Annotated in this window: 62 protein-coding genes (2 of these 62 cut by a window edge); 35 read left to right on the forward strand and 27 right to left on the reverse strand. The window is 39.8% G+C overall.

Going from position 1 to position 56,964, the window contains the following annotated elements:
* From ABJF57_RS16960 to ABJF57_RS16980, 5 genes are all read right to left on the reverse strand, one after another.
* Positions 1-794 carry the beginning of an ATP-binding protein gene (locus ABJF57_RS16960; RefSeq protein ID WP_462232526.1) on the reverse strand. 1,840 nt of this gene lie to the left of the window's left edge, so only the first 794 of its 2,634 coding nucleotides appear in the window; its start codon is at positions 792-794; the stop codon falls past the left edge of the window.
* Positions 795-865: 71 nt separating this feature from the next.
* Positions 866-3,538, reverse strand: a complete 2,673-nt coding sequence (locus tag ABJF57_RS16965) for an ABC transporter permease (protein WP_462232527.1) — start codon at positions 3,536-3,538, stop codon at positions 866-868.
* A complete protein-coding gene (locus ABJF57_RS16970) occupies positions 3,538-3,864 on the reverse strand; it encodes a PadR family transcriptional regulator (protein ID WP_462232528.1) in 327 nt (108 codons plus the stop codon). Before ABJF57_RS16970 ends, ABJF57_RS16965 begins: the two co-directional genes overlap by 1 nt.
* Positions 3,865-3,912: 48 nt before the next feature.
* A complete protein-coding gene (locus tag ABJF57_RS16975) occupies positions 3,913-5,583 on the reverse strand; it encodes a serine hydrolase domain-containing protein (protein WP_462232529.1) in 1,671 nt (556 codons plus the stop codon).
* Between the two features lie 207 nt (positions 5,584-5,790).
* Positions 5,791-6,549 (reverse strand): hypothetical protein, encoded by a 759-nt coding sequence (locus ABJF57_RS16980; RefSeq protein ID WP_462232530.1) that lies wholly within the window; start codon positions 6,547-6,549, stop codon positions 5,791-5,793.
* Between the two features lie 186 nt (positions 6,550-6,735).
* Here ABJF57_RS16980 and ABJF57_RS16985 point away from each other — a divergent pair, with 186 nt between their 5' ends.
* Positions 6,736-7,242 (forward strand): DUF2391 family protein, encoded by a 507-nt coding sequence (locus tag ABJF57_RS16985; RefSeq protein WP_462232531.1) that lies wholly within the window; start codon positions 6,736-6,738, stop codon positions 7,240-7,242.
* Between the two features lie 49 nt (positions 7,243-7,291).
* Here ABJF57_RS16985 and ABJF57_RS16990 read toward each other — a convergent pair whose 3' ends face one another.
* Complete coding sequence (locus ABJF57_RS16990; protein ID WP_462232532.1) at positions 7,292-8,416, reverse strand: carboxypeptidase-like regulatory domain-containing protein; 1,125 nt, start codon at positions 8,414-8,416, stop codon at positions 7,292-7,294.
* Between the two features lie 223 nt (positions 8,417-8,639).
* Here ABJF57_RS16990 and ABJF57_RS16995 point away from each other — a divergent pair, with 223 nt between their 5' ends.
* Together ABJF57_RS16995 and ABJF57_RS17000 are read left to right on the forward strand one after the other, a co-directional pair.
* On the forward strand, positions 8,640-9,257 hold the full coding sequence (locus ABJF57_RS16995; protein WP_462232533.1) for a LysE family translocator: 618 nt from the start codon (positions 8,640-8,642) through the stop codon (positions 9,255-9,257).
* Positions 9,258-9,509: 252 nt separating this feature from the next.
* On the forward strand, positions 9,510-10,382 hold the full coding sequence (locus ABJF57_RS17000; protein ID WP_462232534.1) for a YitT family protein: 873 nt from the start codon (positions 9,510-9,512) through the stop codon (positions 10,380-10,382).
* 39 nt (positions 10,383-10,421) lie between these two features.
* Here the strand turns inward: ABJF57_RS17000 and ABJF57_RS17005 are convergent, their stop codons facing one another.
* From ABJF57_RS17005 to ABJF57_RS17030, 6 genes are all read right to left on the reverse strand, one after another.
* Positions 10,422-11,093, reverse strand: a complete 672-nt coding sequence (locus tag ABJF57_RS17005; protein WP_462232535.1) for a M15 family metallopeptidase — start codon at positions 11,091-11,093, stop codon at positions 10,422-10,424.
* Positions 11,050-12,177 (reverse strand): alanine/ornithine racemase family PLP-dependent enzyme, encoded by a 1,128-nt coding sequence (locus ABJF57_RS17010; protein WP_462232536.1) that lies wholly within the window; start codon positions 12,175-12,177, stop codon positions 11,050-11,052. The genes ABJF57_RS17005 and ABJF57_RS17010 overlap by 44 nt, the downstream gene beginning before the upstream one ends.
* Positions 12,159-13,247 carry a DUF1611 domain-containing protein gene (locus ABJF57_RS17015; RefSeq protein WP_462232537.1) on the reverse strand — a complete coding sequence of 363 codons (1,089 nt, stop codon included), beginning with the start codon at positions 13,245-13,247 and terminating at the stop codon, positions 12,159-12,161. The genes ABJF57_RS17010 and ABJF57_RS17015 overlap by 19 nt, the downstream gene beginning before the upstream one ends.
* 78 nt (positions 13,248-13,325) lie before the next feature.
* The gene (locus ABJF57_RS17020; RefSeq protein ID WP_462232538.1) at positions 13,326-13,499 is read right to left on the reverse strand and encodes a hypothetical protein; all 174 of its coding nucleotides are present in this window, start codon (positions 13,497-13,499) and stop codon (positions 13,326-13,328) included.
* 488 nt (positions 13,500-13,987) lie between these two features.
* On the reverse strand, positions 13,988-14,152 hold the full coding sequence (locus ABJF57_RS17025) for a lmo0937 family membrane protein (protein ID WP_462232539.1): 165 nt from the start codon (positions 14,150-14,152) through the stop codon (positions 13,988-13,990).
* Between the two features lie 137 nt (positions 14,153-14,289).
* Entirely contained in the window at positions 14,290-14,850 is a 561-nt protein-coding gene (locus tag ABJF57_RS17030; RefSeq protein ID WP_462232540.1) for a helix-turn-helix domain-containing protein, read from the reverse strand.
* A 298-nt stretch (positions 14,851-15,148) separates the two neighbouring features.
* On the opposite strand from ABJF57_RS17030, the gene ABJF57_RS17035 reads away from it, so the two are divergent.
* Complete coding sequence (locus ABJF57_RS17035) at positions 15,149-15,721, forward strand: class I SAM-dependent methyltransferase (protein WP_462232541.1); 573 nt, start codon at positions 15,149-15,151, stop codon at positions 15,719-15,721.
* A 29-nt stretch (positions 15,722-15,750) separates the two neighbouring features.
* Here ABJF57_RS17035 and ABJF57_RS17040 read toward each other — a convergent pair whose 3' ends face one another.
* Positions 15,751-15,972 carry a helix-turn-helix domain-containing protein gene (locus ABJF57_RS17040; RefSeq protein ID WP_462232542.1) on the reverse strand — a complete coding sequence of 74 codons (222 nt, stop codon included), beginning with the start codon at positions 15,970-15,972 and terminating at the stop codon, positions 15,751-15,753.
* Positions 15,973-16,054: 82 nt separating this feature from the next.
* Between ABJF57_RS17040 and ABJF57_RS17045 the strand changes: the two genes are divergently transcribed.
* Positions 16,055-16,273, forward strand: coding sequence for a hypothetical protein (locus ABJF57_RS17045; RefSeq protein WP_462232543.1), 219 nt, complete (start codon positions 16,055-16,057; stop codon positions 16,271-16,273).
* Between the two features lie 71 nt (positions 16,274-16,344).
* Here ABJF57_RS17045 and ABJF57_RS17050 read toward each other — a convergent pair whose 3' ends face one another.
* The 4 genes from ABJF57_RS17050 to ABJF57_RS17065 all read right to left on the reverse strand — a co-directional run bounded on the left by ABJF57_RS17050 (position 16,345) and on the right by ABJF57_RS17065 (position 20,518).
* Positions 16,345-18,234 carry a CocE/NonD family hydrolase gene (locus ABJF57_RS17050; protein ID WP_462232544.1) on the reverse strand — a complete coding sequence of 630 codons (1,890 nt, stop codon included), beginning with the start codon at positions 18,232-18,234 and terminating at the stop codon, positions 16,345-16,347.
* 145 nt (positions 18,235-18,379) lie between these two features.
* Positions 18,380-19,348 (reverse strand): zinc-binding alcohol dehydrogenase family protein, encoded by a 969-nt coding sequence (locus tag ABJF57_RS17055; RefSeq protein ID WP_462232545.1) that lies wholly within the window; start codon positions 19,346-19,348, stop codon positions 18,380-18,382.
* A 2-nt stretch (positions 19,349-19,350) separates the two neighbouring features.
* Positions 19,351-19,851 (reverse strand): YybH family protein, encoded by a 501-nt coding sequence (locus ABJF57_RS17060; RefSeq protein WP_462232546.1) that lies wholly within the window; start codon positions 19,849-19,851, stop codon positions 19,351-19,353.
* A gap of 85 nt (positions 19,852-19,936) precedes the next feature.
* Entirely contained in the window at positions 19,937-20,518 is a 582-nt protein-coding gene (locus tag ABJF57_RS17065; protein ID WP_462232547.1) for a Crp/Fnr family transcriptional regulator, read from the reverse strand.
* Positions 20,519-20,846: 328 nt separating this feature from the next.
* Here ABJF57_RS17065 and ABJF57_RS17070 point away from each other — a divergent pair, with 328 nt between their 5' ends.
* Positions 20,847-21,062 (forward strand): hypothetical protein, encoded by a 216-nt coding sequence (locus tag ABJF57_RS17070; protein WP_462232548.1) that lies wholly within the window; start codon positions 20,847-20,849, stop codon positions 21,060-21,062.
* Positions 21,063-21,111: 49 nt separating this feature from the next.
* Here the strand turns inward: ABJF57_RS17070 and ABJF57_RS17075 are convergent, their stop codons facing one another.
* Positions 21,112-23,514 carry an ABC transporter permease gene (locus tag ABJF57_RS17075; protein ID WP_462232549.1) on the reverse strand — a complete coding sequence of 801 codons (2,403 nt, stop codon included), beginning with the start codon at positions 23,512-23,514 and terminating at the stop codon, positions 21,112-21,114.
* A gap of 156 nt (positions 23,515-23,670) precedes the next feature.
* Between ABJF57_RS17075 and ABJF57_RS17080 the strand changes: the two genes are divergently transcribed.
* Positions 23,671-24,006: an ArsR/SmtB family transcription factor gene (locus ABJF57_RS17080; RefSeq protein ID WP_462232550.1), complete on the forward strand. Its 336-nt coding sequence runs from the start codon at positions 23,671-23,673 to the stop codon at positions 24,004-24,006.
* 78 nt (positions 24,007-24,084) lie between these two features.
* Positions 24,085-24,966 (forward strand): phosphatase PAP2 family protein, encoded by an 882-nt coding sequence (locus tag ABJF57_RS17085; RefSeq protein WP_462232551.1) that lies wholly within the window; start codon positions 24,085-24,087, stop codon positions 24,964-24,966.
* Positions 24,967-24,993: 27 nt separating this feature from the next.
* Here ABJF57_RS17085 and ABJF57_RS17090 read toward each other — a convergent pair whose 3' ends face one another.
* Complete coding sequence (locus ABJF57_RS17090) at positions 24,994-25,854, reverse strand: DMT family transporter (protein ID WP_462232552.1); 861 nt, start codon at positions 25,852-25,854, stop codon at positions 24,994-24,996.
* 90 nt (positions 25,855-25,944) lie between these two features.
* Between ABJF57_RS17090 and ABJF57_RS17095 the strand changes: the two genes are divergently transcribed.
* The 11 genes from ABJF57_RS17095 to ABJF57_RS17145 all read left to right on the forward strand — a co-directional run bounded on the left by ABJF57_RS17095 (position 25,945) and on the right by ABJF57_RS17145 (position 35,455).
* Positions 25,945-26,826 (forward strand): SMP-30/gluconolactonase/LRE family protein, encoded by an 882-nt coding sequence (locus ABJF57_RS17095; RefSeq protein ID WP_462232553.1) that lies wholly within the window; start codon positions 25,945-25,947, stop codon positions 26,824-26,826.
* Between the two features lie 85 nt (positions 26,827-26,911).
* Complete coding sequence (locus tag ABJF57_RS17100; protein WP_462232554.1) at positions 26,912-27,361, forward strand: SRPBCC family protein; 450 nt, start codon at positions 26,912-26,914, stop codon at positions 27,359-27,361.
* Positions 27,362-27,367: 6 nt separating this feature from the next.
* Positions 27,368-27,778 (forward strand): nuclear transport factor 2 family protein, encoded by a 411-nt coding sequence (locus tag ABJF57_RS17105; protein ID WP_462232555.1) that lies wholly within the window; start codon positions 27,368-27,370, stop codon positions 27,776-27,778.
* 11 nt (positions 27,779-27,789) lie between these two features.
* Positions 27,790-28,470 (forward strand): alkylmercury lyase family protein, encoded by a 681-nt coding sequence (locus ABJF57_RS17110; protein ID WP_462232556.1) that lies wholly within the window; start codon positions 27,790-27,792, stop codon positions 28,468-28,470.
* Positions 28,471-28,526: 56 nt separating this feature from the next.
* A complete protein-coding gene (locus ABJF57_RS17115) occupies positions 28,527-29,369 on the forward strand; it encodes a chromate resistance protein ChrB domain-containing protein (protein WP_462232557.1) in 843 nt (280 codons plus the stop codon).
* Positions 29,370-29,508: 139 nt separating this feature from the next.
* Complete coding sequence (locus tag ABJF57_RS17120) at positions 29,509-30,492, forward strand: ornithine cyclodeaminase family protein (RefSeq protein WP_462232558.1); 984 nt, start codon at positions 29,509-29,511, stop codon at positions 30,490-30,492.
* Between the two features lie 5 nt (positions 30,493-30,497).
* Positions 30,498-31,826: a chromate efflux transporter gene (chrA, locus tag ABJF57_RS17125; protein WP_462232559.1), complete on the forward strand. Its 1,329-nt coding sequence runs from the start codon at positions 30,498-30,500 to the stop codon at positions 31,824-31,826.
* Between the two features lie 76 nt (positions 31,827-31,902).
* Positions 31,903-33,252, forward strand: coding sequence for an NAD(P)-binding domain-containing protein (locus ABJF57_RS17130; protein WP_462232560.1), 1,350 nt, complete (start codon positions 31,903-31,905; stop codon positions 33,250-33,252).
* Positions 33,253-33,297: 45 nt separating this feature from the next.
* A complete protein-coding gene (locus ABJF57_RS17135; RefSeq protein ID WP_462232561.1) occupies positions 33,298-34,470 on the forward strand; it encodes a trans-sulfuration enzyme family protein in 1,173 nt (390 codons plus the stop codon).
* Positions 34,467-34,937 (forward strand): DinB family protein, encoded by a 471-nt coding sequence (locus tag ABJF57_RS17140; protein ID WP_462232562.1) that lies wholly within the window; start codon positions 34,467-34,469, stop codon positions 34,935-34,937. The genes ABJF57_RS17135 and ABJF57_RS17140 overlap by 4 nt, the downstream gene beginning before the upstream one ends.
* Positions 34,934-35,455: a heme-binding beta-barrel domain-containing protein gene (locus ABJF57_RS17145; protein ID WP_462232563.1), complete on the forward strand. Its 522-nt coding sequence runs from the start codon at positions 34,934-34,936 to the stop codon at positions 35,453-35,455. The genes ABJF57_RS17140 and ABJF57_RS17145 overlap by 4 nt, the downstream gene beginning before the upstream one ends.
* 20 nt (positions 35,456-35,475) lie before the next feature.
* On the opposite strand, the gene ABJF57_RS17150 is transcribed toward ABJF57_RS17145, so the two are convergent.
* Positions 35,476-35,874 (reverse strand): hypothetical protein, encoded by a 399-nt coding sequence (locus ABJF57_RS17150; protein WP_462232564.1) that lies wholly within the window; start codon positions 35,872-35,874, stop codon positions 35,476-35,478.
* A gap of 5 nt (positions 35,875-35,879) precedes the next feature.
* Entirely contained in the window at positions 35,880-36,263 is a 384-nt protein-coding gene (locus ABJF57_RS17155) for a PadR family transcriptional regulator (protein ID WP_462232565.1), read from the reverse strand.
* Between the two features lie 229 nt (positions 36,264-36,492).
* Between ABJF57_RS17155 and ABJF57_RS17160 the strand changes: the two genes are divergently transcribed.
* From ABJF57_RS17160 to ABJF57_RS17170, 3 genes are read left to right on the forward strand one after another with little or no spacing between them, the layout of a single operon-like run.
* Positions 36,493-36,807: an ArsR/SmtB family transcription factor gene (locus ABJF57_RS17160; RefSeq protein ID WP_462232566.1), complete on the forward strand. Its 315-nt coding sequence runs from the start codon at positions 36,493-36,495 to the stop codon at positions 36,805-36,807.
* Positions 36,808-36,818: 11 nt separating this feature from the next.
* Positions 36,819-37,298: an SRPBCC family protein gene (locus ABJF57_RS17165; protein WP_462232567.1), complete on the forward strand. Its 480-nt coding sequence runs from the start codon at positions 36,819-36,821 to the stop codon at positions 37,296-37,298.
* Between the two features lie 11 nt (positions 37,299-37,309).
* Positions 37,310-37,717 (forward strand): VOC family protein, encoded by a 408-nt coding sequence (locus tag ABJF57_RS17170; RefSeq protein WP_462232568.1) that lies wholly within the window; start codon positions 37,310-37,312, stop codon positions 37,715-37,717.
* A gap of 1 nt (position 37,718) precedes the next feature.
* Here ABJF57_RS17170 and ABJF57_RS17175 read toward each other — a convergent pair whose 3' ends face one another.
* Both ABJF57_RS17175 and ABJF57_RS17180 read right to left on the reverse strand, forming a co-directional pair.
* Positions 37,719-38,417: a LytR/AlgR family response regulator transcription factor gene (locus ABJF57_RS17175; RefSeq protein ID WP_462232569.1), complete on the reverse strand. Its 699-nt coding sequence runs from the start codon at positions 38,415-38,417 to the stop codon at positions 37,719-37,721.
* 4 nt (positions 38,418-38,421) lie between these two features.
* Positions 38,422-40,101 (reverse strand): histidine kinase, encoded by a 1,680-nt coding sequence (locus ABJF57_RS17180; protein WP_462232570.1) that lies wholly within the window; start codon positions 40,099-40,101, stop codon positions 38,422-38,424.
* Positions 40,102-40,334: 233 nt separating this feature from the next.
* Here ABJF57_RS17180 and ABJF57_RS17185 point away from each other — a divergent pair, with 233 nt between their 5' ends.
* The 10 genes from ABJF57_RS17185 to ABJF57_RS17230 all read left to right on the forward strand — a co-directional run bounded on the left by ABJF57_RS17185 (position 40,335) and on the right by ABJF57_RS17230 (position 51,297).
* Positions 40,335-41,459 carry an alpha/beta hydrolase-fold protein gene (locus ABJF57_RS17185; RefSeq protein ID WP_462245124.1) on the forward strand — a complete coding sequence of 375 codons (1,125 nt, stop codon included), beginning with the start codon at positions 40,335-40,337 and terminating at the stop codon, positions 41,457-41,459.
* 30 nt (positions 41,460-41,489) lie between these two features.
* A complete protein-coding gene (locus ABJF57_RS17190; protein WP_462232572.1) occupies positions 41,490-43,289 on the forward strand; it encodes a serine hydrolase in 1,800 nt (599 codons plus the stop codon).
* Positions 43,286-44,527: a serine hydrolase domain-containing protein gene (locus tag ABJF57_RS17195; RefSeq protein ID WP_462232573.1), complete on the forward strand. Its 1,242-nt coding sequence runs from the start codon at positions 43,286-43,288 to the stop codon at positions 44,525-44,527. The genes ABJF57_RS17190 and ABJF57_RS17195 overlap by 4 nt, the downstream gene beginning before the upstream one ends.
* Before the next feature lie 66 nt (positions 44,528-44,593).
* Positions 44,594-46,987: an ABC transporter permease gene (locus ABJF57_RS17200; RefSeq protein WP_462232574.1), complete on the forward strand. Its 2,394-nt coding sequence runs from the start codon at positions 44,594-44,596 to the stop codon at positions 46,985-46,987.
* Between the two features lie 33 nt (positions 46,988-47,020).
* Entirely contained in the window at positions 47,021-47,935 is a 915-nt protein-coding gene (locus ABJF57_RS17205; RefSeq protein WP_462232575.1) for a TolB-like translocation protein, read from the forward strand.
* Positions 47,936-47,966: 31 nt separating this feature from the next.
* Entirely contained in the window at positions 47,967-48,812 is an 846-nt protein-coding gene (locus tag ABJF57_RS17210) for a TolB-like translocation protein (protein ID WP_462232576.1), read from the forward strand.
* Between the two features lie 236 nt (positions 48,813-49,048).
* Entirely contained in the window at positions 49,049-49,720 is a 672-nt protein-coding gene (locus ABJF57_RS17215; RefSeq protein ID WP_462232577.1) for a helix-turn-helix transcriptional regulator, read from the forward strand.
* 69 nt (positions 49,721-49,789) lie between these two features.
* Entirely contained in the window at positions 49,790-50,179 is a 390-nt protein-coding gene (locus ABJF57_RS17220) for a hypothetical protein (protein ID WP_462232578.1), read from the forward strand.
* 4 nt (positions 50,180-50,183) lie between these two features.
* Positions 50,184-50,810 carry a hypothetical protein gene (locus ABJF57_RS17225; RefSeq protein WP_462232579.1) on the forward strand — a complete coding sequence of 209 codons (627 nt, stop codon included), beginning with the start codon at positions 50,184-50,186 and terminating at the stop codon, positions 50,808-50,810.
* Between the two features lie 289 nt (positions 50,811-51,099).
* Positions 51,100-51,297 (forward strand): hypothetical protein, encoded by a 198-nt coding sequence (locus ABJF57_RS17230; protein ID WP_462232580.1) that lies wholly within the window; start codon positions 51,100-51,102, stop codon positions 51,295-51,297.
* Positions 51,298-51,406: 109 nt separating this feature from the next.
* On the opposite strand, the gene ABJF57_RS17235 is transcribed toward ABJF57_RS17230, so the two are convergent.
* The 4 genes from ABJF57_RS17235 to ABJF57_RS17250 form a co-directional block, all read right to left on the reverse strand.
* The gene (locus ABJF57_RS17235) at positions 51,407-52,444 is read right to left on the reverse strand and encodes a serine hydrolase domain-containing protein (protein ID WP_462232581.1); all 1,038 of its coding nucleotides are present in this window, start codon (positions 52,442-52,444) and stop codon (positions 51,407-51,409) included.
* Positions 52,445-52,513: 69 nt separating this feature from the next.
* Positions 52,514-53,152: a DUF4386 domain-containing protein gene (locus ABJF57_RS17240; RefSeq protein ID WP_462232582.1), complete on the reverse strand. Its 639-nt coding sequence runs from the start codon at positions 53,150-53,152 to the stop codon at positions 52,514-52,516.
* A 28-nt stretch (positions 53,153-53,180) separates the two neighbouring features.
* Positions 53,181-53,876: a DUF4386 domain-containing protein gene (locus ABJF57_RS17245; protein ID WP_462232583.1), complete on the reverse strand. Its 696-nt coding sequence runs from the start codon at positions 53,874-53,876 to the stop codon at positions 53,181-53,183.
* 678 nt (positions 53,877-54,554) lie between these two features.
* Positions 54,555-54,941 carry a hypothetical protein gene (locus ABJF57_RS17250; RefSeq protein ID WP_462232584.1) on the reverse strand — a complete coding sequence of 129 codons (387 nt, stop codon included), beginning with the start codon at positions 54,939-54,941 and terminating at the stop codon, positions 54,555-54,557.
* A 377-nt stretch (positions 54,942-55,318) separates the two neighbouring features.
* Here ABJF57_RS17250 and ABJF57_RS17255 point away from each other — a divergent pair, with 377 nt between their 5' ends.
* From ABJF57_RS17255 to ABJF57_RS17265, 3 genes are all read left to right on the forward strand, one after another.
* The gene (locus ABJF57_RS17255) at positions 55,319-55,921 is read left to right on the forward strand and encodes a Crp/Fnr family transcriptional regulator (protein ID WP_462232585.1); all 603 of its coding nucleotides are present in this window, start codon (positions 55,319-55,321) and stop codon (positions 55,919-55,921) included.
* 120 nt (positions 55,922-56,041) lie between these two features.
* A complete protein-coding gene (locus ABJF57_RS17260) occupies positions 56,042-56,695 on the forward strand; it encodes a hypothetical protein (RefSeq protein WP_462232586.1) in 654 nt (217 codons plus the stop codon).
* A gap of 22 nt (positions 56,696-56,717) precedes the next feature.
* On the forward strand, positions 56,718-56,964 hold the 5' portion of the coding sequence (locus ABJF57_RS17265; protein WP_462232587.1) for a DoxX family protein. It continues 209 nt past the right edge of the window; the window shows 247 of its 456 coding nt (coding positions 1-247); its start codon is at positions 56,718-56,720; its stop codon lies off the right edge, out of view.

The following is a 56,964-nucleotide window of genomic DNA, read 5'->3' on the forward strand; positions in this document are numbered from 1 at the left end:
TCAAAAGCATAGGGATTCTTGCTTCCGAAGGCTGCTTTCTGAACAAGCAGTTGATTATTCTCTTCCAGAAGGTAGATGACACAATCTATGAATCCCAGCCGTCCGATACAGTTTTTAGCGACATCCCAGAGAATTTCATCCACCGTATTTTTTCCATAAAGTGATGAAGAGAAATAATGGATGGTACGTTCGATCTCTCTGCTGGTCTCGATCATCTCACGATTTTTCTCCAGTTGCTTACCGAAGAGATAGAAATAAAATATTCCAATGGTAGTAGACCCTAATACCGCAACAGATAAACTTCCATAATAGAAAAGCCTGCTTTCTGAGGCAGTTACGGGAATTGTATAAAGTGTAAAATCCGTTAATTCTAAAGCGATGAAAGTGGCTAATACTAAACCGATAAAGAAAATGAGCTTATACTTTTCCTCAAAATCGAAGACAAGTACCACGCTGAGCAGCACAGGAATCAGCATGAGGTGATGACCTGCGTCTCTACCCAAAGCGGACGCTACAATGAATAAATACGCGCAGGAGAGTACATACAGCAAAATTCGTGTTTTACGGTAGTGATTAAACTTCGTGAGGAGTAAGCAGCCGCAAAAGCTCAGAAAAAAAAGAAGAGCCACCATCCCCAGAAAAGCTTCCTTCTGAAAAAAGATAAATAGGTAGGGTATGGTAGTGCCCGCTGCTAATAAGGTTGAAATATTTAATAATCTGAATTTTCTAGACTGATCAAAAGTCATCGCAGATGAGACGCCTACATCCAATACATTGAACTTCGAAAAAAGCATGATTAAAGATATTTCTTTTGGAGTTAACACTTCATGTCTCCTTTCTAGTCCATTGACATCAGCTGTCTGACCTATTCCCGTCGCAATGAATCGACGGGATTGTTTTTCGAAATCCTACCGGTCTGAAAACTAATGGTGAGCACGGAAATTAAAACCAATGAGAGAGATGATACCAAGATGAGTCCTATCCCAATGTTAATTGTGTATGCGAACCCTGCTTTCCATTCCATTAATGCAAGATAACTCACCGGAGCTCCGACCAATACTGCGATAAAAACCAGAACTAGAAATTCTTTGCCGAGTAGTGCTAAGAGCTGTCCGAGGTTTGCACCCAATACTTTTCGGATACCAATTTCTTTAGTCTTTCGAACCAATGTGATCATGACCAGTCCGTACAATCCCAGAACTGCAATAATGATCGAAAGTGCAGCAAATACATTGGAAACCCTGCTTACCCGCACATCGTTATCGTAAAGGCTTCTTATCTCATCAGTCAAAAAGTAGTAATCGAAGTAATTACCTGGAAAATACTGGTCATATCTTTTTTCTACCGCTTCTACCAATGCCGGCGTAACATGGGAAGAGAGCTTAATCGAGAAGTTATTGCCGGTATTGTAATATGGAATCAGGAAAACAGGTTCAATTTTCTTGTGTAAAGATTGTTGATGGAAATCTTTAATTACTCCGATAATGGTCCAATCTTTATTCCAAAAATTAATGGATTGACCGATGGCATTTTCCGGTGAGTCAAATTTTAAAAGCGGTACTGCAGATTCGTTAATAATGAGATTTTTCACCTTATTTCCATCTAAATCGTGATCCGAAAATTCAAAATCTCTTCCTGTAATGAATTCAAGGTCATATAGCTCAGAAAACTCATGATCCACGTTGATGAAACTGGAAGTAAGATTCTGAGTTTCCGGATCCGCCTTGGAAGTAACCTGAAAGATTCTGCCCATTCGCGATCCAGGCACTCGATTCGAAAAAGTAGCCCTTTCAACACCTGACAGTGAACTTAAGCTCTTTTTAAACAGGTCAATTTTATTGATGAACGTGCTGTCCCAGTTGGTCATCACTGGTCCATAAACGACCATGGTATTATCCACATCAACACCCAGATCTTGATTGACCATAAACTCTATTTGTTTGGCTATCGCGATGGTACCTGTAATGAGAATGACAGCCAGTGAAAACTGGAAAACCACCATCCCTTTTCTAAGCCAGGCAATTTCGCCTTTGAGACTGAAACTGCCTTTCAACACATCCTGTGTACTAAATCGTGTAACAAGTAAGGCTGGGTAAAGCGCAACGAAAGCCAATGCTATAAGGAAAATACCAATCAATAAAAGGAGAGAAGGTATACCCCAGATAGAAGAAGTTAAGATGATAGACATGCTCAGGTTCAAACTGGTGAGATTGTTGAAAATTGGTTGTACTAAGAATGCCAGGCTGATAGATAAAACGAGTGCGATGAAATTGAGTAGAAGGGTCTCGGTGAACGATTGTCGGATGATTTGACTTTTTCTTGCGCCTACTGATTTGCGGATGCCAACTTCCTTTGCTCGTTGAATTGCTCGGCTTGTGTTCAAGTTGATGTAGTTGATCCAAGCAATCACGATGATGAATATGGCTATGTAAAGCATGAGCCACACGGTATTACCATTCGTTACCGCGCCAATTTCATATTCCATGCTATCATCCAGATGAACCACCTTGAGCGGCTGTAATGAAAATTTCTCGTCTCCGCCGGAAACCTCACCCTCTTTGAAATACCTTTTTCCGAAATCTTCTAGCTTAGCATTCAACGCGACGATGTTCACGTCTTCTTTCAGCTTGATGTAATGATAGAAATCTGACCACTCCCAGCTAGTATCTGCTCCTTCGCCTGCTATGGCAATGAATGACTTATATGAGGTGATGAAGCCAAATTGTAAATGAGAGTTTGCAGGTGGGTTTTCTAAGATTCCGGTAATCTTAAATGGCTTTTCATAGTTGAAATGGATAGCCCTACCAATCAGGTCGGTAACGTCTTCACCCTTTTTGATCAGCTTTTCGGCAAACCGTTTGGTAAGCACCATCTTAAATGCCGCATCCAGGCATTCCTCTTGCTGACCTTTGATTAGTTCATAATCAAAGAAGGTTAGAAAGTGCTCATCCGCGATTAGGTAGTCACCGGTGCGAAAGGTCTCATTTTCGTAGTTGATGAAATTTGATCCGCTGTAGGTCATTCGCGTGTACGATTCAATTTCGGGAAAGTCCGCTTTCATAGTAGGACCAATGGTAGGATAGGTGATTGCTCCGTGTTGAACCAATTCACCATTTTGGTAACGGTCATTTATGACCCGATAAATGCGGTCTGCATCTTCATTGAAATCATCGAAACTGGTTTCGAAAAGCACATATTGAAACATCAGTAAGGATACCGTCATACCCGCAACGAGTCCGAAGAGGTTGATGCCGGTGAATGTCTTGTTTCGTTTGAGGTCTCTGTAAGAGACCTTCAGGTAGTTTTGAATGAGAGCCATGTGATTGAGTGTTTTTGAGTTTTGTCTTTTTCTGAGTCGGTGGTATCGAAGAAATGCCAGTGCGTTGAGGAAGTAGTTGATTTGAGCCTTTCGTCTTCCTTTTTTTTCAAGATCAATGAAGAAGAGTTCCGTTAGATCACCTTCGATGGATTCCCACAGCGCTGATTTACAGCATTTGGAAAGAAGAGTGGTCAGTATTTTTGGAGGAGCTGCTTTCATTAGTCGAATGCTACTTTAGGTATCCCTGACCATAAATTTTCCCGCATGGCTCGTGACGTTTTAAGTGCTGCTTGCCCTGCTTTGGTCACTCTGAAGAGTAGTTTTCGTTTTCCACCACGTTCCGGTGTTGGGTCACTGTATCTGGATTCCAAGTAGTCTTTTTCATTGAGTCGTTGCAATACATTGTGTACCGTACTGATGGTAATGGTTCGGTCGCATTTCTCTTCGATCTCCTGTTTGATCAGGATACCATAGGCGCTATCAAAAAGGTTAGCGACCACCAGTAGTACGATCTCTTCTAGTTCTCCAAGGTTAGTTCCTTTCATTCCGATATTTGTTTGATGTTTTCACACAAGTTCATTTCTTGATTTTAGTTATTCTACCACCGCAGGCAAGATGTAGTTCTGTAGCATTTGATCGACCTGCGAATGTCCATAAGGTTGACCATACGCTGTTGCTGTTATGACAATAACGAGGGGCTGATCTTTGAAAACAATGATTTTGTTTCCACCATTGCCGCTACACAAAAAAGCTTCATAGGGTCGTTTATTTACAGTAAACGTCTGATTCCAGAATAAGAGGCCATAGGCTGTTTGATCCGGAGCTTCTGGGAAATAATTGGTCATCGTCCTTTTCACCCAATCGGAAGGTAAAACTTGCCTTCTTTTCCATATACCATTGTTCTTATAGAGTTGACCATACTTTGCAAAATCTAAGGCATTCATTTGCAAGCCGCCTGCAGTATTAGCTACATCCTGCGGCGTATACTGCCATTTGTAATTGGAAATACCCAGCGGCTTAAATAATTTTTCATCAGCATATTTCTCTAATCCTCCGGGAACGGATTTGTCTACGATATCACCAATAACAACTGCACCTGCAGTGAAGTAATCCCATTTTTCACCGATCTCCTTCATATCATCCATTGGTAAGTCCAAAGCAAACTTTACCCAATCATCGGTAGGGTACATGTTTTCTTCATTACCCGGTGAATCAGAATCTGAATCAGAACCCTCAAATCCCGAACTCATGGTGAGGAGGCTTTTCAGCGTTACGCGATCTTTTTTGGAAGAATAATTCGTAAATCTGGTCAGATCATAAAACTCACTCAGCGTCTGATTAAAATCTTTCAGATGACCTTCATCAATGGCAATGCCTGTCATAGTAGATGCAAAAGATTTTCCAACAGAGCGCGTGTCATGTAACGTCCTTCGATTTGCACCATTGAAGTATTCTTCGATGAGGAGTTTACCATTTTTGATCACGACGATGCTAGTGATGCTCTTGAACCGATTTTGAGCAATTTTCTCGTTTAGCGCTCTGATTTTTTCTTGCTCATATTGTGCGGATGATAGCTTCCAGTCACTGTTTGGTTGGATCGATTGAATGGCAATCTGCTCTTCGGATACCTTATCAAGTTCAGCCATTTTTATGTTGATTTCACCTTCAGCAATAATATCACCGACAATGATTTCACCGTTTTTCAGGTACGGACGTATTTCGATTTTAAGTACGTGAGTCCCTGTTTCCAAAACAGCTTCACCACCATTTCTATAATAAAACCGCATCCATAAAAACCGACCCCAGGAATCAATATTGGTGCTACTTAAAAATGGTTTACGGAGGATTGTATTTTCGTTTTTTTGCGCTGGAAGCCCTGCACCTAGATTGAGATTTTCTGTATATAATAAACTATCATCTACAATGAATGAAAACTGGAAATTCCCTTTTTGTATAAGTTCTTCAGCAGTTGATGTAGTGTCTAATTCATGCAAGTAATTAGTCAGAGAATTACCCATGAATGCAGTGAAATTTAAATCGGAACTTTCTTTTATCTCAAAAGAGGATAGAAAATCACTTTCATTGCAGTCTTTAAGCGGACGCGTATTTGACATAAATACGATTCGACCAACATGCCCTTCATGCATTGGTGTAGAGATGCCTTTATGGTTAACAAACCCTGATACTAGATTCGAAGAGGATTGCCCGCATGATGTTAAAACGATGATAGCATGTAGCATAAGAATGAATGGAATTTTTCTCATATTGTTTTTCCTTTATTTGAGTTAGTCAGTTTGTCAGTATCATGCGAATTTATTTATTCGACAAAACCGAAATTAATATATTAATCGTAAATGTCGAATAAATGGTTGCATAAAATTTATACAAGCACAGCTATCGTCGTACAATGGATCTAATAAAGCGTGCATTTGACGGATGAGAAGGGAGGTTTGAAACCTCCTTGGAAGTAATCATCTCCTGTGTAAAAATTGTTTCTCTTTTGAAGTGGCTTTTCGGAAGTCAAAGAGGAGTCTTTTTTGCTCAAAAGGAAGGGCTAGCCTGTGATAGTTATTTAGCATCCCAACTCTTTCAAACAACACCTTGCCATAATAGCTTTCACCAGGGTAAATGACCTTGCGAGTGAATAATTCCTTCGGTAAGTAGTCTAGCTCTGTTTCAGCAGTATGCCTGTTTTGCAGTGCTATGTCATTTAATATATCTGTGGCTACCAGAGTTGCGGATGTGGCTATGTCACGGTTCCTGGATTTTTGTGCATCGTCATGTGTCCAATGCTTTTTGTTGTTGTCAGAATGGTCTTTGATTGCATCGGCAGTGCTCACTGCCGCGCCTACTAGAAAAAGGAGAAAAGAAGCTGCTTCTGCCTGGTTTCTTTTTGATTTAAAAAACTGATTGACACGGGATGGCGTCATGGCGGAAGTTACCTCTTGATAGGTACGCACCTGATTTTTTGAGCCGTATGAAAGTCGATGCGAATACTTTTGAATACTATTCACATCAATGAAAATGGGCTGGGTACTTTTGTTTTCAATTTCCATCCCAAATACAAAATGATCTCCTTTAATTGCCAGATTTGAGATGGCTACCGTAATGGAATCAAGCTCGATGTATGCCTCACGATTGTCCTTTTCAATCGAGTAGTCATAAGGGACCAATCTGTTCGGTAAACAACCGATAAGCGTAAGAGGTAGTAATGCCAATATGAGTTTCATAATTGGTACTTTGCAATTATGAGGCCAGTCGCCATGTTTGGTAGGAATAGCTACCTTAATGGATTGAATAAATCATTTTTCAAGTGTGCAAAATTGGCCATAAGGCTAATCAACCTTTGATATTTTCTTCGGGAGATTAAAGAATGTAGAGAATGAAAAAGAGTTAGCCTCACAAATTTTTATGCTATGAATGACAAAATCGAAGTAAAAGAGAAGACGGTAAAGCGGATTGGGGGCTATTTGCATTGGGTAATTCCAATTGCTGATAAATCCGGCGAGATCATTAGTTACACGCTCAAACCATTGATGGTTGAGTTTAAACCTCGCGACATCATTCAGGTTGCTGTTGGGGCCGCTCTACTTGCACTTCCTATTTCCTTCACGGAAGAGGCTTGGGTGCTTGGAGAAACCTTACCATTTGCCAATGTTTTGGGTATAGGTATTGTTTCACTTTTGCTAATAGCTCTTTTCGTATACTTCAATTTTTATAGATCAACATTAAAGGGGCATGTATTCTCATACGTTAAAAGATCCATTGGCACTTATTTAATTTCATTGATAGTAGTTGCTTTGATATTAACATTGATTGAGAAATGTCCTTGGGGAGTGGATAATATGCTAGTGATTAAACGAATAATCATTGTGGCATTTCCTGCGTCGATGAGTGGTACGTTGAGTGATACGCTGAAATAAATAACACCTCATCCTAACCCATTGCTCGAAGGCTTCCAGCAAAGTTTAGTTAATATTGAGAGGAATCGGCATGCAACAATTGGGTAACATTGTTGTCCAGTTTCATGAAGTTGAAACCTGTCCAGAAAGAATCGGTAAAATCTTCCTTGGCCATTTCAAAAAAGGAGTCGTTGACGTCCATCATGCTAACATCCGATGGTATCTCTTCAATAACCGTAGACTCGTTGATCACAAGTAGAGCGTGATAGTTGTATGTATGATTGGTACTCGTGCCTTCAAACAGCACACTTACCAGATTAAAAATTCCATCCTTCTGTTCGTATTCTTCCGTCCAGGAAACCGATTCCCAGAAGGAGAAATCACTGATGATGGGATCGTATTCAATTTTTATTAGTGCAAAGGTCTCTTCATCAATGTAGAGCTTGCCCGTGGTATTTCCTTTGTTGTTGCCAGGCTCGAACTCCACGATCAATACGTCATGCTCTCCAATGGACGTAGCTCCAGCGTAAAAGAATTCATAGTTCTTTCTATTCTTCGCGCTAAGGAAGGATTTCTTTCTCCAGATGGAAGAATGCGCCATGTCACTAGCGTTTCCACCCAATACTTCATCAATGGCTTCAATCTTTTCGAATACTTTCTTTCTGGTGCGCAACGGACTAACCATAGGGTATGAGTTTTTATCCAGATTGCTAGGAGAGTAAATATCCATTATTCCTTCCGCTACATAGTATGTTTTCTCCCAATCCGACATGGACTCCTGATAGTAGCCAACCATGTGCTGCCTTTCCATTTCGTAGTTAAGGTGGAAGCGACCAAAGACTTCCATCATTATCGATGGGCCTGAAAATACTTCTACGTCCATCAACTGTGTTACGGAAGGTTTCAAAAACACCGTGTGGTATTTATCCAAATTAGAAATGGAAGTTGAATAGTTTTCGTATCCGATATAGGAAACTTTTAAGTTGACATTTTGCTTATTAAAATCGGCAGCACTTATTACGAATTCGCCATCAATATTTGAGACATTGATCACATCGCCTACTAAAACATGCGCAAACGGAATCGCTTCTCCCGTTTCGTTGTCTTTTACAATTCCCTTAATGATGTAGGCGGCGTCTGTCGAATAGGTAGGTGTTAGAGCTAAAAAAGCTAAGGCGATAAGAATAGGCTTCATTAGTAACGTGTGATTTATACCTATAAAGGTATAGATAAAATACCTATGTATAACTACGTGTTTTTACATTTTTTATCAAATGATAATATTTCTTTGACGATACCCCTTTTCTAACGCTGAAAACTAATTGAGGGTAATGAATTTGAGCCATTCATCAAGTAGAACTCATGAAATCATTGAGAATAAATTAGCTTTAAAGAAATCACTCTTTCACACGTCAGTTATGATTTTTCAAGTTTTTTTGATTTCGTTCGGTATTAGCTTGTTGGGAACCATTCCACCTGCAACGATTAACATCACCGTAATGCAGCTTTCGCTAAAGAAAAGAGCGAGAAGCGCATTCTTCCTTTCATTAGGAGCCGCAATTTTAGATACCATGTATGCTGGCCTTGCGGTTAAAGTTCAAAAATTCCTTTCTGAGCAAATTGAGGTTACCAATTATTTCTACCTAATAGCAGCGTTAGTTTTAATCGTTTTGGGCATTGTATCCATTTTGGCAAAACCAGCTAAAGTGGAAGTGAAAATCAGTGACAGTCAAAAGGTTGGCTTTGTAAAAGGAGTGGTCCTGGGTGCGTTAAATCCATTGGCCATGCCATTTTGGTTAGGAGTGACCACCTACTTGCAGCTTCAAGGGCTCATCAACTTGGAAGGCATCAATTACTGGAGTTACATTCTGGGTGTGTTTTTAGGCGAGCTTACTTTACTTGCCGTGGTGGTCAAAGTAGGTAGTCGCTTCCAAACTGTTGCTAACAATCGAACGATCGTTAACCTGATTCCGGGAATTGCCTTCGTACTGCTAGGAGCGATTAATCTATACCAATGGCTATCATTTTATATGTGAAGAAGGGGTAAACAGAACGAGCGTGAAATCAACAGTTCAGTTGAAAACCATCCGCTCGAATGTTATTTTATGTCTGCAGATGTTATTAACTGAATCTAATGGGTTAATAGAAGTATCTTTAGTGTATCCACGCGAATCAAATAGGCTTTAACACAGATGGTAGACAATCAGCACAGTGGTCATGTTTAATAGGCATATAAATGAAGGCGATTAATGGCCGACTAAGGAAACTAACAGCAGGAAAGAATTTCTATGAAAAAAGAGCTTACAGCTAAGGGACTAATAAAGGACATCTCGTTTATAACGCTTGGAATACTTTCGGCAGGATTTGGACTTAAGGGTTTTCTTTTGCCCAATGGATTTATTGATGGAGGGGTTACTGGCATCTCCCTTTTGCTACAAGTAATTTCTGGTTATTCACTATCCATACTCATAATAGTCATCAATTTGCCTTTCATTGTTCTGGGTTATTTCCAGATAGGAAAATCTTTCGTGGTGAGAAGTATCATTGCCATTATTGGTCTGGCCATTGCCATTGAAGTGATTGATTATCCTACAATCACCTCAGATAAGCTCTTGATTGCAGTTTTTGGAGGCTTTTTCCTGGGAAGCGGAATCGGACTCTCCGTAAGAGGTGGTGCCGTTCTCGATGGAACGGAAGTGCTGGCGATTTACCTGGGAAAAAAAACAGGACTTACAATTGGTGATCTTATCCTTTTATTCAATTTGTTGATTTTTTCAACGGCTGCTTACCTTATTTCCATTGAAGTAGCACTCTATGCGATCTTAACTTACCTGGCAGCATCGAAGACCGTGGATTTTGTTGTTGAAGGGGTTGAGGAGTACATCGGGCTAACTATCATATCTAAGCGAAGTGAAGATATCAGAGTCATGATTATTAATAAGATGGGACGTGGTGTGACGATTTATAAAGGGAAGAGTGGTTTTAGTAAGGACGGGGAAAATCTTACCGAAACCGATATTGTTTATTCTGTAATTACACGGTTGGAAATTGCCAAATTCAAGAAGGAAATTGAACGAATAGACCCTGCAGCTTTTATCGTAATGAGTAGTGTGAGAGATCTGAAGGGTGGAGTAATTAAAAAGCGAAAATTTAAAAGCTAACACCTTTCAAGAAAGCCACGAAAAAGAGTTTTCGCGATCTTACTTCCACGCCTCAGTTTCATTTTCCATGATCCCATATATCGCATGATCTTTTCCTTTTTCCAGTGCCCACCCAGCATTTCCATAATCGAAATGCCAATATTCTTTTAAGTCTACGACAAAGTCTTCCTCTTCAAATAAGTGGATTAGTAGTGCTCTGTTTTCCTTTGCTTCATCGGATATTTCTGGATGATGGGGATAGCACTTTTTGTTGAGGTTGATTTTTAATCCGTCGTTTGTACCAAAATTCATTACACAATCTTTCCTTAAATCATAAATCAAGGCATCGACAGCCCCACCAGTTGTATGAGTTGATTCTCTTTCCGGAGCAATGAAGTAGGAGACCAGTGTATGAAGATCCTTTGCAGCCATTTCGGGATGTTTTTTCTTATGTGCTTCCATATTGGTTTCCCAAAGGATTCGCTGATGCTCGAATGACCTCCATGCAGATCTGATGATCAATCTTTTGTCTTCGGTTTCGAGAAACTCGCCAATGCGTTCTATTTTTTCAAAAATCGGTTCTCTTACAAGGTATTTGTAACCTTCCATTATGGAGGGTTCATAAATCAATTTCACCCCGGCATCTTTAAGACTCTTCATCGGAGTCTTGTCGTCCTTAATCTCAATGCTAGGGAAAAGTTGCTTGTGGCGCATGTCTTTTTCCTCTACCATTCGGCAATATTCGGCGGTCGTTTGTTGTTTGGACATATCGTTTGGCTACAGTGGTTGAATTCATGACAGAGAGCAATGATCCATAATTGAGGTCAAAAGCTACAGTGTCTCCCACTTTCAATTTTGTTTTGTTTGTATTAAGAATGAGATGATCACTACTGGCACCAAGTATAGTCATGCCCGGTGGAGGGGTGAGACCTTCGGTACGCACATCTTGCTTTCCAATTCCCAATATGGCTCTTTGGATATGACCATAATCTTCGAAAACGGGCTCATTTCCGAAAGCATCTAGTCCTATTTCACCGTATGGTATAGAAGGTTTGACTCCAGACTCAATCACCTCTGCGCACAAGGTAAATGCGTCTAAAAACAGGTGGGGAATGGGCGCTTTTTCCAAGGGCTCACTCCCAAGAAATATAGACTCACCTATACGGAGGTTGTTAATTCTACCTGGATCATCCGTACGCTCAAACCAGTGGTAATTTGCAGAATTGCCTCCTGAAACAATTGGCAATGAAATATGGAATCGTTTTTCAAGGTCGTTTGCGATGGTGGAAAGCTGTTGCATTTTGCGAACATCAGGCTTCACGCCTCCAAAACACGCCAGGTTTGTCCCTACGCCAGCCAATTCTATTCCTTCAAGTTTAAGAATACTGCGAACAGTTTCGTTTAGGTGAATGGGTAGTACGCCCTCACGTAAATCTCCCAACTCGATCATCAGGATAATTTTGTGTGTTGTTCTGTTTTTTATTGCAACTTTTGAAAGCGCTTGAATAGTGGAAAGTTCAGAATTTAGGCTCATGTCTGCATACTTTACCACAGACTCTACCTCACTAAGCAACGTTCTGAGTAGAAGAAATTTGGCCTCTACACCGTCACACTTCATTCTTTCAATATTCGTAATTCTCGAATCTGCGAGATAATTCAGACCATTCGTCCTCAGAATGTTCGCTATTCGCGAATCTCCACACACTACTTTGGTGACTCCAGTAATATGGACTCCCTTCGTCTCATAGTGTTTTTTCAAGGTTCGAATATTATGTGCAATCTTTTCAAGATCTATCGTTACTTCTGGGGTTGGCAAGCTGCCTCCTTTTCCTGTTGCAGTGAAGGAAACAATTTGACTAAGATGTTTACAAGCTTATCACATCCATGTTTCAATACGTCAGCAGTTGGAAGCATATATTCGTTCTCGTAGGCCATGACCACATCGTCTACCTCATCATCAGTCATATCTTCATGATTGACAGTGATAGCGATGACTCGTGAATTTGAAAAAGATTCGATCAGTTTAATCTCGCTCGCAATCGAGGGCATGGGTATTTTGGGATAGTCGCATCGATGAACCCTTTTAGGGGGGTGTTGGACGATAAATGCATTTGGCTGTGCACCATTGATGATCGCACTCGATGAGGTGAAAGCAGGATGGCTAAGAGCCCCTTGTCCTTCTACAACAATAATGTCAGGATTTTCTTTTTCTACAGCCTGTATGATGGCATTTTCCACTTCACCAGTTGAATACCCGGAACTAAGCACATCTATGGCAATACCATATTTTGAACCTTGTAGAAGTCCCGTCTGGCCGGTGGAAATAAAAATGGCGTTTACTCCTTGCTGCTTTAATGCCTTTACCAACTTTACTGCTGTTGTTCTTTTGCCAACCGCACAGTCCGTACCAAAAACGGTAACTACTGGCGTTTTGATATCGTTGATTTTACCAGTAAAAATGTGCAGGTCTTTTCTTGCAGGGGGCTTTCTGATGTCGTTTATACTCACACCATACTTTGTGGCATTTTGCATAAACTCCTTATCCTCAGAGAAAAACTCTGGTAGCCCATTGACTATATTCATACCCATTTTCATGGCACGAATGATTACCTTCCTTTGATCTTCGTTGAGGTTGGGATCCAAAGGAGCTATGCCATATATAAAATATTCCGGGATGTTATCCAGCAATTCAATGGCGTCATCCACACTACCGAAAACCGGAATCCCATTCTTTGTACCATCTAAGCACTCTCCGGCATCAAGTCCTCTTTTGGTGCTGTCTATCACACCGATGATGTTGTACTTTTCTGAATGTCTAATTAGACCATTAGTGACCTTTCCATCAATCTTGCCCAATTCGTTTTCACTGTATACTAATGCAGTCACTTTATGTCTTTTATGTTAAAAATTGATTGAAACGGTACCCAACATTCTTAGAAAGAAGATAAAGCGGAGCAAGCTTCCTTAGTCGGCAGCATTTATCTCTCTTTCGAAGAAGGCAAACTCCTTTCCTGAGGTATCCCTGCAGTAGTAGATTCTATCCACGTATCTTCTCACCTTCAGCTTCAATGCTGGATTGGATTTAGGAGACACTTGATCTCCTTCCTTGTAGCTATTTGTTGATAATGCTCTTGCCATGTGAGTTGATAACGCCATTCGAATTATATCGCACGGGAACAACATCAAAGGATCTGATCAGCTTAGGGGCTAAGAGATTTTCAATGCGCAGAATGAGGTAATAAATTTTTGAATAGATGTTTTTCATGTCTTTTTTCTAATGGATGGGTTACAAATCGCTAGACCTTTTCTGCTTTCTTTTTTCTTCTTTTGCCGCCCTTTTTTCTTTTAAGGTTTTTTCTGGAGCTTTCTTTCCTGTTTTCTTTTTACCCTCCTTTTCTTTTGACATATGCGTTTGATTTGTATGATAAGAGATGATAAAAAGGACAGGATGCGTTACCTGCCCTTTTTATCATCTTAATAACCTATAATGAGATTTGAATTTGTTAGAATTCTAAGCAAAGGTGCAGATTAACTGTGCTTAGAGAGTTACATTGTGATAACAACGTGTTACACATTTCACACATTGATTAACACGTATTCTATCATTAAATCTTGCTAGCGGGTTCTTATAAAAAAGCGCCTTCTCTAACGATCCTGATGAAGATTATGACAAAGAATGCAATGATTAACCCGATCACAATGAGGGTATGAGTAACTCCCAAGTAGCCGAAAAAACCTATAATCCACACAATTATGGTAAGCACAACTGTGATGTATTGTAGCTTTTTCATTAGGCTCTTTTTGTAATAGAAAAATGGATCAGTGGTCAAAGGTGAGGTCTTGCAATCGCTAATTCCTTACATGACTTCATGAGTTTATTACATATATCTCATGTTTTCGCCATAGGGGAGGTGTACCCAAGTTTAGGCTATAGATCTTCAAGATTTCTCTTCCGTTTTTCTTTTACTTGCTTGTAAAAAGTAGGCGTTAGTCCTGTAATTTTTTTGAATTGATTGGATAAATGAGCAACGCTGCTATAATGAAGTTTGTGAGCAATTTCAGAGAGCGTTAGCTCGTCATATAGCAGTAATTCTTTCACTTTTTCGATCTTATGAATAATGATATACTGCTGGATTGTCACACCTTTTACTTCTGAGAAAGTGTTGGCTAGATAAGTATAATCATAGCCCAATTTTTCACATATATAGTCTGAGTAATTCACTTTTGGTAGCTCATCAGAATAGTGAATCATTTCCGTTATTACATTTTTGATCTTCTCTATTAAAATACTTTTCTTGTCTTCAAGCAGTTCCAGGCCAGATAGCAATAGATTTTTGCGGAGTTGATTGCGTTGATCTATGGTAATGTTTTCCATTACTTCAACGACACCAAGATCAACTGTTGCATACTTGAGCCCCAACTTTTTCAACTCTTCCTTTACCATCATTTTACAGCGAAGGCTGACCATGTATTTTATGTATAGCTTCATTTGAATAAATTCTTAAGTGCTGAACGAGAGATGTCGATGATTGAAGGCATACATTCTGCATGACACTTGCAGAATAAGAAGTGTAAAGATATCGTTTTTTAACCGCTCTTATCTTGAATTCGGACTGCAATTTGTTGTTAAAAAAACAGACATTTGGTTAATTAAGATTAGCAGAATTATTGAAAATTAAGGATTCTAAGAAAATCATGGATAAGGATAAAAAGGTCGTTTTCGATATAGTTAGTGCGAGTAGTTCAATATAGATTTATGCGAAGATCATCTTCACAAAACGAAAGAAATGAGCAACGATTATTACCAGACCAAAGCATCTGTTGACGAATACATTAAACATGCAGAAGGGATTAATGGAGCAGATTTAATTGAAAAACTCAAACGATTCCTTCCTGCCGGTTCAAAAGTGTTGGAGCTAGGAACAGGTCCTGGGGCGGACTGGGAAATTTTAAGCGCTGACTACCAAGTTACGGGCTCAGACTTCTCTAAAGAATTTTTAAAGCGTCTCATGTTAAAAGAACCCAATGCAGAGTTTCTGGAATTGGATGCGTCCAGCATAATAACGGATAAGAAATTTGATTGCATCTATTCCAACAAAGTATTGCATCACTTGAAAGATGAGGAGTTGGTTAAGTCTATCAACCGGCAGAGAAAGGTGCTTAAGCCAGCTGGAATCGTTTGTCATTCGTTTTGGAAAGGACAAGGCTCAGAAGTTTTCAATGGCTTGTTTGTAAATAATCACCAAAAAGAAGAGCTCATCAGTTACTTTGAAGTGTTTTTTGATATGCTACTGATTGAATTATACACTGAATTCGATTCAAATGACTCGATACTTTTAATTGCACAGAAGAAAAGCTAGAAAGCGCATGGATGCAAGCTTGTTGCCGCCTATTTACTCACCAACTTGATTATCTCTACATCTAAGGCAATGGCAATTCTTTCAAGCATACCAACGGAGATGTTGTGTTTAGCATTTTCTATGTATCCCATGTACGATCGATCAATGTTTGCCTTGTGCGCAAGTTGCTCCTGAGTAATACCCTTCTGCTTTCGTATTTCTACGATATTGGCAGCAATAACTTTCAGGATGGCGGCTTTTTGATTGTCCACGATTAGCAAATTTGATTATTGCTAAACTTGAGTAATTCCGTATATTTATCCACGGAATATATTCGGTATTTAATTCATATTCATGCCTAAAGAAATTATGCTTTCGCATAAACTCACCGAACACCTGGAACACCTGTTGACTGCCTCACCACCGGCTGCACTTCGGAAAAGCCTGCTGCGTGTCAACTTGCAATACATCGTTTTTGAGCATGAAACACTGCCCTCAGATTTTGAATCCATCGCCTGTGACTTCCAGCTATTGATAGAGTTCTTTACCCAGGCAGAAGAACTGATGAGCTAATGCTCTTGAGAGTCATGCCGTGCTTGACACGGTATCTTCAAGTGTAACTGCCCTAACTTCTTTTCATCTGTTTAGCGATCCTCAATGTTCAAATTGCCAACAATAGGCAATTTGATTTGAGAAGGATGTTTCGCAGAATGATGAATGGTGTTATGCGCAACTATGCCTTCAGTTTCATCATAATTATTGCCACCGGTATTTAGATTTCTCATAAATCTTGGAAAGTTGCTGCTAGACACCTCTATGCGTATGCGATGACCTTTTGCAAAGTAATTACTTGTGGAAAGAGGAGTGAGGTCAATTTTATAGGTTTCTCCTTCTTTCATGAATACTTCTTTATCGTATCCTTCACGATAGCGCGCACGCTGGATTGTTTCGTCAAGGTTGTATGCGGTGCCATCAGGGTAGACATCTATCAGCTTAATGGTGAAATCAGTATCCTTTACATCCGATGAAACATACAGCGACATTTCTATGAAACCAGAAACTTCTATCCCTTCCGTCAACGGTTCCGAAGTGTAAACAAGAATATCACTTCGTGTTTCTGTTTCTTGCTGATCGCGAGCCCCCGTTTCCATCGAATTCCCCATGCAGCAAACATTGCCACCATTAGAATAAACAGGATTGTTAGGATCGTAAGTATAGTTGTCCTGGGTGGGTTGTGACGGTGGGTTTAGCGATAGCTTACCATCTCCAAACAGGCTATTTGCATTGCCATCGCTATCTAAGTAAAGGGAGGTCATTTTTACATCCTTTGGTGGCCATGTATCGGATGATCTCCACTCATTTTTACCCATCAAATAGTATTGGACACGCGGTAGTTCTTTCAGAAAATCGCTTTTACCGTCTTCTTTGAGCCAGTGATCAAACCACCCATAAATCATCTCATCATAATTGAGCCTTGCGTCGCCTACGCTTAGTTCGCCCACCATCGTGTTCTCGGTAGCTCGTTTGTAACCACAGTGCAGCGTCGGGGCGATTACCAAATACTGATTGTCTGCCACCTTCTTGTCTGGATGATTCCTCAAATGATTGAAGAGCGCCAGATTGGGACTGACCGAAACATCATACCATGAGACAAACCAAAAACTGGGCTTTTCCATTTTCATGTTATCATGGTAAAGGCCCCCTTCAAACCAGGCAGGATCGTTGGGTTTGCGCCGAATCATTTCATCAAATATTTCTTTCTTGCCTCCCATGTTTGCCAGCATATCCTGTACAGGTAAATGAGACATAGCAGCCATCATATCTTCAATCTTTGGGTTCTCAGGTGCCAGGTCATAGAATTTAGATATCCGGATAAGGTCTTCCTGACTAGCACCTGCAGGTATTCTAGGCTTGAATTTATCATGCTCAACACCGTACAACCAGGAAGCGAATAACATTTGAAACACTCCACCTCTATACCAATTACCTTGTTCATTGAAATCCCCTACCGTCCCAATCCCAGCACCATAACCCATGGGCACCATAGCCGCATGTGAAGGGTGGTCAAGAGCAGCAACGGCCATTTGCCATTCTGCTGTGGAAGAGCAACCGAGCGTGCCTATTTTCCCATTACTCCAGTCTTGATCCGACATCCATGAAAAGGCGTCATAGCCGTCCGTCAGTGGCACCCCAAGGATGTCCCACTCCCCCTCTGAATAGTAGCGACCTCTTTCATTTTGCACAACATATGCATATCCTTTCTTTACTGCCTCCAGAGCTTGCTGGTAGGTTCGTGTTCGCTCTTCACCGTCTCCCCAGCTATTAAAGTTGTAGGGTGTTCTTGAAAAAATGATCGGAACCTTCTGATCCGTTTTAGGTCGATAAATATCTGTTGCAAGTCTGATCCCATCCCGCATGGGCATCATGACCTTTTGATCAATAATGGCAATTTCTTCAAGCTGTTCTCTGATAGATTGTCCATAGAGATAGCTTGCGCTGAGAAGAAGTAAGAAAGGAATAAGTATTTTTTTCATGATTTTGATAGCCTTGATAGTACTTACAAATTAGTCATTTTACCACGAACTTGTTGATTTGTGCGCTTGAAATACTTAATATCAGAACCTTCTTGAGTGACGAAGAGGGTGAGAGTGGGAGAGTCAATGTCCTCCTAACGAGTGATTAGGTTAATACGACAATCTTACCTCTTGCTTTGTTATCCTCCATGTATTGATGAGCTTCAGCTACCTGATCAAGGCTGAATATGCTATCGATGTTAAGCTTTATTTTCCCATTTTCTATTTCATCGATAAACTCTTGCAAGAGCTCTTTAGACAGGTTCTTTGATTCTCCCATATAAACGGTTAATCTCCCCAGCGATGGAATATCTCCCATTGGGGTAAATTCTTTCATTGTCCATTCGTTTCCGAGTATTCCTGTCATACAAACCAAACCTTTTGGAGCAATGCATTTCAAAGAATCTTTCAAAGTGCTTGTTCCAATTAACTCAAGCACTTTGTGTACTCCATCTGGAAATAGTGCTCTTACTTGATCTTCAACTAGACCCTCATCAATGGCTATGTGATCCGAACCATTGTCAAGAAGTGATTGCTTTTTAGTTGGATTTCTGGTTGTAGAAATTACCGTTAGTCCTTTTATTTTGGCTAGCTGGCAGGCCAGCATCCCAATTGAAGATGTGCCACCCCTAATTAAAAGAGTTTCTCCTGATTGAATATCAAGTGCCTGATTTAGTGAACCTGATACGGTCTGAAACATCTCAGGGATAGCACCTAGTATATCCCATTGTAAACTGCTTGAGAAAGGGAAGACTATTTCGAGTGGTACAGAAGCATATTCAGCATACCCACCATCGAAAAACCTACCCATTCCGCCCATGATGGCAGCAACTTGTTGACCTTTCTTATATATGCCTGATGGATCTTCTTCTACAATACCAACACATTCAATTCCCTGAATACAGGGAAATTCTACCCCTGGTGAATCACCTTTCCTCGTGAAAATCTCTGATCGATTAAGGCCAAAAGCCTTGACTTTGATTAGTACCCAACCTGATTTAACCTCTGGTTTAGGTACTTCTTTTGTCTGAATAACCTCAGGATTTCCTGTTTGGGTTGTAACTGCAGCTTTCATGGTTATGATTTGGGTGCTGTTTTATTGAACATATACCTTGCAATCTTCCACTCATCATTCACTTTTTCAAATACAAACAACTCTCTATTTGCTTCTGGGATCGTGTCCCCTGTGGCGTGAATAAGCGTAGTTCCTTTTGAGTTGGTGACTGCAAAAGCAAAGTTATTTTCCACTTCAATTTCGTCAATGTAAAACTCAATATTGAGCTGAATCTGCGAAAAAATAAATTCGTAAGATTTTAAAATATCATTAGAACCAATAGCAGATGGTGCCTCTGTAGGCATGAAAACCCCATCCCTGGTATAAAGACTCTGAGCCAATTTTGAATCAGAGGTATTCAGTGATTTTTTATATTCACTCAAAAGAGCTTCAATTTTTTGCTTTTCTTCTTTTTGCATGATTTCTATTTTTTCAGTTAAACTTTGACTGGACTCCTGACTCTTATTTTCACCACAAGCCATGGCCAGGAAAAGGGCCAATACAGGGACAGGTAATTGTTTCATTTCACTTCGATTTATTTGAAGTAAAATTCCAGAAACTGAATCATGTCTACCTATAAGGTAGCTTAAGAAAGAATCTTAAAGTAGTTTAAGCCTTTGTCATGCGTTTCCGGATCGTACTTAAGAATTCTGGCGTGACACCAAGATACGAGGCTATTTGTACGTTTGAAATTCTATTGAAGAGACTGGGGTAGCGCTTCATGAAATCAATGTATCGTTCTTCAGCGTTGGAACTGCTATTTTGTATAATTCTACGCTGCGAGCTAACCAATGCATTCTCAGTGATGACCCTAAATATTCTGTTGAACTTTGGGAACTCAACAAACATTCGGTTCTGGTCTTCTTTTTTGATTTGGAGAATTGTAGAGGGTTCAATGGCCTCTATGTAAAGCTTGCTGGGTTCTCCACTATGAAAACTGCCTATGTCTCCAATCCACCAATCTTCAATGGCGAACTGAAGGTTATGTTCTTTCGCATTTTCATCAACGTAATACATTTTTAAACAGCCTTCAACCACAAAGGTGTTGAGTTTGCAAACGTCACCTTCCTGTAAAATGAATTGCCTCCTTTTGATCTGACGAGTGGTGAATACTTTTTCAATGAATGACACTTCCTCATCACTCAAGGTTAGATGTCTGTTGAAGTATTCGATTAAGGACTCTATTGGCATAATCAAATTTAAGATTTGAAGAGATCATACCTGCATCTTCACACACATTTTTCATGACGTTTGCCTGGATTGAAAAAGCCAATAAGCTGTTGATTTTCTATCAATTAATAAGCCAGCTAAGCGGGAATGGGATAGACTTACCTTAAGGAATTGACCGAATTCTGCATGATGCCGTCAGACGACCTGAATTTGACGGAGCTGTAGCAATCATTGGAAGTGTTAGCGAATCTGATAAGTTATTGTATGAAAACCATTCTTACATGAGGAAGATGTCTGATCTTAGCTACTTTACGTATACAATAATGAGGACAGTGATATAATTAATGGTATGGGTGAGCTTTTAGACAAACAACACAAATTCTACATTCGCAATGAGCAAGAATTATTCGAAAAGTATAGAGGGCAATTTATAGTCATTCATGACGAGCTCGTAGCAGACTCATTTGGATCAGAAGGTGATGCCTATGTTTATTGCGTGAAGAATTTTCGGATTGGCACCTTTTTGATTCGCGAAGTAATTCGTAATGGAAGTTCGAAAATTTAGCACTTCAAGAGTAATGATGCCTAAAAAATCAGATGAGATATCACGAGCCTTACTCACTCTTCAGAATAGTTACTGGGTTAGTTGTTAGTACTCTTTTCATTTGTATGGCGAGTGTTACAAGGGTGACCACCAGTACTAATGCAAGCATTTGAAATAAGAAAGTAACTCCTAAGTCAATTTTATAGGCAAAATCATTTAGCCATTGCTCCATCACATAGTAGACTACAGGCCATGAGACTAAAGAAGCCAGAAATGCAATAAGTAAAAAATTCATCCCAATGACTTTACCAACATCACCTATCTGAGCACCTAACACACGCCGGATGCTTATCTGTTTGAGTTTTAAATATATGGTGATAGAACTAAGACCGTAGAGTCCCAATAAAGCTATGAAGATAGCCAGACCAGTAAATAGTTGGATAAGCCTGGAGAATTCCTTCTCTGTCTGGTACAACGTGGCTAGCTGATCATCCAAAAACACATATTGGAACGGGTATTCATTATTAGCAAACACCTTTTGCCAGCTATCTTCAATCGCAGAAATTGCAGATTGTACGTTATCAGACCTAAACCTTATCATCATATTCCGTGTTTCCACAAAATTTATCATTAACCCCATCGGCCCAATCTCATGATGCAGCGATTGGTAATGAAAATCAGCGAATACTCCAATGATTCTGTATTCCTGCCCACCAGCAAAAACCACTTCGGCACCAATGGGATTTTCCAATTCAAGTGATTTTGCCAGGGTCTCATTGATGATCAAAGCCGATGAGGAATCGGTATGTATTTCAGGATCAAAAAACCTACCATCCTTTAAGGTAAGGTTCATAAATGATGTGAACTCAAAATCAACCCCTAGGTATGCAGTTTGAATGTTTTGTCCTTCAGGCCATTCTTTCAGTCTTAGTGGGCTACCCCCCGTGCTTCCATCCATTGGAGGACCGAACGTGACACTTTGTACGACTGAATTATTCTTCAATTCATTCCTAAGAGGTTCAATATCAGTGCTGGCGTTACTCCCCCTAAAAGGTAAAGTCAATACGCCTTCTTTTTCATAGCCAAGTTCTCTGGTGGAGAAATACTTTATCTGAGCGATAACAATTAAACTAATACCAATAAGTGAAGCTGAAATTGCATATTGAGTGAAGAGAACAACATGCCTGAATGAAAGTTTTGATGATTTGACACCCAGCTTGTTTTGAAGCAGCGCGATCGCAGAGTAACCGGAAAGTACTGCTCCAAGATAAAATCCTGTGATTATGCTAAAAACAATTCCAAGTATTAAAGTCAACGAAAAGGTAAGGATGATTGATGCTAAATTGATCTCAGCTAGGTAGCCTAGCAGATTGACTATTATTAATACAAGGAAGCTGATGGCGCTTGACAGCCCCATCAAAACGAAAGTTTCGGTCATTAGCTGCCCCACAATTTTTATTTTGGAAGTACCAAATACTTTTCTAACCCCAATTTCTTTGGTTCGAGTTCGCATGAGGGCCGTCACAATATTCAAATAATTAAAGAAGGCAATGATGATGATAAGGACAGCAATAACCCCTAAGCTCACAAGGTTATCATAACTATTAATTCTAAATAACCCGCCCTGAGGGTTAGCTATTTCTGAGGACTTTAAGTAGATATCATAGAGTGGTTGAAGATCAAGTCGAGCTTCACTGGTAGGGTTGGGAGGTCTATTGGAAACGAACATGTCAGACAACTTGCCTTCAAGGAGGTTGATATCTGAATATTTTTTTAACTGTACGTAGGTAATAAAGCCCAACCACCTCCAACTGGTCAAGTCTGCCAGACTTCCTTCACCTGGTTTATATGTACTGAATGATATGAGAAAATCGAATTTGAAATGCGTATTGTCAAGTGGGTCTGCTATAACCGCCGCTACATTAAGGGTTAGGTCGTCGTTGTATATTATCGATTGGCCTATTGGATCATTATTTCCAAAATACTTGGTGGCCATGCTTTGGGTCATGATCAAGGAGTTCGGTTCTTCCAATGCCGTTATTGGATCTCCATGAATTCTTTTGAAGCTGAACATTTTGAGAAAATCAGGTTCAGCAAAAAAAACCTTGTCCTCATAGAAGGATTTATCCCCATCATGCATTAGCACGTCATAAGCATACCTCAACCTTGCTATTTGTTCTATTTCTGGGAAATTGCTTTGAGCTGTTGGTGCAATGGCAGGAGGGATGAGCGGATATTGAGTCACCCGATTGGGTCTGGTGTATCTGGCATTTAAACGATAGATATTCTCTCCCTTTAAGTGATGCCTATCCACACTCATTTCTCCATGGATGTAGATGGTAATTGACACAACGCTCGAAAGACCAATGACCAACCCTAAAAGATTGATTATGGAATAATTTCGGTATCTATTCAGTGATCTTAATCCCACCTTTAAATAGTTCAAAAGCAATCCGTTAAATCCTTTATTCATTTTAGTAAGTCCGGTTAGTTGTTGTTGCGAGCATGCTGTTGACCATTGTACTTCAATTTTTGGACGCAGTTAATTATAATATATCGTATAAAGCTAATATACGAAATATATCACTACAAGTTTTGTTAATTGTATATTTGCGATAAACAACTTCATATGCGAATCAGGAGTGACATCAGCAGTTCCTATATTATTGAATCAGATCATAAGATGGCTGAACTGGCGAATGCGTTGGCTCATCCGTTAAGAGTGGCACTCGTACGCTACTTAAATGAAAAAGATGGTGGTAAAGGCTTGGATAACGCTACCTGCAATAAGGACCTGGTAGAAATGTTCGATTACTCTCAATCGACCATGTCTCAGCATGTAAAGATTCTCACGCAATGTGGTTTGTTCACTGTCAAGCAAAAGGACCAGTTTCGATTTTACTTTCTGAATAGAGAGTTGCTTGCTGAGTATAGCAACTTTCTTGATTCTATCGTTTCCGAATAAATAGGAATTGCAAAGGTTATTCGTAACTAAAGAATGTTAAATATCGTATATTAGCGATACACACTTTATCTAATTGCTATGATACACAAATTATGCATCTTGATTTTTTTCGTTTTATCCTCTTGCACAACTTCATCTCAATCCATTCATCCATTAGAGCCTGTCAGCGGGCATTACAAAGATCTGCAGGCACTTGATTCCAAACCAAATCCAGCAAGAGCACGTCTAGATGAAATTGTATTCCCACCAACTAACTACAGCAGTGGCACATTGATTTATACTTTGGCTGCACCTCATTACCTGAATTCAGAGCAAGTGGATGAACTGAAACAAACTGTTACCCCTCCCGCTAATAGTTCAGATCAAACTCAGGCGGAAATTGAATTTCTACTTGATTGGCAAAAGAAAAGAACAAAGGCTCAGGAAGATCGAGCTTCCAATGTGCTAGCACCCATTGGGTATTGGCCACATGCGGATATCCTCAAAACACATCAGCGGTATAGAGATAATTTAGATTATTTGTTTTATGAAGGTCGAACGGTCTTAGGCGATGACTGCACTCCCGAGAATTATCCGGCTACACGCAAATTACTAGCTGGGGTGACCAAAGATATGAGGATCATGGAATTCACCGTGAAATATCATTTGTTGCGTGCTCGTCCATATCACTTAAGCGATGAGCTTGCACCTCTTGCAAGGATAAGTTCACCTTCGTTTGCCAGTGGGCATACCCTTTGGGCCTATATTCAAGCTTTCACCTGGAGTGAACTAGTGCCTGAAAAACGTCAGGAATTTCTGGATGTGGCCTATGAGGTGGGGGAGTCGAGGGAAATTATGGGCATTCACTACCCTAGCGACGAAGAAGCGGCACGGGTACTTGCTCATAAGATGCTAACGGCAATGCTCAAAAATCCGAAATTCGAGAGAGAGCTAAATGCGGCTAAAGTGGAATGGCAATAAGCGTTCCGTATGATTAAATTCGAGATGTTAGCAAGTCTTTTTTCTTTTGGTAATTACTACTCCGATGATGGTCAAAAAACCTCCTATAACAGTCAGTAATTCTGGGAGCTGCCTTAAAAAAAGGAACGAGAACAATATAGTACTGGGAGGTACCAAATAAATAGGACTGGACAGATTACTTACATTGGTTTGAGATAACAAGCGCGACCAGAGTTGAAACGCCAGTACGGTTGGAATAATGCCAAGAAAGATGATAGCAATGTGACTTTCAGCGGATGCAATGGGAATCATTTTAAAGAACGAAAAATCATAGGCGATAAGCATTAGCGCACCACAGACAATACACAGATGCATCATGTCTGTGGATTTCATCGTTCGCAAAAGGGGTTTCTGGAGAATAAAAAAGAGTGCTCCGGAAACGGGTATGCTAAGAAGGCCAACCTGCTTCCAGTCCAGATGAATTTCCTTTCCAAAATTCATCAAACCTATCCCGACGAGTGCAAGCACAAATCCACTCCAACGAATAGTCTGAGGATTGTCGGCAAGGAAGTAACGAGAAAAAAGGATCATGAAAATGGGTGCTGTGTTACTCACAAAACTTACCACATTCGGCTGAAAGTGGACAGTGAAATAAGTAATGGAAATGTGGTAAAGGAAGATTCCGAAAAAACCTATTGAAAGAATTCGAAAGAGCTGGTTTACGGTAGGAATGGAAACTCTATTCACAAGTATGAAAACCAAGCTGACAATTCCTGCAATGAAAAATCGATACGAAGCGACTTGCGATGGAGTGAAGCTTTCGAGTCCAATTTTTATGGCAACATAGGATGAGCCCCAGGCAAGCACACAAAAAATCTGGATAGCTTTGGAGGGAGATCGTTTTCCCATAGTTGAACAATATTAATAAATATTGTATATTGTTAATATACGATATATTAAATTCCTTGAATCGAGGGGATGTCCTGAAAAATTCAAAAAGTGAATGATAAAGTGAAATATGTATGGTGGTTAGGTATTTTGCTACTCTCGGGATGCGAGTTTAAGAATACTGAAAGTTTCAGAGAGCAGTATGAATTGGAAAAATTGTGGAGCACTTCGGAAGGATTGATTGGATGTGAGTCTGTGGTTTTTGATCATACAACCAACTCCTTCTATGTAAGCAATTCATCAGCATATGATTTTACAGGTAAGGGATATCTCTCTAAGTATTCTGCAGATGGAGATCTGATTGATTCCGCTTGGGTTACCGGGCTGAATAGACCTACGGGAATGGCAATACTTGACGATAGATTATTTATTGGAGACATTAACAGACTGGTTGAGGTTAATATTCCTGCAGGAGAAATAATCAATGAATATCAGCTTAATGGAGATGATGTGCCAGGGTTAAATGACGTAGCTATTAGTCATGTTGGTGAAGTATATGTGACAGCTTCCAATCATCATGCTGTCTATAAACTTGAGGAAAACAAACTGAAATTATGGGTTCGCGATACGATGAAACTCAAGTGGGCTAACGGGATTGTCGCAGCAAAAAAGCATTTATTGGTTGCAGGGAATAGCTTAGCTAAAATATACGATGAGACACGTAGAACAGATTTGGTTCAAATGTCAAAGGATGTCAATGATTTTGATGGACTGCAAGTACTGTCTGGAGATGGGTATTTAGTCTCATCTGCTGGAGGGAAAAACTGTATTTGGTATGTGAGTGAATCCGGAATTTCTAAAACCTTAATTCGAAGTGAAAATTACTTCGCCGATTTCGAATTTCTTTCAAATACAAACAAGCTTGTGGTGGCCACTGGTAATAATGCAACCAATACGTATGAATTAGTGTGCTACCGGATCATCAAGAATTAGATGCAAAGTGGTTTTAGTGATTAACTCTTTTCATGAAAATAAGTTAGAAAATACTATATTCGTATATAGACAATAAACGATTTTAATGAAAACTTTAAGTTCAGCAACCATACAATTTGAGATTACCCTCCAGGCGGATGTAGATTCTGTCTGGAACAACCTAGTAAATCAGACGACTAAGTGGTGGAGTAAAGATTTCTACACGAATACAAAAACAAAAGGATTTCATATCGAGGGTCGTATTGGAGGAAAAGCATACGAGGATTTTGGTGATGGCGAAGGCCTTATATGGTCAGAAGTGATTGGAGTTGACGCTCCCAATTCAATCCAGATGAAAGGTTTACTTGCACCAGAATTTGGTGGACCAGCCATTTCATATATTTCTATCAATTTGAAATCTAATGGATCAGAGACTGTATTTAAGTTCTCTGATACGTTATTTGGTGCTTTGGGTGAAGCCACTGCAGATCAAATTGAGTCAGGCTGGAAAATGATCTATGGAGAGGCGTTTAAGAATTACATTGAAAGTAAATAATTGAGCATGAAATATTTCCTCATTCTTGCAGGGCTAGTGTCCGCCTCACATATGTATGCTCAGAGTTCCACAGTTTTGGAAATACTTGAGGATCAGATTGAAGCCTTTAATAGCAAAAACATTGATAAGTTAGTAGCCAATGTTTCTGACGATTTTAAATGGTACTACATTGGTTCTGATACATTGCTCCTGGAGGTTGATGGTAAGCCTCAATTCAAGAAAAGTATGGAAGCATACTTCAATCAGATTAAGAATGTCAAATCTGAAATAGCTGAATATGCCATTGATGGTAACCGCATAAGTTTTAAAGAGATTGTCAAGTACGAAACGATCTCTGGAAAAATGAATAGTGCTTCAGCTATGGCCATTTATGAAATGAAGGACGACTTGATATACCGAGTATGGTATTTCTTTTAGAAATTTGATACATGATAGCCAATTCTGAACTGCACTATATTCTACTCAAAGAGATTATTGAGAAAGGATTTGCCCCAGACAACGCTTACCTGGCTAATCATTTTAAAGCATCAGTGTCTGAAATTGAAGCAGCCCTGCAGAGACTTCAAAAATATCATGGTGTCGTTTTGCACCCAAACGAGCCAAAAGTATGGGTCATTCATCCGTTTTCGCTGGCACCAACAAATTTTTATATAAAATCTCAGGAAGGACAGTGGTGGGGCAATTGTGCATGGTGTTCACTTGGAGTGGCCGCATTGTTAAACAAGGACTTGACCATCTCAACATCGATTGGTGCAGAAGGCACTCCTATAGAAATTCGCATTGAAAAAGGAGAAATATTGGACAAGAATTTATTCGTGCACTTTCCAATTCCAATGAAGAATGCCTGGGACAATGTCATTTATACGTGCAGTAATATGCTTGTTTTCGAAAATGAAGAACAAGTAAACAGATGGACGGCTCGACATAATGTTCCTAAGGGTGACCTTCAACCAATTCAAAAAATATGGGAATTTTCTAAAAAGTGGTACGGAAATCATCTGAATCCAAATTGGACCAAATGGACGATCCAAGAAGCTAAAAATATGTTTGCTGAATTCGAACTCAACCATGATGTATGGGACCTGGAGTCTTCAGATGAGAGGTTTTAATGTAGTGTGGATGCGGTAGGTACATCTTTGAGAGGTGCCCACCGTTTAGAAGAATTATGAAGTGGATAACAAGAGAAAAACCTAAGATTGATCGAATCGCAAGCCCATGGCTGATCAAACGTTTTGTAGACCAGCAAGCCGAATTTTATTATGTCCCTTTTGATCACGTTAAAAGTGAGGCCAAAAAGTTAGACGCCATCCCCTTCGATATTCCGGGCGTGGAGTATACTCACTTTGAGGACAAATGTACATTTGACTACATCATCTCGAAACATAAACTGACAGACCCAGCCCTCATTAAAATCGCGAAAATTGTTAGGGCCGCAGATACGGACAGACATGAAATTGCCGAAGAGGCACCCGGTTTGTGGGCGATTTCAGCAGGGTTGGCTTTTAACATAAGCGATGACCATGAGCTCCTTAGTTTTGGGATGATCCTCTACGATGGACTGTACTCGTGGGCGAAAAAATTACAACAAGTAAAACATACGAAAAACTCATCTGAAAGCCTCCTTCAGGATATCTACCAGAAGTTCATGCGCCATGAGAAAAAATCAGCAAAATCACCAATATGGGTGAAAGAATTAGAAGAGATGATTCAAGATCAGATAGATACCGAGTTTACATTGACTTTGAAAGAAATTGCGAAAATGCTTCAGGTGCATCCGGCATATCTATCAAGAGAATTTTCGAAGCATTTCAATGACCTAAACTTCGGAGAATATATCAGAAAGCTAAGAATCGAAAAGGCCATTAATCTACTGGAGTCAAATAACCACTCGCTAGCGGAGATCGCGTATTTAACCGGGTTTTCAGATCAGAGCTATTTCACAAGAGTTTTTAAAAAAGAAACCGGTTTTCAACCGAGTGTTTACAGGAAAAAATTTCTCGAAAATTAGACCTGCATAGAAATCAGAATAAATGGATTTTCCCAAAAAACGACTTTGTAGGAGAAGTAAGTTTTCTGCTAATGGTAAAAATCCTTCTATATTTTTCGCTGCATTCATCCTTCATTTGAGAAACACTATTGAATGAAGAATGAAAAATAAACCGACAATAATTTTGACCGGATCTCAAGTTTCTGACCTGCTTCCTTTGGAAGAGTGTATAGGAGCCGTAGAAAATGCGTTCAAGCTTTATGCGCAAGGCAAAATAACTCCGCCCGGAATACTGGGTATTCATGTCGCGGAGGGGGGGTATCACATCAAAGCAGGGGTCATAGATCACTTTGTGGCAAAAGCCAATGCCAACTTCCCGTTGAATCCAAAACAATATGAGCTTCCCACCATTCAAGGGGTGGTTACTGTATACGACAAGAACAATGGCCAATTATTGGCTTTAATGGATTCTATACAAGTGACCATCATACGAACCGGAGCGGCCACTGCTGTTGCTGCCAAATACCTATCCAGAGAAGACGCTCAGACGGTCTCTATTATCGGATGTGGTGCTCAAGGAAGAATCTCTGTAAAAATGCTTCAAAAAGTCAGACCGAAACTTCGTACAGTTTATGCCTTTGACACAGATGAAAAAGCTACTTCCGATTTCTCGAAGGAGCTCGAAAATCAAGGGCTGGAGATAAAGATTGTTGATGATTTTAGAGAAGGCCTATCCGATAGTGATATCTGCGTGACCTGTACCACGGTAAGGAAGCCCTTTCTTGCAGAGAAAGACCTTCCTGAAGGTATTTTTGTAGCAGCAGTGGGGTCGGATAGTGAGGAAAAAAACGAACTATTTCCAGAAGTTTTAAGCAGTAATAAGGTTGTGACGGATGTAACTGATCAGTGTGAGTCTATTGGAGAACTAAACCATGCGATTGAAGCTGGGCAAATGAAATCAAAAGACGTTCATGCAGAACTTGGCGAGATTATTTGTGGCAAGAAGAAAGGTAGATTATCCTCAGATGAAATCATCATTTTCGACAGTACCGGAACTGGACTTCAGGATGTAGCTGCAGCTTCTATTATCTATGCGAAAGCTGAAAAAGACAAAGTAGGACACCAGGTATTCTTTAATAGTTAGTTGACATGAATGAACAAGAACAAGAAAAGCGCAGGCCCTCTTTCAAAGAAGCATTTTGGTTTTGGCTAAAGCTGGGTTTTATCAGTTTTGGAGGCCCTGCTGGCCAGATTGCAATCATGCATGAATTCCTCGTTGAAAAGAAAAAGTGGATTTCTGATAGCAGGTTTCTTCACGCACTCAATTACACCATGATTCTTCCAGGGCCTGAAGCACAGCAGTTGGCTACCTATACAGGCTGGCTACTGCATGGAACCAAAGGAGGCTTGGTAGCCGGGGGATTTTTCGTGCTCCCCTCCATGTTCATCCTTCTGATATTGACCTCTCTATATGCTGAGTATGGAAGTATTCCCTGGGTGTACGCTATGTTTAACGGCCTTAAACCAGCAGTTATGGCGGTTGTTGTTCTTGCTCTAATTAAAATTGGCAAGAAATCACTTCATACGGTTTTTCATTTCTTTATTGCAGGATCAGCTTTCATTGGCATTTTTTTCTTCAATGTTCCATTTCCAATAATCATTCTTGCAGCACTAATTTTAGCATTTGTAGCACGTACAACCCTGCCATTTCTTTTCAAGAAAACGCATGCAGCCAAAAAGTCACTTTCTTTGGATGAGTCCGAGTACTTTATAAGCGAAAAAAATATCGTATCCAGCATTGGATTCAGTGCTAAAAGATTCATCAAACAAATCATTTTTGCTTTTGTAATTTGGGTTGTCCCACTACTGATTTTCTATCTGACCAGTGGTGATTTTCCTTTTTGGAAGCAATTGAGTTTCTTTTTTACGCAAGCTGCCTTCGTCACATTTGGAGGTGCTTATGCTGTTCTTCCCTATGTTGCGCAAGTCAGTGTAGAGCAATTGGGCTGGTTAACTGAACTTCAAATGATAGATGGATTGGCCTTGGGAGAAACCACCCCAGGACCACTTGTCATGGTTCTTGTTTTTGTCGGATTTATGGCAGGATATAATCATTATGACAGCTCACTTTTAATGGGTACTCTCGGGTTACTTACAACCACGCTCTACACATTTGTGCCATGCTTCCTATTCATATTTGCAGGTGCTCCGCTAATTGAAAAAATAAGAGAAAATCCAAAGGTTAAAGAAGCGCTGAGTTTGGTAACCGCAGCGGTGGTAGGAGTTGTTCTTAACCTGACTTTGTACCTTGGGAAAGCAGTAGTATTTCCAAAAAATCTAACATTCTATGAGACTGATTTTGTTACCCTAAGCTGGATTGCTATTTCATTTTTCACCATGTATCGCTTTAAGATTGGCATGATCCCTTGGATTGGAGTGAGTGCTTTATTTGGCTTGGTTTATTACTTGATCTCCTAATATCGAAATGAATGCAATCGCTTTTGTATTAAACCTATTATTTATATATTCGTATATCGTTAATAAACGATATATAATGCATTTAAATAAACTGCCCATTGCTATAGTAGGCGGTGGCCCTGTAGGGCTAGCTGCAGCTGCTCATTTAAGTATCAGAGAGGAAACGTTTGTAGTTCTGGAGTCAGGATCGCGGATTGCGGATAATGTTCGTCAATGGCAACATGTATCAATGTTCTCTCCTTGGAAATATAACATCGATTCGGCTTCCTCTATTATTCTTAAAAGGCACGGCTGGGAGGTTCCAAAAAACAATCATTTACCTACGGGAGAAGAACTTATAACGGACTATCTGCTGCCTCTTTCGGAAACAAAAGAAATTAAGCCTTTCATCAAACTAAATTCGGAAGTGGTATCTGTAAGCCGGAAAAGAATCAGCAAGCTGAAAGATTTTGGACGAGAGAATGCTCCTTTCGTAATCAGGATTAGAGGTGCAAATGGTGATGAAATAATTGAAGCTAGGGCTGTTATTGATGCTTCGGGAACATGGAAGACACCAAAACCTGCCGGAGCTGACGGTTTGTTCGCAATCGGAGAAGAAAAGCTTCATAAAAATGTCAACTATGGAATTCCTGATGTATTAGGTATCGATCAAAATCGCTATGCGAATAAGACTGTTGCCGCCATCGGTGGTGGTCACTCTGCTATCAATGTCTTGCTGGAATTGGCAGACCTAAAGAAAAAAGCAGACAAGATGAATTTGCACTGGATTCTTACCAAGGCCAGCGTTGAAGATGCATATGGAGGATTGGATGATGACGAGCTACCGGGGCGCGGTAGCGTAGGTCAGAGAATCAAGGAGTTGGTTGATGCTGGCATTGTCAAAGCGCATGCCCCATTTTTTGTTGAATCCATGGAAAAAGTAAATGAGCAAATAGCAATAAAAGGGCAATCCCTTAAAACGAATGATGTTATACATGCCGATGAAATCGTTGTTGCAACAGGCCTGAAACCTAACCTCGATATGCTAAAAGAGTTGCGAATAGCTGTTGATCAAAGAACCGAGAGCCCGGTACGACTTGCTCCTCTAATCGATCCAAATATTCATAGTTGCGGATCAGTAGATCCTCATGGGGAAGCGGAGCTGAGGCATCCTGAGAAAGACTTCTACATTGTCGGTATGAAAAGTTATGGAAGGGCGCCAACCTTTCTTCTAGCCACCGGATATGAGCAAGTGAGGTCAGTTGTCGCTGGTTTGGTTGGCGATTGGGATGGCGCTAAAGAGGTCCATTTGAAATTGCCTGAGACGGGTGTCTGTGGTGTTCCCAAGGCAGTAGATCCCAACATACTGGAAGTCGAGAGTGAGATGAAATCTTGTTGTGATTCTGATCCAGGTGAAGTCATCGTCAAAGAAAAGACGGAAGTCTAAGAGGCAGTTACTAATTCTTATTTTATAAAAACTAATCATTCAATAATGTCAAAAAAGTTTACTACCAAAGTAGTTCATGCAGGCACTGATTTTACAAATCACTTTGGAGCATTGTCAACGCCAATCTATAACGCATCTACTTTTGCATTCCCTGATGCTGAGCAAGGCTCGGCAATCCATGAAGGAGAAATTCCTGGGTATTTCTATGGCAGGATCAACAACCCGACACAGGAGGCATTAGAAAATGCATTAGCAGAATTAGAGAGAGGAGAGGCATGTATCGTTTTCTCATCTGGCATGGCAGCTATTTCAAATGCAGTGTTAACATCAGTAAAAAAGGGAGATCATATTGTTGCGCCCGAATCCATCTACGCATCCACCAGCGGCTTTTTAAGGCATTTGGAAGAGGCATTCGGAATAGAGGTTTCCTTTATTGATGCAACGAATCCGCAAAAATATGAGGCAGCAATAAAAGCAAATACCAAATTGCTGTACCTGGAATCTCCCGCTAATCCGACACTGAAGCTATGTGACATTGAAAAGCTAGTCACATTAGCAAAAAGGAATAAGTTGAGTACCCTGATGGACAATACATTCGCGACACCTTACAATCAAAACCCTATCTCCTTTGGTGTAGATGTGGTGGTGCATAGCATGACCAAATACATTGGTGGCCATGCCGATATTCTGGCAGGAGCCTTAATCGGATCCAGGGAGTTTGTTGAGAGGTGTCGTTGGCATACGAATAAATTCTTTGGAGGGGTTCCAGCCCCAATGACTTGTTGGCTGGCTCATAGAGGGATTAAAACATTGGCATTGAGGATGGAGCGTCACAATGAAAATGCGCTGACGATTGCTAAATTTTTAGAATCACATCCTAAGGTCCAAAAGGTCCACTATCCGGGACTGAAATCGCATCCACAACACGACTTAGCCAAACGGCAAATGAGGGGATTCGGAGGAATGATTTCCTTTGAAGTGGAAGGAGTAGAACAAGGGAGGAAGCTGGTCAATAATGTTGAACTCTGCACACTCGCAGTGTCACTAGGCGACGTTTCCACCATCATCCAACACTCTGCTTCTATGACCCATGCAGCGGTCCCCAAGACTCTTAGAGAAAAGGCTGGGATTACTGATGGCATGCTGAGATTGTCTGTGGGGATTGAAGATTGCAATGACATCATCGATGACTTAAGCAAAGGATTTGAAAAGGTATGAAGACAGAGTTAATTGAAGGATTGAGTAATTCACCTCTTATGCTAAAAGAGTTGATTCAGCAGGTATCCGCTGAGGAATTAAAACGTCGAAGAAGAACAAATAAATGGTCCATCCATGAAAACGCTTGTCACCTTGCACAAGCGGAGATCATGATCTATGAAAGGTTTCAAAAATTCAAGAAGGAGGCTGAACCAGATTTTAATCCTTATTTACCCGGAAAAACCATATCGGACGATGATCTGATTAACCTTGAATTGAGTGAACAACTAAACTTATTTGAAAATCAGCGATCAAAAACTGTAGAACTTTTGAGAAGCTATGATGATTCAATTTGGAATAGAAAAGGAAAACATCCACAGTACAAACACTATGATCCAAAAATTCTCTTGAGGCATACGCTCATGCATGATCATTTGCATATGTATCGGATAGAAGAATTATGGCTAACCAAAGACGAATTCTTATGAGTACAGAACTAGTCGAAATAATTAAACCTTTGACTTGCCTAAAAGGCACTTGGGAGGGGGGTGGAAGAGCAGTATTTCCAACGCATGACGAATTTGCGTATGAAGACATCATGCGATTTAAGTTGATTGAGCGTGCGTTTGATAAAGAACCTCTGATACACTTTGAAGAGATTGCCTGGGTGGTCAATAAGGGTGAAAGAGCATTTAAACATTGGGAAACAGGCTATTTCAAACCAGAACCTGATGGGTCAATTCAACTATACGTATGCCATAATACTGGCCGAATAGAAGTTACCTATGGCACTTTAAAATCAGTAGATTCAGGGACGAAATCCTTAGAGATGGTATTCATAAGTGAATCAATAAGAAATGACAAGGGTACTAAAGTGGCTTTGAGTAGCAGACGCGAATTCTTACTCAATGATGACACGCTCGTTTACCGAGTGGAAATGTCTACAAAGGAGGTGCCTGACATGACTCATCACCTGAGTGCTGAGTTAGTTAAGAAGAATAGTTAAGCAATCATTAAGTGGATTTTTTACTCAAAGGCACTTTGTTTATCGAATCCCTTAATAGACTTATTGCTGAAATAATAATGCACAAAAAGCCCCAGCGTCCAAGGGAGAATGGATAGTGTGCCAATCAATAAGTTGTATGTGTTGAACCCCATTGCCGCCAACAATGATATCAAGCCCACGAAATTGACAATGATAAACGTGACCAGGTGGTAATAGTATCCTAAATCCAACCTGCTGCCCCGAACAGGATCATTATACCCAAGGATTAACCCTGAAATGAATAAAGACACGCCATATATAACCGCGTATGCGAGGATATTTTCATAATGTTCTATTATTAGATTGGTGTATAAATAATGGAAAAATATAACGGAGAATAGCATGGCCAATCCGCTGAAGTATTTGAGGTTTTTGGACATCTTTTTCATGATATTGTTGGATCAATGTTAATCAGAGTAGCGAGTTTTTTGGTATAGAAAATGCTAATGTTTCTTTGTGTAAAATCGGATAGAAGTTTCTTACCTATTTTGGTGAGAAAGTAATATTTTCTATCAGGCCCTTTATGTCCTTGCCTTAGCTCAAAATCTACTATTTCAAGGTCGTAGTACTTTCTAAGAGCACGGTATAGGCTTTGATCTTCACAAGAAATGGTGTCAGCGGTGATATTTTTGATAAATGTTTGTATCTCAGTCACATACAATGGCTCATCTCTAAGAGAAAGCAGCAACCAAAACGTTAATTGCCCTTTCTTATATGTCTCTTCCCAACCTGCTAAGAGGGCAGATTGATATGTCTCATCTTTAGTCATTAAGTATATTTATTAACTGGTATTATACAAGATGTATAATACAAATATACAACAATTTATTTTAAAGATGTTTTTCGGTGGATCAGGCTATCATTTAAATTCCTTTTTTTGATGAAATGGAGTTCAATGCAGCTGAGTCCACTCCAACTAAACCAATCAAATTTTTAGGATAAAATTTGCGCAAGTAAATACTTGCACATATATTGCGCAAGTATTTACTTGCATTTCAATGGAACAACGGAGAGACATATTTCAAGCCATCGCTGACCCCACGCGCCGTGAGATTCTCTCTACACTGATTGATGAGGCGAAGAACCTGAACACGCTCGCGGAACAGTTTTCAATCTCAAGGCAGGGTGTTTCATTGCACGTGAAGGTGTTAGAGGAATGCGACATGATTGCCATTTCCAAGAAAGGAAGAGAGCGGTACTGTCACATCAAACCCGAAAAATTACTAGAAATCATCGAATGGCTGGAACCATTCAAACAACTCTGGAGTGATCGATTCGATCAACTGGATGACCTTTTAAAGAAAATTGAATAAATACGATTGTCATGAACAAAACCACATTTACAGAAGACCTTGAAAATAACAGATTAATTGCGATACGCACATTCAATGCCTCCGTTGAAAAAGTTTGGAAGGCGTGGAGCGACGCTGATATTTTGTGCCAATGGTGGGCACCCTTGCCATACATCTGCAAAATAGATTCGATGGACTTTAAGGAAGGAGGTTTCTGGATTTATAACATGATCGGCCCGGAAGGGGACGTTCACAGAGGTCGAATGGATTATCTGAAAATAACTGAATTTGAGAAGCTTCAAGCAGAAGACTATTTCTGTGATGAAAATGGGGAGAAAGCTGGTGATATTCCTCCTATGCAGTTAGAAGTAATTTTTAAGGAGGAGGGAGGGACCACAACGGTTACTTCCATTACCACATTCGCCTCTCCGGAAGCATTCAAGCAAATGGCTGAAATGGGAGCTGTTGAAGGTTGGGAGCTTGCATGTAATCAACTTGAAGGATTATTATAAACACAACGGCAATGAGATTTTTAGTTGGCCTTATTATTTCTTTTTGTTCTCTGCAAATGAGTGCTCAAAGTCCACAATCATATGCCAGTAGCACCATAAGCCTGCGGGTCTCTGATCTTGAACGATCCATAAAATGGTATAAACACGTGCTCGGGGATGTCGAATATTTCTCACCAGCAGATGGTGTTGTCGAGTTTATGTTGAATGAAAAGACCTGGCTTCAGCTGTTTGTAGAGGAGTCATCATCCAACGCAATTTTAAGATTGGAAGTGGATGACATTCAATCTCATCATGAGCGATTGAAAAAACTAGGACTGGCTCCTACGACTATTGAGCTGGTGCCAAACATTATTTCATTCTTTGATTTTAAGGATCCGGACGGCAATCAACTGAGTTTTTACAAACTTGAGTCACCGTAGTTCAAAGCCACTTCGCCTTCAGGTCTTTGTATTTGGTTCTTCCAACAGGAATGTGCGCGCCGTTTTTTAGCTCAGCCATGTATTTACTACCAGAGGCAACATGTATTTCCTTTACCTCAGACATCTTCACCAAATAGGATTTGTGGATACGCTCAAAGGAATGAGAGAGCAGCTGCTCCAATTTTTCTAGAGATTTATCATGAAGTTCTTTGGTGCCATCTGTCAAGAAGAGTTCAGTGTAGGCGCCAGCGCCCTTTACGTAACATACCTTTTCCAGAGGAATGAGCTGTATTCGGCCTCTCTTTTTAATGGCCAGGACTTTGGTCTGATTGTTTTCAGATTTCTCTTTTGTTATTGTGCGATCGAAAGCCTGTTCCAACCTTTCCCTGTTGAAAGGCTTGGGAACAAAATCTAAAACTCCATATTCAAAAGCGGTGATTGCCTGATCTTTGTAAGCAGAAATAACGATGGTGTGAAACGATTCAGAAACTGCTGAAGTGAGAAGGTTAAACCCATCATCACCGTTAAGATTCAAATCCAGGAGAACGAGATCTAGGGAGTTATTTTCAACAAACACCAATGCCTCCTGAAGAGTGTTGATATGATTGAGTGACTCCAGAGAACTGCCAAAGATGTCACGAGTCATCCGTTCAATTCGTTTGGCTATTCTTGCTTCGTCTTCAACGATTAAGATGTTCATTTCCTTAGGAATATATTTTTAAAGTGTTTTTCCAGCCGTGATCCATTGGCTCAGAGGTGAGATCCCATTTCTCCTGATAACTTTCAGCCAGTCTTGCCTTAATGTACTTCAGTCCCGTACCATCCTCTCTGCTTGTTGTCTGCCCTACGCCGGCAGCAAAAGTTGAAAAAGTATAACACACGTAATCACTATTCGATTCAAAGAGGAGTTTAAATCTGATGCTATTATCTTCTAAAGGAAGACTATGAGTAATACCATTTTCCAGTAGGGTGTGAAGAATGGCAGGAGGTATTTTTTGCTCCGGGTCTATGCCTTCTTCTTCCCAGGTATAGTTTATTTCTTTCCGATACTTCATTATCTCAAGATGCTGACGGCAGAGTGCTATTTCTTGAGAAATTGGTATCAGTGTTTGATTTTCTATCTGATTAAAAAGATCAAATTCTTTAGCCAATGCTTCGATAAACAAAACTCCTTTCTTAGGGGCTTCTTCCACCCAGTCTATCAAAGAAGTTAGGGTGTTCAATAGAAAATGAGGCTGAATATTCTTTTTGAGTAATTCCAGACGCAGACGGGTAGATTGAACCAATGTGTTCTCGTATGCCAATCGCTGTGCCTTGATGTTAAGTGATAATAGATACAACATACCTAATAGAATAAGTCCCAATCCGGTGTACAAACTAACGACAAATCCAGAGGCAAGAAATACGATAACTGACAAAAGTAAGGTCACAAGAACAAGACGCGCTCCCCTCACATTTTTATAAGCTCCATAAGCTACCATTCCAAAGGAAAAACACCACATACTCAGTACCATGCCAACTGTTTTCAAACCAAAAGCATGACCATTTATAAGCCAAAATGAAATGAGTAATATCGCATATAGAACTAATGACAATCTACGCCTTGGAAAGGGAAATTGCATGGAGAAGTAGTATGGAATCAAAAACGAAATGCCTAACAAAAACGAGTTAATAATTTGTAATCTTATGACATGTACGCTGTAATGTATCGGTATATAATCTTTGCTAAATACGGTAAGAACAAGACCAACAATGAGAAAGCAGCAAGCACTAAAAATAAGTGTGGGATATTCTTTCTTACTATTTAGGAATAGAAAAAGAAAATAGATGGATGTGATAAGAAAAGCTCCTGCAAAAACGTGCATGTAGGAAGTTTCGATCAGTCGATCGGTGAACAAATCCTCATAGTCGGCGATCTCTATTTCATATTGCCCTACATGATCCGGAAAATAGTAGTTACTCAATCGTAAGGCCAGCACATGTTCTCCTTCTGTGGCTAGGTGCATAGGAATGTTGTACGTAACCCACAATTCACCCTCAGGAGGAAGTTCTGCCTCTTGTCCCGGATTTCCACTTTTTCCAATCAAAACTCCATCCCAAAAGATTTCATACTCTCCGTAGGGATCAATCTCAAGTACGTAGGACTCAAACACTTCTGGGGCTTTTAGAATATCAATCCGGGTTCTGGACCAGAAAATCTCACCCTCAGGAATTCGCTTTATTCTCCTTTTCCAATTGCTATCATTCCAGACTTTCTTGGCCCATGATGGATGGTCACCTAACTGAAATGCTGTGCCATTATTTTTAAATATAGCAGGCTTTTGCTCACAAGAACTTGTCAGCAGCAAAATGCATATCAAAAGAAAAAATGGCGCGGATTTCAACTTATTTTTTTTGGATTGATTTTAACATGCAAAATAACCTGATATCACTGTCTTCATCTGACGGTCTAGAGCAGTTTATTCATGCATAGAGCAGTTCACAAGTAAAACGACGATTTTAAACAACCTTCCTAAGATGTTTGAGGTAGAACCTTCAAAAACCCAAACATACCATGAAAATTTCTTTAACTGCGTCCCGGAAAGCAGTGATCAAAATTACCAGGAGAGTTAAGCTCATGATGATACTATTTGTAGCGAGTTTGATGGCGCTTAACACTGTCTTTGCTCAAGAAATGACAGAAAGCGATCCAGATGAACCAGCAGTTGCCTTAGGCAAAATGTCCTCGCTTCAGTCAAAAGTATTAAACAAAACTGTTCCACTGTCAATCCATTTACCTGAGAACTACGATAATTCCAAGAAAACCTATCCGGTGCTGTATATGTTGGGTTCAGATTACCGAGCCCGGTTCGCCATGTTAGCTTCTACTCTAGACTACATGGGCGAGGGACAAATTCCTGAGATGATACTCATAGGAATAGATCTACCCGAAGGAAACAGTATTTTGTTGCCAACAGGGGAAAATCAGGACACCACAATTCCGGATAATTATATTGATTTCATTGAGACAGAGCTGATTCCACACGTTGATGCAAAGTACAGAGCGGCTCCGTTTAGGGCGCTTTATGGCGCTTCCAACAGTGGTTTTTTCACTGTTTATACACTGCTCAACAAGCCCCTTCTGTTTAATAGCTACTTAGCCAGTAGCCCATCCATTATGCGCATACCAACCGAGCTTCAACAAAAAGTAAAAGCAGGTCCGTTAAGAACGCTTGCGGAAAACAGATCTCTACACATCATTTACAGCGATGAAGAGGGGGAGCTACCCAATTTTGTTTCTGAATTCTCTCGTGTTGTAGCAGACCACAAACCAGAGAGTTTTACTTATAAAGTGGATGAATTGGTGAACCAGGGCCATGTACCAGCGATAGATTTTACGATGTTTCTTCTCGCGCTATACCCTGACTTCAATCCCATTGAAAACCTGGACTCGCTGGATAAAGTAATACAACACTTCGAAATGTTGTCGAAACGCTACGGGTATGAAATCCTGCCACCTGTATCGGTCTTAATGGACCTTGGCTTTGACAATATAATAAGTAAGGATTTGGATGTCGCAGAAGAAATCTATCAATATTCCTTAGAAGTGTATCCTGAAGGTAAGCTATTATATGTCGGAATGGGCGTTGTACGAAGAAATCAAGGCCAACTTGAAAATGCTAAGCTCATGTTCGAAAAAGCATTGGAGATTGACCCTGATTTCTCACTTGCTAAAAGGTGGCTAAAAAGAGTCGAGAAATAAGATCCGGTTTTACCCATCAAAAAATAAATAATGAAAAAAATCATTTCGATTCTCTTCTTCCTCATTCTTTTCCAATCCTGTACAGAAAAATTGAATGAAGATGCTACTGCTGATTTAATAAAAAAGGTAGAAACGGGACTCACGACTCGTGTACATATAGAAGGTGATTCAACATGGTCTATCGAGGAGCGGATGAAACACTACGGAATTCCAGGTGTAAGCATTGCAGTAATACATGATGGTGAAATCGCATGGGCAAAGGGTTATGGAGTCGTGAACACTGAAAGTCTGACTCCAGTAACGACGCAGACCCTTTTCCAAGCTGCGGCAACCAGCATGCCCGTAACAGCCTATGGAGCATTACGATTTGCAGAACAAAATGAGCTAGACTTAGATGAAGACATTAACAGTTATTTAAAATCCTGGAAAGTACCGGAAAATGAGTTTACCAAAGAAAAGAAAGTCACCTTACGAAATCTCTTAAACCATTCCGCCGGCATACATCCACGGGGAACCGGATCATATAATATAAAGGCAGAAATTCCAACGCTTGTACAGGTATTGAGCGGAACTCCTCCTGCCTCAAACGAGCCACTTACGGTAAATAAAGAGCCCAACGAAAGTGTTCGTTTTGCATACGCCAGCTATGTTCCCATTCAACAAATGATGCTGGATGTTGAGGATAAAACCTTCCCTGAGATCATGCATGAACTCGTGTTGAAACCTCTGGAAATGAACAACAGCACGTTTAATCAAACCCTTACACCCGAGCTGCTTACGAAGGTAGCAACGGGTTATTTAACAGATGGTTCTATGGTTGAAGGTGGAAGACATATCTATCCTGGAACTGCTTCACATGGACTATGGACGACTGCCGAGGACTATGCAAAATTCATCACCCACGTACAGCGATCAAAAGTTCTGACAGAACAGATGGGTAAACCATATGGAGTGAGTGATTCCGGATGGTCATTTACGCTGGGGTTGGGGTTTCAGCTTCTGAATAGAAACGATGAAATCTACCTGAGGCATCATGGATGGAATAGAGGTTTTTATGCTGAGATAGTGGCTCATAGAGACAAGGGTTATGGTGTGGTGGTGATGACTAATTCCACGTTTCCGGAATTCAATGCTGAAGTGATGCGCGCTGTAGCCCTGACATATGGTTGGGATAATTATGTTCCGGCACATCAAAGGATGCAAATGGAACAGTCGTCCATAGATGAAATTGCAGGTAGATATCAATCCAATGATGTGATTGCTGAAGTCTATCAAGAGGATGACCAACTGTTTTACAAAAACATACTTGATGAAGAAGGAGTAGAGCTTGTCAAAGTATCGGACAGCCTGTTCATTCGGAGAAATTCCAGTCGATTTATTCAGTTTAAACCTGACTCTGAAAGTGGAACAGTCAATTTGCGGTACCTGAATCGCAACGACGGAGCAATAGTCTCAAGCTTAGCTAAGATAGCTAGTGACAAAAAATACCCGGTGGAATTCATTCTGGAAGGTGACTTTGAAAATGCACTTATTGCTTATAAAAATTTAAAGGAACTCGAGCCGAATCATCCAATGGTGACCGAGTTCTACATCGATGATATTGCTTATGATTTTTACCACGCCAATAGAATGACACTATCGCTAAACACTTTCAGGGTGAATATGGCGCTCTATCCTGATAGCTACAAGGTCTATGATAGTTATGCAGAGGCCTGTGAGAAAGCTGAGGAAACAGATTTGGCCATCATAAACTATTCGAAATCACTTGAATTGAACCCTCAAAACAACCGTGCGAGGCATAGACTTAAAGAATTACAAAAAAGCGAATGAAAAATACCATCTCAGTTCTCCTAATCGTCATTCTTTTTCAATCATGTAAAAACGAGCCAAAACAGGACGCTGAAACCTTAGGCACTACAAGTCCAAAATATGAAACGTATAATTATTCTGGATTTACAAAAGAAGAAATTTATGGATTCCACAAACGCATTTTTGAAGGCGGCAATTGGACCGAATACGGCGATTTAGAAAGGTATTTTTATCTAAACTTCTCTCAAATAGAGAAGCACTCACGCATACTTAGATCTGATACACCGAAAATTCTGGAAGAAACACCAAGAGATGATGTGAAAAATTTTATTACGTCAACAGATCTAAAAAAAGGAGGTGGACTATCGTTAAACGACTATGTACAGCAAGTAGAAGTTAATGGGCTAATCATAATTCATAAAGGCAAAATCGTCTTTGAAGGCTATCCAAGGATGTTCCCAACTGATTTACACATTACTATGGTAATAACCCAAGTCTTTGTTAGTACTTCAGTTGCTATTTTGGAGGATAGAGGTTTAGTCGATACCGGCAAACCCATTGATCACTACTTTGATGCCCTCAAGGGGTCGGGTTGGGAAGGTGTTCCAGTAAGCGATATTCTTTCCATGAGTTCTGGAATTGACCGTGTCCCATTAGAAACCTATGAGAAAAGTTTTGATCCAATCAAAGATTTAGCTACTGCAAAGTCTGCTATGCGATCAGGAACGGAGCACCAATGGTCGAATGCAGATGCTATGGTATTAACGTTACTAGTTGAAAAAATTAGTGGTCTTACCTTTCGTGATTTTGTTGAACAGGAAATATGGAAAAAGATAGGAGCAGAATATAGTGCCCTTATAGGATTCAACACGAATGGTACCTCTATTTCATATGCCAGCGGCATGTCAACAACACTTCGAGATCTTGCCAGATTTGGTCTTGCTTTTACCCCTAGTGGTAGAAAGAGCGCCAATCCTATAATTTCTGATGCGCACTTAACTAAAATCCGAGATGTAAATAAAAACCTTAATGTATCTCGGGATCCAAAAGAAAAGAAATATAGCAGTTATCAATGGGGTGCAGTATATGAGGATGGCGATTTGTATAAAGGTGCACATGGGGGTCAAGGCCTTTACATATCACCTGCGAAAGATTTGGTCATTGCCTATTTCGGAACTGCCAATACTGATCGTGAACGGAATCAACTCAATGTCATTTCTAGACAGCTTTCCAAATCGGGACTTTTTGATCTTGAATAAAGTGACCTGCAAAGGGATTGAAAATCTCAGACTAAAGAATAACAGATAGACAAAACAACAACTCGAATGCTTAAAAATTACATAAAGGTGGCTTTCAGAAATCTTCTGAAACAACCTGGCTACACGGCTCTCAACGTTATTGGTCTTATGGTGGGCATAGCCTCCAGCCTAATAATCCTACTGTATATTTTTCACGAAACGAGTTTTGATCAACAGCATACAAAGGGGGATCGGATATATCGTCTTTCAACCGAATTTACAGAGCCGGATAATTCTTTTAAGTGGGCAGAAATGACCCCTCGAGCTGCATTTACAATTAAAAATGAAAACCCGGAGGTAGAGCAGGCTGCTCGAATGCAAGGGCTAAGTGGTCAGGGTGGTATGCAGTTTAATTTTAATCAAGTCGATTACTTCCAGGACAATGTCTATTCCGCTGACTCTACAATTTTTGAGTTGTTTGATTACGAATTTGTAGCTGGAAATCCTGAAACTGCATTGGAAGCACCCAATTCAATCGTCATCAATCAGTCCATGGCAGAAAAGATATTCAAAAATGAAAATCCAATGGGTCAAACGATTAAGAGCAGTGGAAACAGGGAACTGTCTTTGCAAGTTACTGGCGTATTTAAAGACATGCCTGGCTCTTCTCACCTTATTGCTGAAGCATTGATATCTTGGAAGACTACTCATCCTGACGGAGACGTTGGCTGGGGAAGATGGGGTGTCTTTTCCTATGTTTTAGTGAACGAAGGGGTGACAAAAGAAGCTTTACAAGTGAAACTTGATTCGACCGTTGCTAAATATATAGCACCAATCTTCGACCCGCTTAACCTCAAGGTTAAAATGGTACCGGTTCCATTAAAAAGTATCCATTTGACTTCAGATTTTGAAAATGAACCGGTGCCTGTTGGCAATATCCAATATGTTCAAATTTTTGCCGCCATAGCCATTTTTCTTATCATAATTGCCTGCATCAACTACATGAATCTGGCCACCGCACGATCTGTCAAGCGATCCATGGAAGTTGGCTTAAGAAAAGTCATGGGCGCTCAAAGAGGTGGTTTAATCGGTCAGTTTTTGACTGAATCAATGCTAATTACACTTATTTCTTTAATTCTGAGTCTGGTTGTCATAATAGCTGCTGTTCCTGCAATTAATAGCATTGTTGGTACTCATTTAGTTATAGAAGGATTACTTCACGTCAAAGTGATCCTAGCCATCATCGGTATCGTATTTATCACAGGATTTATGGGTGGTTGCTATCCTGCTTTCTTTCTGTCTTCTTTTCAACCAGCCGCAGTGCTTAAAGGAGGTGGAGTAAAGTCTGGTGGTAAATTATTGAGGAAGGTTTTAGTAACAATTCAGTTTTCCATTTCCATTTTTATGCTGATTGGTACTTTGGTTATTTATAGTCAAATGCAATTTGTCAGGAACAAAGATTTAGGTTTCGACAAAGAGCAGATGATGCAAATTGATTTTAGAAGTAGATCAGATGCAGAAAAATGGAAGGTATTTAAAAACGAATTACTTCAAAATGGCAATATAGCAGGGGCCGCATCTTCGAGCTCAACTCCTGGAAATGGTTACCCTAAAAACGTATTCTCAATAGAGACGGAAGAAGGGCCCATGGACGATCGAGGATTAGATAATTATCGTGTTGATTATGACTTCTTTTCCACATTAGGGATTGAGGTGGTTGCCGGGAGAAATTTTTCACTGGATTATGCTTCAGATTCATCTCAAGCTGTAATGGTGAATGAGGCGATGGTTCGAAGAATGAATTGGACAAACCCTATTGGTAAGAAAATCCGGCTGAATAGAAATGATTCTATACCTCCAGGTCGAGTAGTAGGTGTTGTAAAGGACTTCCATCAGCAATCGCTTTACGATCCCATCACTGCCCTGATGTTCCAACCAAGCCATACCAATCGTTCCGCCATTATTAAAATTACCGGAGACCTATCAGCTACCATTGATTTTATAAAAGATGCCTGGGGAAGAACATATCCTACCAAAGCATTTGAGTATGTATTTGTTGATGAGCAATTCATGGAAAATTACGAAGCTGATCAAATCCGTGGACAATTGTTTTTGGGTTTCTCTGTCATGACCATATTGATTGCTTGTTTAGGACTATTGGGCTTGGCTTCTTATACGGCAGAACAACGCGCCAAGGAAATAAGCATTAGAAAAGTGCTTGGTGCCAATACACAAGGCCTGATTAATCTGCTGGTTAAAGACTTTGTGGTGCTCATTATCATAGCCGCAATCCCCGCGTCTGCACTTGGCTATTTTTCAATGATGGGCTGGTTGGAAAATTTCCAGTTTCACATAACTCCGGGATTCACCATATTTTCAACCGTACTGGTAGGAACTATTATTATAACGGTGCTCACTACCGGTTATCATGCGCGCAAAGCTGCTATCGCTAACCCTGCTGAAAAGCTGAGGAGTGAATAAATCAATGAAGAAACAACCAAATAAGGTTACACAATGAGAAAAAACTATTTCCAACTGATCCTATTATTGGGCATTTTTTTAATCGCCTGTGATACCGAAAAGCGCACAAAAACTCCTAATGAGCAAAGTGTGAAAAGTCCATATTTGGGACAAAAGCCACCTGGTCTGGTTCCAAAAGTGTTTGCACCGGACGTTGTTTCAATCGATGGAAGATATGAAAGCGTAATTTCGTTTTCTCCCAATCTGGAAGAACTTTATTTTGGTGCGAATAATGAAGGCGAGGAAACAGCGATCTATTTCTCAAAATTGGAGGGGGGGAAATGGACCCCTGTTAAAAGAGCAAATTTCACCAAAGGTGATAAAAAGGCAGAATTACATCCTTTCGTAAGCCCGGTTGATCAAAGGGTATATTTTACAGCTTTTGATTCCATTTTTTCAGATGAGCGCATTTGGTACGTAGATCGTTTAGGTGATTCCTGGGGTGATGCAGTACTACTTGATTCGCCGGTAAACGATGGCATGGTATTTTTCCCCAACCAATCGAGAAATGGAGACCTGTACTACTTCAATTTGGTGCAAATGAAGACGTATTATGCCTCCAATGATGGCGGTAAATTTCCCGAAGTACAGGAAGTTGATATTGCATTTGGACATCACGCTTTTATTTCTCCATCACAGGACTACTTAGTAATTACCGCTCGAACTAAAGAAGAAGGCCGAAACGACAATGATGTTTATGTCTGTTTTAGAAAACCAGACCGATCATGGACAGACCCCATTAATCTGAGAAGTGTGATCAACTCCGGGTTGAATGAAAAAAGTCCGAGTATCTCACCGGATGGTAAGTATATGTTTTTTGGAAGGGATGAAAGAAATATAGAACCTGGACTGAGCAATATCCATTGGGTCAGCACCGAAATCATTGAGCAGGTGAGACCTGAAAATTGATCGTAATCTAAGGATTCAAAACCATGTAAATATGAAGATTAAAACACTACTGATATTGATTGGTATCTTACCTCTTAATACAGTCATTGCACAGGAATACAATCAAAAAACCGCTGGTTTAACCGGGCCATATTTTGGTCAAAAACCTCCGGGTACTACCGCTGAAGTTTTTGCCCCCGGTATAGTCTCCACGGAGTTGTATGAACTTTTCAGTGCGTTTACCCCTGACATGAAAGAGTTTTATTTTGTCAGGTACGACAAAGATGATCAGCCGGGTATGATTGTCTATACATACCAAAATGGTGAGTGGCAAGATTCCATAACCGGACCAAGGGTTGGAGAGCCTTTTATCACTCCGGATGGGAAAGTGATGCATCTGGGTAGACGGTACATGGAGCGTACGGATACTGGATGGTCAGAAGTCAAAAGCCTTGGTACTCCTTACGAAGATATGCGTATCATGCGCATGACCGCCTCATCTAAGGGGACGTATTTTTTTGATACAGCGGGAGAGGAGCCCATTCGATATTCACTCTTGACAGACGGCAAACGTGGCGAACCCCAAACACTCAAAATTGACCTGGGAATACATAACGCTCATCCCTGGATTGCCCCGGATGAATCCTATTTAATCTGGGATGATCAACGGGAAGAAGGATATGGAGGCGCAGATCTCTACATCAGTTTTCGACAGGGTGATGATTCCTGGGGTCCTTCAATCAACCTGGGCGACAAGATCAATTCCAAAGAGGCGGATTTCTATCCGACAATCACTCCTGATGGTAAATACCTGCTCTTCAATCGCAACATAGATGAAAACAATGCGGACATCTACTGGGTGGATGCGAGCTTCATCGAAACATTAAGACCTCAATAGCAACCTATTTAACAAGAAGAAAAAAATATGAAAAAAATAAATTCTGTATAGCTCGATCAAAATACTCTGAGAGAAAGTACTCAATTTGCTGAGAAGATGAATGTTGATAGTTAGTGAGATGTCGTTTCATTAACTTGTTAAAATTTGTCTCACAAAACGAATGGAACTTTACACTCAAATATTTTGAAACTCCGGTTTGATAGAAAACTAGTAGTTCGTATGTAATTGAAATCAAATTGAAAAGACTAGAGCGGCTTACATCTCTTTTATCATTTCTTCAGTCTCGAAGGTTTTCCAACATTCAAGAAATTGAACATAAATTTCAAATAAGTGAACGCACAATCTATCGTGACCTAAAAGCATTAGATGAAGCTGGCGTACCAATCTCCTTTGATAGAGATAATGGATATTTCATTCTGGAAGGATATTTTTTACCTCCTCTAGCGTTCACATTAGAAGAAGCAAAGTCGTTCATATTCATTGAGCAGCTAGCAGAAAAATACACGGACGAAGAAACATATCGCAATTTTTCAAGTGCTCTGGAAAAAATTAAAAACAAGTTTAAAGACCACCTGTTGCAGGATATAGAGCTACTTCAATCCAGTGTCAAGGCTTACATTGATAAAGACTACACACCGAAATATTTACAAATCGTTGAACAAGCAGTTAGTCATAAAAATGTACTTAAGATCACCTATCAAGATGCGAATGGCAATAAATCGAAGAGGATTATTGAGCCTATTGGGATTACTTTTTATAGTCAAACCTGGCACATCATTGCTTTTTGCCAACTCAGGAATGATTATCGAGACTTTTCCATATCCAGGGTAAGTGAAATCCAAAATACTAATGAGTTCATCCAAGAAGACCGTCTGGATCTGGCAGACTACATAAAAAAAATTACATGATAGAGAAGATGACTGACATAAGGCTGTCAGTCATCTTCTTTAATGTTGCTCATATCAAATTATAGTAATATGAAGCAAATTATTCGTTTAATTGTATCCGGGCTAGCGATCTGGCTAGTACCTTTTGTCCTTGGATTTCTATTTTATGATTCATCAGGCCAATTAGCTGCAGATATCTTTCTTTTCAAATCTATTATGATTATTTCTCTAACACTGATAACTGTGCTGGCTACCAATCGCTATTTCAAAGAAATAGAATCTGATTTTGTAAAAAAGGGTATGCATGCAGGTCTAATATGGCTTGTCATCTTATTGACCTTGGATGTCCTAATTTTAATCCCAATTGCTGAAATGAGTGCTCGAGATTATATATATCAAATTGGTTTGAGATATTCAATCATCCCAATCATTAGTATTTCAGTTGGATTTATGCTGAACCTAAAGATTCACAAACATTAATTCAATGACAGTATTAAAAAAAATATCATCTGGGCTAGGTAGTAGAGATGAAGTACCAAACCAGGAGCTAGCCAAATCAATCGTAAAGGAAAATGACAAAGCAGCTATCAAAGAATTAGTTGCAAACTTGCGCAATAGCAACAAAGCGATTCAACAAGATTGCATTAAGGTGTTATATGAAATAGGAGAAAGAAGTCCTAAATTAATCACGCAGTACATAAATGATTTCGTGGAATTATTGGTCAGCAAAAACAACAGGCTTCAGTGGGGTGGGATGATAGCTTTGAATTGTGTTTCAAAAACAGATCCTTCGGGTATTTATAAGAATCTGTCCCAAATCATGAGTGCCGCCGACAAAGGTTCAGTTATAACAAAAGATCATGCAGTCAACATACTTGTCAATTTAGCTTCAGTTCCTGACTACTCTTCTGACGCGCTCAGTTTACTTCTAGAACAATTGAAAAATTGTCCATTGAATCAATTTGCGATGTACGCGGAAAGATCGTTTCAGGTAGTAAATGGTCAGAACAAGGAAGTATTCCTCAAAGCTTTGAGCGCGAGACTTCCAGAAATCGAGAAAGAAAGTAAGCGAAAACGAATTGAAAAAGTGATCAAAGAATTATCGAAATGACTAATCTGAACGCATATTCTAAACTTCATGAATTAGTCTCACAAAACGAATGAAAATTCTCAAGTTAAATTCAGACTCCAATTTGATCTTCTGACTTCCTCCAAATGCGGATAAAGTTCTTGATAAGGCTTCATCTCCATTTGGAGAAAAGATAGAGCCTGGCAACGTTGCATTGCTATTGGATGCGAATGAATTAGTAACAATTGGATTTAATTGCCCTTGGAATGTTGAAAGTGAGCTCTGCACGAATCGTATTAGGGAAGATCTGGATAGAGCATATATTCAAAACATGAATCCGGCAAAAGGAGAGGGCTTGATCTCTATAGGTGTCGATCAACAGGATTTGTTCTGGATATTTATAAAAAGTAATAAGAAGGACAAAGAATGGAGGCGAGATTTTGAAAACTATATCCCTACGGTTATAAAGGAAGTCACTGATTTTCTGTCCATTGATCAAATTCATCGTATTGAAAAATACAATGCTTAATCTGTCTTACAAAACGAAGCATTCAGCAAACTGGAAATAACCATCAGTATAGTACTTGGTCTGGTTTTGTTTTCTAAGATAGCTGGCTTTGCAATCAGTGGTTGTTGCTTCAAGAATTCTTGCGAAGCTCCATCAAAATTCTCATCAAAAGTTTGAATGAGTTTCCCGGATGGTAAATCTGGTTTACTGTTCCTGTTAAGTAAGTATTCATTTCCGGGCAATAAAATGCAAATGCTCCTGAAAGTCCTGAATGACCAATTATTTCAGGTATCCTTCTAAAAGGTGAGAAATACCATGGGATCCTGAATCTATGAATTCCTATTCCCGATTCTAAAGGAAAAAAAATGTTGTTCCATTGATAAATCTCCTTTAGATAAGATTTTGGAAACAACTTGCCATTCATAAAAGACTTGAGGAAAATCATTAATTCGCTTGAGGTAGAAACAATCCCACCATCCGCTCCAAAAGACGTCATTGCTAGCGGAATAGTCAATTCGTTTGATTTGAAAAATAGCTTTTTTGGTTGACTGTCCGTTGGGTCAGTATATAAGTATGTATTTTCTAATTCCAGCGGATCACATATTTCCCGTTTAAGTACATCTGCAAATTTATTTTCATAGAGATTTTCAACAATCCTGCCTAGTAGTTGGAAATTAGTGTCAGAGTAGTAGGCTTTGTGAGGTTTGGACGGCTCAAATAAAGGTGACATTTCCTTACTCCATTCGATGGCTAGGTTAAAATCCCAATGAACATCATTACCTTCTTTTAGATGAGTTGCCAACACCTTTTTGAAGGGTTTGGTGGTCTGGAAGTAATCTGGCAGTCCGGATGTGTGTGATAAAAGATGAAGTATGGTTATTTTTTTTGAGTGATCTTCCCCTTTGAAGCGGTGGAGATTCTTGATAACATCTTCAGATAAGTACTTTGAAATTGGGTCCTCAACGTCCAACTTCCCAAGTGCTCTTAGCTTAAATATGAGAGAGCTGGTGAACAGTTTGGTAGTGCTTGCGATGAAGTAATGACGATCCAAACTCAAATTTCCACTTACGCCGCACCAATCCTGGCTATTTTGATGAACACACAATGAAACCCCGAACAGGTACCTGTTTTTTATCGAATGATCCAGCACTTTTTGCAGATGGTCCATTGGTATGTTGGTTTAGTATCAGGGGTTACGAAAGGCTAATGTCACGCTTACCATAATTGACGGGTGGATTTATTTATTAGGAATGGATACCGTAAGTCTATTTCTATTCACAATAAGCCAGATACTGAGTGAAAGTTCCGCAATAAGCATTGTTAACATAATCATTACTTGGAGTGCTTCGGGAAGCTGGAAATCCACAAAAAATGTGAGGTATGTAAATGATGCAAACATCAGCAATACGCCAAGACTTTTAGGGATATATCTCGACTTGAAAACAGAATAACCAAGCACAAGGATATGCAACCCAAAAAATAAGTATCCAATAAGTTTTATGGATGCATAACCGTAAACATCGATAATTTGAAATACGAGAGCAAACAATCCGATTACTAAAGTAAAAGCGTATAGCAGTCTGAGAGCTGCCGTAAGCAAAGCAAGATTGTTACTCGCCGGTATAAGCACAATATAAAGCGCGAGACCGATAATAGAATCAAGTGCAAGTACGAGTAAGTAACCAGCAACGGCAAAACCAAATCGTCTCGCATCAGCCTCAATGTCGCTGGCTAAAATTGCGGTGTCTCCAGGTACAATAAAATTTGCTAAAAGAAAATCATCAACTAAGGTTACGATGAAAACCGAGGTTATAAATGCAATGCCCACAACCATTGCTGCTTTACTTGGTGATGAATCAATTATGAATTTTTTCATGTCTATTCCTTAAAAGAGCGGTGGCTTTTTAAACATTGATACCTTCTTGTTTTTGATGATTGATATCTAATCCCTTTGCAATGAGCCATATGGCAAACACCATTTCCTGTATCCCTATTATGAAGTCCAGAACTTCAGTGACATGAATATTATTGTAAAATTTCAATAGCACAATGATCATGGTTACAAGGGCACCAAGAAAACCCCAAGCTGACAACCACCTGGGAACGAGAGCAAATCGGAATAGTGTATAATTCAATAGAAGGGCAGAAATAGTAAAAATGATTCCAAGCCCTATGTCGAATGTCCACTTCGCTAAAATCAATAAGGTTGGACCTATGGTGGTACTTGAATCCTGAATAGTGCTAGCCGAATACTCATTGCTTATAGATAGAATAGTTAGCAATACAACCACGTAAATGACGAATAGGATACTTTCCATGATTCGCATACCGACATATCCCAGTGCCAAACTTTCACTTTTCTTTTTTAGAATCGGAAATAATAGTATCGCAATGAAGGCAACTGAAATGGCATCCATAAGCATTAGAAGAGACGCCCATGCAATTTCACTGGATTTATGAGAGAACATCTCAAGCAAATTCTTCGCTTCAAGAACAGGTTCGGAAAGCCAGATACTCAGCGAAGAAGTAACGGTAGCAGTGATAAATAATATACCGACAATTTTAACAATGTGCTTTTCTGAATACATATAATACTTCATTGAAAGCGTGCGTGAAGTTGCCCCTATTGCGTTCAGGTTCGCGATCCCCTCTCCAACTACACCTTAACATCTGAATTGATAAACTAACTCAAATTTCACGTGAGCTCACATCAATAAATATGATTTGGTTCATGGTTCTCGATGATTATGCTCATTCAAGGTTCGCATTTGCTTTTAGCTTACTATAGGGATAGCAGAATTTCAAATACACTGGAAGGTTAAGTCCGCAATGCAATGTGGCCATGTAGGAAACTATTTCAGAAAATGTGTTACTAAATGGTAGGTTAATAAATCATCTTTCTGCTGAAAGCCAAGAATTTAGCAAATCGGTAAAAGTCTCACCGAAGGGCTTTGATTCATGAGACTCATGAAACGAGGAATTACAGAAATTATTTATTTGAAGAACAGGATAACGACCCAGGTAAGGTGCGGCTGCCTACCGCAGGCAGGTATGTCCACACTTAGGTCTACGCGACCCGCTGTGAAAAACTAAGCTAGCAAAGCTACGACCCACTTACTACACGTTAGATAAGACACTGCAATATGAAAGAAAGAGCTGATGGCAGAAAACGCTAGAGGAAACGATGAATGTTCCAAAGGCGAAGCTTCGCGGTTCATGTTGCAGGATAGTCGCTAGGAGCACTTTGACATATGCACTTAGCGTTTGTTAGGCAACTGTTAATTATTGACAAACCTAGCATATTCCACATTTAGGTTATTGTTAGACAGTAACTCATCATTCAAAGCTTGAAAGTTCAATTTGAACAATTCAACATATCCAGTAATTGTTAATGTGTTCATAAGGTTCACTGCTTCAATTTCTTTTCTATAGTATGCTCTATCCTTTCTTAAGAATCGCAAAAGCTGTACTAGATCGTAGGAGTTAGTTTGATTCGTCAAGGTTCCTACTTCACAATCGTAATAACCTCTATCGTAGACTAAGCGAAGGAAGTGGTCTTGATTCGACCATTCAAACACTTTGTGCATTCCGCCATCCCACTCTTTAGTTAATTTGAAGTCAAGCTCCTTAAGAGGTAAAATGATCTTTTCTACTTCGGATTTCATTCGGTAGCACAATGTTGCCTAATATCTGGATATAGTGTAGCAAGTACACAATATCCCGAAATAAGCGGATATTGTACCATTAATGCACTATATCCGCTTTATGTCTCTCCAAATCTAAGCGATTTATTGTTTGTTGGAATTGAATGCCTTAAAATGACTCTGCACACTTCTAATTGTATCAAAAAATGGTCAATTGATAGATCACATTCCACCCTTGAAACCAGAAATTGTTGTTAACTGTGAAAGTCTCATCAAAGGTCTTTGATTAGTGAGAATCATAAAACGAGGGTTATTGAGATCGATATTTCCCTCAAACATCTCTTGCAGCAGAAGTCCTAGTTGAGGTTTGAATTAATTTATTCCTATTTTTAATTTAAATGGAACTTCATGCATCTGAATCCCCTTACGATTTAATTCTTCAGAATGTAGCTCGCTTTATCGATCTTAATGAGCAAGAGAAAGAGCTGTTTAAATCACTTTTGAAAAAAGGAAGTGCCAAACGTAAGGAGTTCATCATGCAGCCCGGCGAGATCACAAAGTACGAATATTTTGTAACCAAAGGCTGCTTAAAGGTATATTCCCTTGATCGCAATGGGGTTGAACATGTGTCGATGTTTGCAATTGAAGATTTCTGGACAGGAGATATGGCCAGTTTTATGCAGCAGCAACCTTCCAGCTATTTTATCAAGGCGGTTGAAGATTCTGAATTTTTGATGATTACAAAGGAAAACTTTGAACGACTTTTCAAGGAAATACCAAAGTTCGAGCGTTTTTATAGAATTCTATACCAAAATTCATTGGTCAGTTATATCAGAAGAACCAATGAGGGTATCTCATTAACAGCTGAAGAACGCTATGAAATTTTCTTGAATAAATATCCCCATATAGCGAACCGCATCGCCCAAAAAGACCTGGCAGCCTATCTTGGAATTACACCGGAGTTTTTAAGCATGATTCGAAGCAAAATGAGCAAGCGTTGAGCTTGGCGTTTTTGATGTCATTGCCATGATTGTCTTCTAGATGACCCGGTTGGTTAGGGCTTAGCATTTTTCTTAAACTACTTTATTTTTTCGCGATCGATCTCAGGGGTTCTTTGTCTCATGAAAAAGAGAAACACCCTTGTTGCAATTGTTTTTATGGCTATTATCCATGGAAGCGTTGCCCAGATTACCCAGCTGGAATTGGCTTCAGGACTTAAGAAGACAGACTTCACATCTTTCTCTATAAGACCTCTCACTCCGAAAGCTCAATTTTCTGTCGCCACATTGGCCTTCTTTCAAAAGTTTCATCAACAAGAAGACCTTATGTTTGATGAAACAGGAGTTCAGTCGATGATTTATTGGAACATCAATAAAGCTATTTCAATAGGACCTGGGCTGTATTTCAATAGTGAATCTGGCTTCTCCGAACGTCTTTACATCAAGTACACTATTCTCTCAGAGCATTTCATGCTAACTGGTATTCCTACACTAAGCTTTTCTGAGGAAACAGGATTCATTAATGGCGAGATGTTTTTACTGATGCAATTGACTCAGCCGCTTAAAGATGATTGGAAGCTACTGCTGAGTGCTCAAATGCTTACACACTGGGACAAGTTCTCCATCCACACCAGGAGTTTCCAACAGGTTCGAGCTGGATTTGACACTCACGCTACCCAGTTTGGGCTAGCTGTCGACTTTGATCTGTATGGTGAATCTCCAATTACCAGAACATCACTTGGTGTATTCGTCCGAAAAATTTTTCAAAACAATTGATAAATAATAAATAAACATTGATATGATGATTAACAGAATTCTAAACACGGAAAGTAATTGGGGGTCGTTAAGCGCTCGCCTTACACTTGGAATCGTTCTATTTCCCCACGGAGCTCAAAAGATGTTGGGTTTGTTCGGAGGATATGGATTTGAAGGAACAATAGATGTCTTTACGAATCAAATGCATCTTCCCTGGATTGTAGCTTTTGCAGTAATCATGATCGAGTTCTTCGGATCGATTTTCTTGATCCTTGGGTTTGCAAGCAGGT

It is taken from the genome of Ekhidna sp. (assembly GCF_039940915.1).
GTDB lineage: Bacteria > Bacteroidota > Bacteroidia > Cytophagales > Cyclobacteriaceae > Ekhidna.

Excerpts from the sequence above, each read along its gene's own strand:
- ABJF57_RS17145 (WP_462232563.1), top strand. The coding sequence starts at position 34,934 with ATGAGTACAGAACTAGTCGAAATAATTAAACCTTTGACTTGCCTAAAA.
- ABJF57_RS17250 (WP_462232584.1), bottom strand. The coding sequence starts at position 54,941 with ATGAAATCCGAAGTAGAAAAGATCATTTTACCTCTTAAGGAGCTTGAC.
- ABJF57_RS16980 (WP_462232530.1), bottom strand. The coding sequence starts at position 6,549 with ATGAAACTCATATTGGCATTACTACCTCTTACGCTTATCGGTTGTTTA.
- ABJF57_RS17110 (WP_462232556.1), top strand. The coding sequence starts at position 27,790 with ATGATAGCCAATTCTGAACTGCACTATATTCTACTCAAAGAGATTATT.
- ABJF57_RS17020 (WP_462232538.1), bottom strand. The coding sequence starts at position 13,499 with ATGGCAAGAGCATTATCAACAAATAGCTACAAGGAAGGAGATCAAGTG.
- ABJF57_RS17260 (WP_462232586.1), top strand. The coding sequence starts at position 56,042 with ATGAAAAAGAGAAACACCCTTGTTGCAATTGTTTTTATGGCTATTATC.
- ABJF57_RS17005 (WP_462232535.1), bottom strand. The coding sequence starts at position 11,093 with ATGGTAGAGGAAAAAGACATGCGCCACAAGCAACTTTTCCCTAGCATT.
- ABJF57_RS17170 (WP_462232568.1), top strand. The coding sequence starts at position 37,310 with ATGAGATTTTTAGTTGGCCTTATTATTTCTTTTTGTTCTCTGCAAATG.
- ABJF57_RS17175 (WP_462232569.1), bottom strand. The coding sequence starts at position 38,417 with ATGAACATCTTAATCGTTGAAGACGAAGCAAGAATAGCCAAACGAATT.
- ABJF57_RS17160 (WP_462232566.1), top strand. The coding sequence starts at position 36,493 with ATGGAACAACGGAGAGACATATTTCAAGCCATCGCTGACCCCACGCGC.
- ABJF57_RS17135 (WP_462232561.1), top strand. The coding sequence starts at position 33,298 with ATGTCAAAAAAGTTTACTACCAAAGTAGTTCATGCAGGCACTGATTTT.
- ABJF57_RS17200 (WP_462232574.1), top strand. The coding sequence starts at position 44,594 with ATGCTTAAAAATTACATAAAGGTGGCTTTCAGAAATCTTCTGAAACAA.
- ABJF57_RS17155 (WP_462232565.1), bottom strand. The coding sequence starts at position 36,263 with ATGACTAAAGATGAGACATATCAATCTGCCCTCTTAGCAGGTTGGGAA.
- ABJF57_RS17140 (WP_462232562.1), top strand. The coding sequence starts at position 34,467 with ATGAAGACAGAGTTAATTGAAGGATTGAGTAATTCACCTCTTATGCTA.
- ABJF57_RS16995 (WP_462232533.1), top strand. The coding sequence starts at position 8,640 with ATGATTTTTCAAGTTTTTTTGATTTCGTTCGGTATTAGCTTGTTGGGA.
- ABJF57_RS17105 (WP_462232555.1), top strand. The coding sequence starts at position 27,368 with ATGAAATATTTCCTCATTCTTGCAGGGCTAGTGTCCGCCTCACATATG.
- ABJF57_RS17070 (WP_462232548.1), top strand. The coding sequence starts at position 20,847 with ATGGGTGAGCTTTTAGACAAACAACACAAATTCTACATTCGCAATGAG.
- ABJF57_RS17185 (WP_462245124.1), top strand. The coding sequence starts at position 40,335 with ATGATGATACTATTTGTAGCGAGTTTGATGGCGCTTAACACTGTCTTT.
- ABJF57_RS17150 (WP_462232564.1), bottom strand. The coding sequence starts at position 35,874 with ATGTCCAAAAACCTCAAATACTTCAGCGGATTGGCCATGCTATTCTCC.
- ABJF57_RS17230 (WP_462232580.1), top strand. The coding sequence starts at position 51,100 with ATGAATCCGGCAAAAGGAGAGGGCTTGATCTCTATAGGTGTCGATCAA.
- ABJF57_RS17115 (WP_462232557.1), top strand. The coding sequence starts at position 28,527 with ATGAAGTGGATAACAAGAGAAAAACCTAAGATTGATCGAATCGCAAGC.
- ABJF57_RS17055 (WP_462232545.1), bottom strand. The coding sequence starts at position 19,348 with ATGAAAGCTGCAGTTACAACCCAAACAGGAAATCCTGAGGTTATTCAG.
- ABJF57_RS17255 (WP_462232585.1), top strand. The coding sequence starts at position 55,319 with ATGGAACTTCATGCATCTGAATCCCCTTACGATTTAATTCTTCAGAAT.
- ABJF57_RS17245 (WP_462232583.1), bottom strand. The coding sequence starts at position 53,876 with ATGAAGTATTATATGTATTCAGAAAAGCACATTGTTAAAATTGTCGGT.
- ABJF57_RS16965 (WP_462232527.1), bottom strand. The coding sequence starts at position 3,538 with ATGAAAGCAGCTCCTCCAAAAATACTGACCACTCTTCTTTCCAAATGC.
- ABJF57_RS17090 (WP_462232552.1), bottom strand. The coding sequence starts at position 25,854 with ATGGGAAAACGATCTCCCTCCAAAGCTATCCAGATTTTTTGTGTGCTT.
- ABJF57_RS17190 (WP_462232572.1), top strand. The coding sequence starts at position 41,490 with ATGAAAAAAATCATTTCGATTCTCTTCTTCCTCATTCTTTTCCAATCC.
- ABJF57_RS17130 (WP_462232560.1), top strand. The coding sequence starts at position 31,903 with ATGCATTTAAATAAACTGCCCATTGCTATAGTAGGCGGTGGCCCTGTA.
- ABJF57_RS17080 (WP_462232550.1), top strand. The coding sequence starts at position 23,671 with ATGCGAATCAGGAGTGACATCAGCAGTTCCTATATTATTGAATCAGAT.
- ABJF57_RS17030 (WP_462232540.1), bottom strand. The coding sequence starts at position 14,850 with ATGAAGCTATACATAAAATACATGGTCAGCCTTCGCTGTAAAATGATG.
- ABJF57_RS17065 (WP_462232547.1), bottom strand. The coding sequence starts at position 20,518 with ATGCCAATAGAGTCCTTAATCGAATACTTCAACAGACATCTAACCTTG.
- ABJF57_RS17000 (WP_462232534.1), top strand. The coding sequence starts at position 9,510 with ATGAAAAAAGAGCTTACAGCTAAGGGACTAATAAAGGACATCTCGTTT.
- ABJF57_RS16985 (WP_462232531.1), top strand. The coding sequence starts at position 6,736 with ATGAATGACAAAATCGAAGTAAAAGAGAAGACGGTAAAGCGGATTGGG.
- ABJF57_RS17210 (WP_462232576.1), top strand. The coding sequence starts at position 47,967 with ATGAAGATTAAAACACTACTGATATTGATTGGTATCTTACCTCTTAAT.
- ABJF57_RS17100 (WP_462232554.1), top strand. The coding sequence starts at position 26,912 with ATGAAAACTTTAAGTTCAGCAACCATACAATTTGAGATTACCCTCCAG.
- ABJF57_RS17035 (WP_462232541.1), top strand. The coding sequence starts at position 15,149 with ATGAGCAACGATTATTACCAGACCAAAGCATCTGTTGACGAATACATT.
- ABJF57_RS17045 (WP_462232543.1), top strand. The coding sequence starts at position 16,055 with ATGCCTAAAGAAATTATGCTTTCGCATAAACTCACCGAACACCTGGAA.
- ABJF57_RS16970 (WP_462232528.1), bottom strand. The coding sequence starts at position 3,864 with ATGAAAGGAACTAACCTTGGAGAACTAGAAGAGATCGTACTACTGGTG.
- ABJF57_RS17195 (WP_462232573.1), top strand. The coding sequence starts at position 43,286 with ATGAAAAATACCATCTCAGTTCTCCTAATCGTCATTCTTTTTCAATCA.
- ABJF57_RS17240 (WP_462232582.1), bottom strand. The coding sequence starts at position 53,152 with ATGAAAAAATTCATAATTGATTCATCACCAAGTAAAGCAGCAATGGTT.
- ABJF57_RS17120 (WP_462232558.1), top strand. The coding sequence starts at position 29,509 with ATGAAAAATAAACCGACAATAATTTTGACCGGATCTCAAGTTTCTGAC.
- ABJF57_RS17050 (WP_462232544.1), bottom strand. The coding sequence starts at position 18,234 with ATGAAAAAAATACTTATTCCTTTCTTACTTCTTCTCAGCGCAAGCTAT.
- ABJF57_RS17060 (WP_462232546.1), bottom strand. The coding sequence starts at position 19,851 with ATGAAACAATTACCTGTCCCTGTATTGGCCCTTTTCCTGGCCATGGCT.
- ABJF57_RS17220 (WP_462232578.1), top strand. The coding sequence starts at position 49,790 with ATGAAGCAAATTATTCGTTTAATTGTATCCGGGCTAGCGATCTGGCTA.
- ABJF57_RS17225 (WP_462232579.1), top strand. The coding sequence starts at position 50,184 with ATGACAGTATTAAAAAAAATATCATCTGGGCTAGGTAGTAGAGATGAA.
- ABJF57_RS16990 (WP_462232532.1), bottom strand. The coding sequence starts at position 8,416 with ATGAAGCCTATTCTTATCGCCTTAGCTTTTTTAGCTCTAACACCTACC.
- ABJF57_RS17165 (WP_462232567.1), top strand. The coding sequence starts at position 36,819 with ATGAACAAAACCACATTTACAGAAGACCTTGAAAATAACAGATTAATT.
- ABJF57_RS17025 (WP_462232539.1), bottom strand. The coding sequence starts at position 14,152 with ATGAAAAAGCTACAATACATCACAGTTGTGCTTACCATAATTGTGTGG.
- ABJF57_RS17085 (WP_462232551.1), top strand. The coding sequence starts at position 24,085 with ATGATACACAAATTATGCATCTTGATTTTTTTCGTTTTATCCTCTTGC.
- ABJF57_RS17235 (WP_462232581.1), bottom strand. The coding sequence starts at position 52,444 with ATGGACCATCTGCAAAAAGTGCTGGATCATTCGATAAAAAACAGGTAC.
- chrA (WP_462232559.1), top strand. The coding sequence starts at position 30,498 with ATGAATGAACAAGAACAAGAAAAGCGCAGGCCCTCTTTCAAAGAAGCA.
- ABJF57_RS17075 (WP_462232549.1), bottom strand. The coding sequence starts at position 23,514 with ATGAATAAAGGATTTAACGGATTGCTTTTGAACTATTTAAAGGTGGGA.
- ABJF57_RS17205 (WP_462232575.1), top strand. The coding sequence starts at position 47,021 with ATGAGAAAAAACTATTTCCAACTGATCCTATTATTGGGCATTTTTTTA.
- ABJF57_RS16975 (WP_462232529.1), bottom strand. The coding sequence starts at position 5,583 with ATGAGAAAAATTCCATTCATTCTTATGCTACATGCTATCATCGTTTTA.